Here is a 57,671-nt window from a genome sequence, read left to right as displayed (position 1 = left end):
AGCAGCATTCCAATCTCTTTCAGCAGTTGGCGAAATTTCGCCGTGCTCGTTTGAGTTTGCCGCATGAGAGTTAACTTGTGCTGTATCAAAGGATGGTCGATGACAGTAACTTTAGCACTCATTTTTTTGAATAATTAATTTGCTTAATTCTAACTTATCAGCCATTGAGGCATTCTTGACGCGAAAAAAACCCGGTCTCTGCCCCCCTTCCCTCCAGGAATACTTATATCAAGCCCCTATTAAAAACACGAATGCGCGCATAAAATTCGCTCCGACAATTGCCTTTCATCCGCCCAGTGCGACACTAAGTATGCGAGGTTTGAAAATACGCAAATATGTCATTATCTCGTTTCCTCTCTTTCCCGCACTCTTCCTAAGAACGCAGATCCGGGTTCAAAAGCCTCCCCACTGGTTTCGCTGTCTCGCACTCCATCCCAACCCAATAACACAGATCCGGAGTTTCGCACCGAAATCTTCCGGAACTTTTACCAACAGATATGAATCTTAAGAAGTATCAACATAAAACCTATTTTTTCGATTAATTCACTAATCGAAAAAACCTGAATAGGAACTGCACATGAGGTTATAAGCTTGGCTTGACTGGCTTTTCATCTTGCAACATGAAGGCGGCAATATCCAAGTTGAAAACAGATTACCTAAATTCAGTTCTATTTTTTTAGGGTGCTCCTAACACACCACTGAACTTATTAAGGAGAACATCCATGAAGTTTGTAAAACTATTGCTAGCTACGGCATTAATGACTGCTTCTATCAGCCCCACCTTGGCTAATCCGGCGGCCGTTCAAATTTTAGGTGCAAGCTACGGCGGTAGCGGTTGCCCCGATCGCTCCGCCAGCGTCAGCGTCAGCCCCGACGGTCAAGAACTCACCATCCTATTTGACAAGTTTGCAGCCCTGGGAAATGTCTCAACAGAAAGCCGGAAAAGCTGCAATCTGAGCATTCCCATCAAAGTACCCCAAGGCTACCAAATTTCTATCTACGATGCTGATTACCGCGGCTACGTCGCTCCTAAAACCACAGGCAACCTGCGGGCAGAATACTTTTTCGCTGGCGCCCGTGGCCCAGTTTTTAATCGGAATCTCAGCGGCGAAACTAACTACAATGTTCGAGATAGCTTAGCCACTGTAGCTAATGTTTGGTCTCGCTGCGGCGACAGTGTAAATATGAGAGTAAATGCTTCGATGACAGCCCGCGGTGCCGGCATGGCCACCGTTGACTCCTTCGATTTGGCCCATCGCGGTTTAGTTTATCACGTCAAATATCGCACTTGTCGCTAAGCAGCTTGTTGGGAGTGTAGTGTGAGGTATTGTTTTCAGGTTTGAATTTTGAATTTTAAGTTGGAAGAGGGAATCATTTTCCCTCTTCCTTCTTGCTTCTTCCCTCTTGCTTTTTCCCTCTTCCCTCTTCCCTTTTCCTTCTTCCTGACATCCGTTACATCTGATATCTTGCACCATTGTCAGCAACAGGCAAGATGCCTGTTCCACAAGAAAATCTACTCTTTGTGGAACGGGCCGGAGAGCCCGTTCTTGAGAATGGTGCAAGATGTGAGTTACATCCGTTACATCGGTTATAGAATCCGTTGCCGAACTTCCCTTTTTCTTCTTCCTGACATCCGTTACATCCGTTATAGAATCCGTTGCCGAACTTCCTTCTTCTCTCTAAAACACAGTGCCGTCACTTTCAATCTGAATTGGTGGCACTCCACCAGCCCTCAATTCCCCCGCAATTTTTCGCCCCGCCGCCCAAGTTCCTCCTTGCAAAATCTTCACCAGCGGCAATTCTGTCTTATTCAAATGCAGCTTTTCTCGAATAGCTGCAGCAATTTTATCTAAAAGATTCACAGTCAGCGATCGCCATTCTACTATAACTTCCGAACCCGGCAAGTAACTCTGTTCAAAAATAGCCGAATCTTTTGCCCGCAGCAGCCCGATATCCAAACACAAACCGCCGTTGCGGTACTCCGGCAATCCCGTTAACTCATCCAATCCCGTGACTTCTAAATCAAGTTCTTGCAGGGGTTCCAACAGCGAATAAGTCAACCACTGCGAGAGTTTGTGAAACGGCACGAATTCATCTCCCAGATTTTCTCCTGTTAAAGCCGGATGCTGCCAAACATCGCCTAAATTGACTCCACCAATTGCATATCTTCCCGGCCAAATTTCCCCAAAACCTGTCAAAACAGCGCTCAACACAACCGCAGCATTCACAGTTTTGGTTTCATAAACCCGACTGTCGAGCAAGTATTTTGCCAAATTACCGGGACGCGGGTTTTCGCTGCCAAATAATAATGGATGCTGGCAAATCGCATTTCCCAAACGCTGCAATAATTCTAATCTGCCTGTTAAACCAACTAGCGGATTGTCTCGACTTACCTGAAATCCAGCAGCTAAGGTTTCTAGTTTTAATTGAGAAAGTCCGCGAAAATCAGCTTGCCAAGGAAAAGCGGGATTGCTGGAAAAAACACCTTGACAAAACATCCGCAAGCTGGCTATTGCTAACCCTTCAGAACGGCGGTAAACCTGTCCGGTTTCAGGTTCGCAATACTGCCAATCTGCACCAGCACCGGCATCGAGCAAAACGCTGATAATTGCTAAATCAAATTTGATCTTAGCTTGCTCTATGAGTGCAAATTCTGCTAAAGCTGCATTCAATTCGGCGAGTCGCGACAAGTTGCCAGCTTCAAAATGTCGCCAGCGACTGTGAAAGGGAATGTTAAAATCGGGATACTGTTGGCGCGTTGTGTCAATTACATAATTTGCTGCTTTGTCGAGTTGGGATAAATCGACACGGAAGTAGCGGAGTTTGTCCTGGCGGGCTAAATCAAAAAGCCGATCGCACTTTTGGCGAATAGCAGCCGGCGTTCTCAGATATTCTACAATCTCAAGTTCAATATTTTGCAACTTCATGTAACCAAACACCGATAAACATCGTTTTCTTGAAAAAAGTCAAACTGAGTGTAATCTAAAAGATTATCTAAAATCACATTTTTATCGATTTTGATCAGCTTATATTCCCACTTCGATCCGCTGACTTCGCGTTTTATTTGATCGGAAACTATCACCGAATTTCTTTCTCTACCCGGAGTTACTATTTTACTTAAATCTTCCAGTCTGTCGGCTATGTGAATATCTTTTCCGTAAGTGCAAGACCGAAATATATATAAATTTCCCTTAGCAACTCCCACCGACAAGCCACAAGGTATTTGATTGGCGTCAATAAAAAGTTTCCAATTCTCGCACAGACTTTCCATTGCCGCTAAGGCTGAGTGAGCTTCCGGGAAAGTCAACAAATGCGAATCCCCAACAATACTCCGAATGGTGCCACCGTATTCTTCGCAAATTGTTTTTTCAAAAGTATCAAAGTTGGTGAGCAAATATTCCACATCTTTGATAGAATTAGATTCTTGATAAGCTATAAAACCTCTCAAATCTGCTTTAATGATTGCTTGATTCTTGATGATTCGCGTTTTGTAACTTTGGTCAACTTTGTATACTTTTTCAGGTTCGCTCATCCCTTTCAAAGAAAACTCGTTGACAAAAGACGTTTGCACTTCTGCTTTGTTGAGCGCCAGCCATGCTGCTTGGGACAAATATATTTCATCCGGCGGAGTTACAGATTCTATGCGCGCTGTTAAATTCACCGTATCGCCAAAGATATCTTTATCTTGATGCAAGACATCTCCTAATGTAATCGACACGCGAATAGCCAATCGTTCGTCGTTCGCCTTGCTAGATTGTTGCGCTCTCAATTCTTGCTGCATTTCTATGCCTGCTACTGCCGCTGCTGTGACGCTGGGAAAAATTATCCAAAATGAATCACCTTCCCCTTTGATCACGCTGCCTTCATTTCTGGCGCTAATATCTGAAACAAAAGTTTTATGCTCGTTTAACAAACTACTTAAGTCCGACTGAGATAATTTTTTGACTCTGGCGGTATATCCACAAATATCTGTTTTTACGATCACACTAGAACGCAAATTAGCCATAACCTACCCTGACTGATCAAAAACCAGCAATAAATTTCATTTAGCAAAGACGCGATTGTTCGCGTCCCATCGGTCGCGTCTTTGCCCTCTTAATCTCCTAAATCGCGTCCGATAGCTTCTGCAAGAATTGTAGCATCTGGCACAGGGTCAGGCGTGTAGTAGCCGGCGGCTTTTTTGGCGACGATTTCGACTTGTGCGTCTGCGGGAATCCAATCTTCAGGAATGGGGATGCGATCGACCACCTGAATGCCAGAATTGATAATCGCATTGTATTTCATATCGCTCATCGAAACTAAACTGTCTATTCGAGAGATCCCCAACCAGTGCAGCACGTCTGGCATTAGTTCTTGAAACCGCATATCTTGAACTCCCGCCACACATTCAGTGCGTGTAAAATAGGCATCAGCGCGATCGCCGCCTTCCTGCCGTTTTCTGGCATTGTACACCAAAAACTTAGTCACTTCCCCCAAAGCTCTCCCTTCCTTGCGGAAGTAAACTATTACCCCAGAACCGCCTGATTGGGCCGTTTGGATGCAAATTTCCATCCCGTGTACCAAATAAGGGCGACAAGTGCAGATATCGGAACTGAAGACATCTGAACCGTTGCATTCATCGTGTACACGTACCGCCAACTGCTTATCCGGGTCCGAAATATTCGCGACATCGCCAATAATATAAACCGTAGTTCCGCCAATTGGTGGCAAGAAAACGTGTAAGTCCGGCCGCGTCACTAAATCCGAGAACATTCCGCCTGTTTGCTCGAACAGAACACGGCGGAGAACGCTTTCTTGAACCCCAATCCGCCGAGCAATTCCCGGCAAATACCAAACCGGGTCGATCGCAACTTTAGTTACTGCTAAATTGCCACCTGCTTTGACTATTTTGCCATCAATTTGCACTCGCCCCTTAGCGATGGCATCTTGCAATTCCGGCATATTAATGTGAGCTTTAGTGACAGCAATTGTCGGTCGAATATCATATCCCTGCTGGAGAAATGAAGTATAAACTTCGCTAACCAAACCCCCAAAGGGATCGAGAGAAACAATCAAATTGTGATCGCCCCAACTCGCGTGTGGCCCGATGTGTGCGGCCGGAGAGGTGTTGGTAAAATCGGGGCGGTGATCTGCTTGGAGTGCGCCAGAAGCAACTGCTAGCGCGCGATAAACTGAGTAGGAACCCGAATGAGTGCCGATCGCATTCCGGTGAGACGATTTGGTAAGGCTACCAATCACAGGCCCCCGTTTCAGCGGATCGATTTCTCCCCAGTGGATGGGATGAGGTTTTGTGCCGGATCTGTCGGGATGGGATGTTAAAACTATATGCTTGGGTTTTGACACAGTTGTTTTTGGCTCTTACTATGGATGCTGCTGTTAGTTGAAAGTGAAATTGCAATTTGAAGCAGTGATTTATGATACCAACAGTACACACCTCCAGGGTTGAAACAATCGCGCTACCCACACACAACCTTTTCTCGGCTTGGGTTTCACGATAATAGGAGGTTTTCGTCGGATTTGATATAAGTCCAGAGTTCAATCTTTCCCAGTATAGCCAACACCAAAGCCAGCACAACTGCCAAACGCCAACTTTGAAGTTTTAAGATATGCGCGAAAAAAAAGATTTGAGATTCTGAGCCGCCGACGTGCACTCAATCTCAAATCTCAAATCTCAAATCAAATACTTTTGGTAAAAACGTCTTAATCCAGGCTTTGAGGGTGACAGAATTCCATTATAATTGCCTCACCTTCCCCGCGCGAGTCCAATTCCTTCGCCATGCGCTCAACACGTTCTTCAGAAAGGAAGAATCGGGTAACTTTGTGCGGTAAAAACCACCGATAGCGCAGCCACAAACAGATAGAGTAACGAAGGCTACCTGGTAAAGAGTAGGTGTAATTTCGCTGAATTGCCAAACCTGCCTTTTCGCCGGCTAGAGCCAAGGTTTTTGGAGTGTAACCGATCAGATTGTAAGGATAATCGGTGCTGTGCCAGCGCCAGCCCAGTTGCCGCGCGTATGGGCTGTCCGCGTTCGGTACAGCCACCCAAATGTAACCGTTTGGAGCCAGCAATTGTCTCATGCAGTCGAGTGTTTCTGCAGGCAAAGGCGTTGCTCCCAAAACGTGTGAACAGAGTATGACATCAAACTTTTCGTCAGTACCTTTTTCTGCAACGTATTCTTCTACAGTGCCAGTGAAAACATCGATACCGCATTCCCTGGCTGCTGCTGCTGCTGAGGAGCTAGGCTCAATTCCTGCCACCTCAACTCCGAGTTTTTTGAAGACTTGGATAATGGAACCTCCCCCGCATCCTACGTCTAACAGCCGCTTGCCTACAGGGATAGGAATGTGTCGGTATTCATTGAGTTTTTTGGCTTTTTTTACTACGTCTTCTTCGTCTGGTACGTAAGTATTGTAGCACTGCCAGCCTTCGGGGTAATAATCGCTCAGTTCATCCCATGTCGGGCGTGGATTTACGAATACTAAGCCACAATCTTCGCATCCGTAAACTGACCATTTAGGAGCCTCTTTTGGGTGGCGGGCTGTCCCCGCTGTGTACAGGAAGCTGATTTTTTGGGAGCTGCAAACTGGGCAATTTGTAAATTTTTGCATAGTTTCAGTTTCATGATTTGTACAGTTGCTAAGGGCAGTGGAACTACCACAATTTATTACCATTAGCTGAGCTGGTAGAGTACACCCATGCAAGCAGATCGAACACTAGGTTTATTTGCAAATCAGTGTTTGTAGATGCTCGGCTTGTTGGCGCTCGGCCCCCGATCGATCGGCGTTGTACAATTTTATGTCTAAATGGTTAGACTGAGAAGGTAGCATTTGTTACCGATAAGACAACTGACGCTCAACAGACAATGATTGTCGGTAGCGTTTTTGCGGTTGCGCTAAATTCTTAGGAAAATACTAACTCACAAAATTAATGTTGCCAAGTACATCTAATTATTTCCTCAAAAATGCTCGCGTGCCCGCGTCTCTTCTAGAGATGAAATCGATCGCGCCCTCAGCTTCTACTGTGGCGACAACGGGGAGTGAGAACAATTTTTGTTTGGTGGATTTGGAAATTGCAGCAGGGACGATCACCCACATTACTCCAGCATGTACAAAACCTGTATCCTCCTCTGGAGATATCCCAGTTATAGATTTGCAGGGCGGCTTAGTTTGGCCTTGTTTTGTGGATATGCACACCCATATAGACAAAGGTCACATTTGGGAACGATCGCCCAATCGCGATGGAACTTTTGCCAGCGCGATCGAAGCCGTAGGCGCTGACGCTCAAAAAAACTGGAATGCAGACGATGTTTACCGGCGAATGGAGTTCGGACTAAAGTGCAGCTACGCCCACGGAACCAAGGCTATCCGCACTCACATCGACAGCGCGGGCGAACAGGGAACTGTTAGTTTGGGAGTATTTGAAGCGCTGCAAGCCGAATGGGGCGATCGGCTGATCTTGCAAGCAGTTTCCTTGGTTTCCCTCGACTATTACCTGACACCCGCCGGCGAAAAATTAGCCGATCGCATGGCCCAAACCGGCGGCATTCTCGGCGGAGTCGCCTATATCAACCCCGACTTAGACAAACAACTCGATCGAGTTTTTGCCTTAGCCAAAGAACGAAATTTAAACCTCGACTTCCACACCGACGAAAACGACGATCCAGATTCAGTAACACTGCGGGAAGTCGCAAAAACCGCCATCCGCCATAAATTTTCCGGTCAAATTATCTGCGGACACTGCTGTAGTTTAGCCGTACAACCCTCAGATTTAGTAACAGAAACTATGGAATTAGTCAAGGAAGCAAATATTGGCATTGTCAGCTTGCCGATGTGCAACCTTTACCTGCAAGACCGAGAATCTGAGCATACACCGCGCTGGCGGGGAGTGACGCTAGTGCACGAACTCAAAGCAGCAGGAATTCCCGTTGCAGTTGCTAGCGACAATTGTCGCGATCCGTTTTACGGATTTGGCGATCACGATGTTTTAGAAGTTTTTAATATGGCAGTCCGTATCGCTCATTTAGATAGGCCTTATGGAGACTGGCCCTGTGCAGTGACAAAGACTCCAGCAGATTTAATGGGATTGCCGAATTTAGGACGAATTGCAGTGGGTTTACCTGCTGATTTGATTTTGTTTAAGGCTCGGAATTTCAGCGAATTGTTATCTAGAGCGCAGGGCGATCGCACAGTTTTGCGGCAGGGCATTAAAATTGAGACAACTTTGCCCGATTACCGCGAACTAGACGACTTGTTAGCAACGGAAATCTGACATTTTGTACGAATATCAAGAACAGGCAAGATGCCTGTTCCACAAAAGATGAATTTTCTTTCTACTCGTTAGTATGCAGAGCCGGGAAACAGTTAATTGAGTTTTGTGGAACGGGCAAGATGCCCGTTCTTGACAATGGTGTAATATGTAGGTTTTACAAAGCATTTAGCATTGGTATATTGTCAATTCGCCACTATTTTGATATAAATATAAAAGCTAATTCGAGTGAGGATGTTTTAAGTGAAAGCAGTTATTTTATTGTCGGGAGGGCTGGATTCCTCAACAGTTTTGTATCAAGCCAAAGCCGACGGCTGCGAGTGTTACGCTATTTCCTTTGACTACAAGCAAAGACATCGGCGGGAGTTGGAATCAGCAAAGGCGATCGCACTTTCGGCCGCAGTTAAGGCACATCAGGTGGTAAACTTTGACCTAACGCTTTGGGGCGGTTCGGCTTTGACGGATAATGAGATGGAATTGCCGATCGAGCGCAATCTTGCAGAAATGTCTCAAAACATCCCCATTACCTACGTTCCTGCCAGAAATACGATCTTTCTCAGCTTTGCCCTGGCCTACGCAGAAACTCTAGAAGCCGATCGCATTTACATCGGCGTCAACGCTTTAGATTATTCCGGCTATCCAGACTGCCGCCTCGATTACATCCAAGCAATGCAGGAAGTATTTCGGTTAGGAACAAAGCAGGGAAGAGAAGGAGAACCTATTAATATTGTAACACCTTTGATCGAACTTAAAAAAACAGAAATTATTCAATTAGGCAACAAATTAGGAGTACCTTGGGAGCAAACTTGGTCTTGCTATGCAGGCGGGGAAAATGCCTGCGGTGTTTGCGATTCTTGTCGCCTGCGGCTGGTGGCTTTTGAGGAATTGGGGCTGAAAGATCCGGTGCCTTACGCTTAAACAGGACTTACGCATTTCGTAGGGTGCGTCAGAGGTAAAACCTAATTATTTCGTACTCGCTTCAAGCCTGACGCACCTTACAAACAAGACTAAAATTCAGGCTGCTTATTTAGCTTCCGGCTCATCCTCAACTTCCGGTTGACCCAGGGGGAACGCATCTTATTGAACACTGTTCATCAGTGGTGAGTATATTTTGAGATAAATTCACCATTCTTAGAAACTACCGATACGCTTTGTAATGACTTTTTAGATAAAATAGGAACTAATTCATGGTGGTTTTTACTTAATGCTAATTTTGAGACAATAAAAATATTACAACCACTGTTTACAAGTTGTATAATAGTTATTAATGAGTTATTTGTGAGAATTTAGGTAACTGCAACAGCGAGAATCTTAGTCAAATAGTCATCATCCCACCCGGCTGGAAGTCGCTTATTTCTGGCTCCGGTTTTTGAGGTTTTTTCTTGATTCAAAAGATTAAGCGAGATGTGTCTAATCATAGCAAAGTTTTGCGGAGCATTATCTTTGCTAATTCGACAATCATCTTCACAAAAACCCACATCTAATACCCAATGTAAAGAATTTTCAATTCCCCAATGGCTGCGGACTGATTCACCAAATCTTTGAGCATTATTTGGTAAACTACTAATATAATAACGAGTTTCAATAGTTGTTTTTCCTTTCACTATTTTTACGGATTCTATCATACCTATACTATGAAGCTTCTCCCATTGATTGTCGGGATCTATCCGCTCTTTGATGTCACTTAACATGGTTGTAATGTCTGATTTCTTAGCGACCGTGATTATTCTCTTTCTTCGTCGCATGAGCTGTATGTGTAAATCCCGAAAATCCTTGTATAATTGCTTGTTTAAACAACTCTTCTACTCTGGCATACAGGGATGGTTGGTTCTTTTTTAAGGTGATTACGTAATCTCCTCCTTGTTCGACAATTGACTTCACAATTTATCTCTGACAGCCCATAGCATCAATACTGACAATGCTTCCCTTCAATTCTAATACTTTGAGTAAAGCCGGAATAGCTGTGATTTCATTAGACTTTTTATCAACCTTAACTTGTCATAAAACTAATCTTTGACTGGTCGCCCAAGCACTGACCATATGAATCGCTTTTTTGTCTCCTCCCCGTGAGTAATAATGGCGAAGAGTTTTGCCATCAAGTGCGATTACTTCTCCGGGATTCAAGCAGCTAATAGATTGAATCCAACTCAAAAAACATTTCTGAAATTGCTCAAGTTTGAGGCGAGAAAATACTCGCGCAATTGTGTCATGCGAAGGGATGCCATTCGGCAATTCTAAAATTTTCTTTAACCATTCGTATTTAGCACGCCCGTAACTTTCGATATCCACCCATGTATCAGCACCGCAAATCACAGCACAAATTGAAAGGGTGATAATATCAATTAATTGATGATGCTTCGTTTGCTCAATTCTGGGATCTTCTAAGTCGGAAAATGGTCGGCAATGGTGATTTTAGGTTTGAGTTTCATAATGTTAAGCTCTAATTGAATATTTTTTAGATGCTCAATAACTCTGCTCCAATATACCATATTCTGTTAACATAAAATTTAGATGCGTTCGCCCTGATGGAAAATACAATCGTGCTGCTCAAAGTTTAGCTTTTCCATTTTTGGCGATCGCAGAAGTACCCGGATTTATTGAACAAAGCAGGGCAATCGGACAAAGAGCAGCCGTCAGTTGGTTTCCGACAATAATTAGAAAAGATTTGCCACAGAGCGAGGAATAAAAAATGCACAATAGATACGCATAAACTCTATATTTAGCGTGTATATGGCGCACATTTTCGCTATAAATAGCGCCTCACACTCTAGAAAATATATATGCTCATTATTTCTTTCTCATCCTTCTCTGGGAACCTCTTTTAGGCAGCCGCTTAATTTCTGTTTCGCCTCCTTGAAATTCTACTTCTTCTCTAATTTCTACAGTGACACTTTTAACATCGCTTTCGGTCATTAGTTCCTTTTCATCAATTCCCTCATAATCCGGTAGATTTTCTATTAACTGCACGTCCAACCCAGAAGTTTGAACCGACGATTCTTCGATTTTTTTACTAATTTCAGTTTCTTCAAGCTCCTGCTCAATTTCCCCCCCCACTAAATCTTCCTCGAAAGCAGGGAAATCATCAAGTTCTTGACTAATTGCAGTTTCTCTGATTTCCTTGTCTACTAGCTGCATGGATAACTGCTGCTTTTCCCTTGACAATTCCTCAACCTTAGTTGCAAGCATTCTAATCTGTTCGTTGAGAACGCGAATTTCTCGGTTTTGCTGCTGAATCATTTCTTCGGCATCAGCAAGAGTTCGATTTCTCTCTAATATCACCTCATTTTTAGTTTCTAATTCCAAAGCGCTCATAGCCGCTTTAATTACATTATAAAAATGTGGCTTAGATACATCAACTTGTTTAGCATTATGGCGACTTTTTCCCAAAAGTCCAATCTTTTGTCCTTGCTTAACAGCCAAAACAAAACCTTGATGATTTTTTATTTTTAATTCTTTGACAAAATCTACTTGAACTAAACTGCAAATATATTTGTGACAGTCAAAATAAAATTCTGCTTTCATCAAAAAGCACCCCTTCCTGCTACAGTCCCGCAGAATTATACCACGAACAGAGTTTTTGCGGTAAATAAAAAGAAATAAATAATCGATCGCCCATTTTGGTCAAAACTAAATTTCATCATCAACAACATCTTCCGGCAACTCTACCACACCCGCAATCAACTTCCAACAAGGGTCATCCCCCTCCCAATCATCGGGCCGCCAAGGCATACTCAAACTCACTGTTACCAAACAAGCTTTTTGCGGTCGATACCCCAATTCTAACTTTCTAATAAACACCGGATCGGTAATTGTTGCAGTCAATCTTTGACCCTGATGCGTGACAATAGATCCTTCCCATTTATTACCCCCTTCAAATCTTTGACTTAACTTTTTTACCGTAAATCTTACTGCTTTGACTAATTGCAAACTTAGGCGATCGCACCTTGGCAAAGACTGCATATATTCCACCGTAACATATCGCAAATCGTTGTGCAAAATATATTCTTGACTCTGGCAATATTTCAGCAAATATGCTGGCGGAACTTTCCCTACTTGCCGCCATTTTCCCGGTAAAACAGAAAGATTTTCACACTCAAAGTCAAAGTCCGGCCCCGTCTTTGCCAGAGGAATTTCTAGAACATCTAACAACGCGGGTTCAAGTCTATTTATCTGCCGCATTTCTTTAGGAATTTGGCCATCTGGTAAGTCGGAAACCGGACGCACCCACTTACCTTGAAGTTCATTAATTCCGGCGATGCACCTGTCGCCGCGTTTCCAGGAATTAGCGAGACAAATTATCCGAGTCATTCGATTTTAGATTTTAGATTGTAGATTTTAGATTCATCCCACACTTATCTAATATTTTCACTAAATCAAAGATGATTAATTGTGACATTTTTCCACTTATCGCTGAGATATTCAGCAACTAAGCGGCGGTGACAATTATGAGGTTTTGGTTCGCTACAAAGCAGACACCCGCAGTCTAAAATATCCGAGGAAACCTTGTGTTCAATTTGTCTATCGCCCATCAACTCCAAAAACTTCTTTTCATAAACATCCCAATCTCCCTTTTTCTTTTTATAATCATCCAAAATATCTTGAGTCGGCGCTAAATCCAGCACATGAACATACTCAATATTACCAATGGTTCGCAGAAAATATTCTAAATCTTTCCGCTTAGCAAAACCTGCTAACTGTGATACATTATTCAGCCGTGTATCGATTACCCTGCGGACTCCCGCTTTCATCAAAATCCCAAAAAACTCCTCCGCACTTTTTTGAGTAAAACCAATTGTAAATAAATTAATTGCTTTCTTTTGTGACATAAGCGATTTCCAATCCGTGACGATAATAAGCGGTTTCTAAATCAACTACTTCCTGTTTAACTTGAGGCTCTAATTCAAACAAGCTTAGCTGAATTGGCTCATTATTTTTTTTTCCTTTGTTAAACTTGCTCAAAAGTCTTTCTTCTAAATGCTGGTGCGCTTCTAAATTGCCATCGGACAGAATATGATTAATCTGCAAGTTAAAATCTTTCAACTTGTGGCAAACTAAAATAGTCCGATGACAAGTAATCGGGTCTTTTTCCGCACACATTAAACTGATTTTATAATTGGCGGCGCCTTTTAGCAGGCGCTGAATTCCTGCGGAAAATAGAGGAGTTGCTGCTATGCGATCGTATAAAGCTTTGCCGCTAGTATCGTAACAGCTTAAATCCTCTGGTCTCGCGCCCAACTCTTTGCCTAAAAAAACATATTGAATGCCAAAACTTGACAGAGAAGCTTTAATTTCGGATTTATTAAAATGAGGTAAATAGCGGCTAAAAGGATGCGATCGCACGTCCGCAACCGCCGTAATTCTGTGTTGTTGCAGCAGCAAAACAAACGCTTCAATACTCAGATTGGAGTGTCCGATAGTAAATAATTCCATTGCTTCGATCTTACTATTCAGTCTTTGCCTTGCGGAGGAGAATTTGTGTATCCAGATGGTTTCAACCTGTAAACTTCAACCTGTGGGTTTTTTAAGCAACTTTTGAATTAAAAGTTGCACAGCCAGCAGCATCAAACCCAAAGATGCAAAAGCAAAAACACCCGCACCCAAAGCCACAATCCCCATAACTAAAGTTCGCACAGCCGCGCCAATATTAATCGCAGTCACATTGTCAGAATGAATCGGGGAATTTGCAAAAGTTTGGACGATCGACAAAGTTAGCGCGTACAAAGCCGCCGCAAAGCCGCCCGCGATCAGGGAACCCATCACGCACCGCAAAATCGTCGGCGGCGTGGAAGATGCAGAGGTTGCATCTCCAGCCGAACTCAGAGGTTTAGAAGTAGAATTTGGATTAGTTAAATCAGTCATGGCGATTTTAGATTTTAGATTTTAGATTTTAGATTTCTGGTTAATTCACCAAAACTAAAATCGGTGTTGCATCACATATTATCAGTTCCTCGATCTCAATAGACTCTGCGAAAAGTTAGATTAACCTTGATCCTCGCCTGTTAGACAGGTTTAACGGGCGATCGCGATCGCACCATCTTCGAGTTACACCCTCGGAATCGGCGCTTTTAGATCATTTTCCTCCGAAAAAATCCGAATCCCAGTATTGCTAAACTGTGCTACCCAAAAATCCAAATCGGGAGAAGCGATCGCACTTTTAACCCGTTCCACAACCTGCTGAGCCTGCTCTGGAGACTCCGCCAGCGCAAACACCGTCGGCCCGGAACCCGACATCATCGTCCCCAAAACCCCCGCCGACTCAAAAGCCTCCCGCAACTGCAACACCTGCGGGTACACGGGCAAAGCAACTTTTTCTAAATCGTTATGCAGCAATTGACCAATTTTTGATCGATCTTTTTGGGCGATCGCCGCCACCATCGGACCCGAATGCAGCCGTTCCCGGCGGCACGCCAAATCTTCCGCTGCACAATAGGAACTACTGAACTGCTGGCGATAAGTTTGATACGACCATGCAGTAGAAATACTGAGATTGCGGTACTTCGCCAACACCACAGAAAAGCCTGCCAAATCGGGCAATGGCGACAGTTTATCCCCGCGACCAGTTGCCAAAGCCGTACCTCCCCCAATGCAAAAAGGCACATCCGAACCCAAAGTTCCTCCCAACTCTTGCAACTCCGACTGAGTAAGTCCCAATTGCCACAGCAAATCCATCCCCACTAAAACCGCGGCCGCATTTGCAGAACCCCCGGCAAGCCCCGCCGCCACAGGAATCTGTTTGTGAATCGCAATCTCGACTCCGCCGTATTTCGCCAAAGCATCGGGGAATTGCTTCGCCAACAAATCCGCCGCCCGGTAGGCCAGGTTATTCTTATCAGGAGGGACTTGCGGGTGATCGCAGCGCACGCGAATCGTGTCCGTACCGATCGCGCGCAAGTCAATTCGATCGGCTAAATCTATGCTTTGAAGTACCATCGCCAGTTCGTGATATCCGTCGGGGCGATCGCCTATGATTTCCAGATACAGATTGATTTTTGCTGAAGCTAGCAGAGAATATGAACGCATAGGTGATTAAGCCGCAGGTGAAAGAAACCCCTGGTTGAAATTAATTGACACCAGTCCGAGTCCATTTTCTCACAACTCAAAGGAAATATTATGCAGGAAATGTGGAAAACTTTTTTTACTTCCGGGCCATTTATTCCTCACGGCCACTGCTATCTCTGGCATACCCCGTTAGTCGGGCTTCACATTGCCTCAGATTCTATCATTGCACTCGCGTATTTTTCCATTCCGATTACATTGGTTTATTTTATTTCCAAACGCGAAGATTTGCCTTTTGATTGGATCTTTGCCCTGTTTGGAGCCTTTATCGTCGCCTGTGGCATCACTCACATATTTGAACTCTGGACACTTTGGCATCCTAACTATTGGCTTTCAGGAACAATGAAAGCAATTACTGCCCTTATTTCATTAGCTACAGCCATACTTTTGGTAGACTTAATGCCTCAAGCCCTAGCACTTCCCAGTCCCGCACAGTTAGAATCCGCCAACCGACTCCTAGAAGCTGAAATTGTCGAGCGCCAATTAGCAGAAGCCTCCCTAAAAAAAGCTAAAGAAGAATTAGAAATTCGCGTTGAGGAACGCACCGCAGAGTTAAAGTCTCAAACGCAACATCTAGAATTTGCCAACCGACTCCTAGCATCGGAAATTGTCGAGCGCCAATTAGCAGAAGCTGCCCTAAAAAAAGCTAAAGAAGAATTAGAAATTCGCGTTGAGGAACGCACCGCAGAGTTAAAATGTCAAACTCAACAGCTCGAACAAGCCTTGTCTGAATTGAAGCAAGCTCAATCCAACCTAATTCACAGCGAAAAAATGTCATCTTTAGGGCAATTGGTCGCTGGGGTTGCTCATGAAATCAACAATCCGATTAACTTTATTTACGGCAATATTACTCACACCCGCCAGTATGCCAATAGTTTGCTAGAACTGGTGAATCTCTATCAAGAGCAGTATCCGAATCCCATACCCATAGTTCAAGAAAAAATCGAGTCTATAGATTTAGACTTTATCATCTCTGACCTGCCAAAAATATTAATTTCTATGATAAACGGCGCTGAGCGGATTTTTGGTATTGTCAAGTCGCTGCGAATTTTTTCTCGCCATGACGAAGCAGAAATGAAATTAGCCAACATTCATGAAGGAATTGACAGCACACTGATGATTTTGCAAAGCAGATTGAACACTAATCCCAGTTTGGCGAATATTCAAGTTATCAAAGAATATGGCAAATTACCGAAAATAGAGTGCTATCCCGGACAGCTAAATCAAGTATTTATGAATATCATCGCTAATGCTATTGATGCTTTAGAAGACGACAGCCACAGCGAGTCGATGGCAGCCAATGAAGCTAATCCCTGCATCATCAAAATTTCTACTAAACTTTTAGAAAGTGAAGTCGTAGAAATCCGAATTAGCAACAACGGGCCAGAAATCACAGAATCGGTGAGGAACCAGTTATTTAATCCATTTTTTACCACTAAACCAGTAGGTAAAGGCACGGGATTAGGTTTATCAATTGGCTATCAAATTATCACAGTAAGACATCAAGGCGAATTGCAGTGTATTTCTGCACCAGGGAAAGGTGCAGAATTTATTATTAAAATTCCTATTAACCTGCAATAAACATTTAAGAATCCCCATAAAACCTCAACTCAACTGTTAGTAGTCAGACCAAAGAGTGATTTTTCTTAAATAGGAATTACGCCCGATTGTTGAGCAACCATTTTTTTTACGAAAAGACTCGTTGTACACAGCATATTCGGTAAAAAACCCGGTTTATGGGCCCCGATGCGTAAGTCCTGATCAAAAAATAATTCGCAAATACGCCACTTATTTAAGAAGTCGGGTATCTAACAAAATCTTGAATTTTAAACATCTGAGAGCATATTATTACTCAAACTTACCCATTGATCCACGCTTAAATCTTCAGCGCGAGATTGAGGATTTATCTGTAACTCTTCTAGCAAGTGAACGAGTTTATCTAAGTCCACAGCCCCTTTCAAATTATTTCGCAGCATCTTGCGCTTGCTACCAAATCCTAACTTAACTAAATTCTCCAAATAGCGCGGATTAACCGCCGCAGTTTCTATCTCTCTGGGAAGCAGCCGCACCACAGCGGAATCGACTTTTGGCGGCGGAAAAAAGTCTTTAGAGGGTACATCGCAAATTAACTCGCATTCTGCTAAATACTGCACACGCACTGACAGCGCGCCAAACGCTGTCGAACCCGGTTTAGCGTAAAGCCTTTGGGCCACTTCTTTCTGCACTAATAGCACGATCGCATCGAAGGGTTTAGCAGCAGGAACAGATATCGTTCCCAGCAGTTTTTGCAGAATCGGGCCGGTGATATTATAGGGAATATTGGCAACAACTTTATTGGGATTGTGGAATTTGGGAAAAGCCGTTAATTCAGCCTCTAAGTCCATTTCCAAGAAGTCGCCTTGCAGCAGTAAAAAATTGTCGGTTTTGCCGAGTTGTTTGGCTAGCTTGAGACACAAATCTCGATCGATCTCCACAGCAACAACAGACTCAGCCGCAGGCAGCAAACGCCGAGTCAAAATCCCCGTGCCCGGCCCAATTTCCAGGACGCGATCGCGATCCAAAGAAGCCGCTTTCACAATCTTATCTAAGGCTTTCTCGCTTTTGAGCCAATGTTGAGCAAACTGTTTCCGGGGTCTGGTCGATCGCATTTTTTGAATTTTTTGAGAAATCTTAGGCTGTCATTTTATCACAGCTCTCTATCTTTTCCTAACCTACGGTGATGTTTATTTTTGTTAACAGGGGTTGAATTAACAAAAAAAATTGGGCACTATATAAAGAATAAACGATAAAAAATAAATTAATTTCTTCCCAATTACCAATTCCCCAAAAATGAAATTCCAACGAGTATTTGGTACATTACCCCAAACCACAGCCAGCGCCCCCGGCAGAGTAAACCTGCTGGGCGAACACACAGACTACAACGATGGATTTGTACTTCCAACTGCGATTCCCCAGCGCACAACAGTACAAATCGGCTTCAGCAGTGACGATCGACACCATTTTTATTCAGCAGAATATGACGAACTCATAAATTATTCCGACGACGATACAATACCGCAAAAATTCGTCAGTTATATCTGTGGCTGCCTCAGACTTTTAGAAAAAGAAGGATTCAAAGTACCGCCAATAAATCTCTACATTACCTCCAATGTGCCGATCGGAGCCGGTTTGTCCAGCAGCGCCGCTTTAGAAATAGCAACCCTCAGAGGACTGCGCGCGCTGCTGAACCTCCCCCTAGAGGACGTGCGCCTAGCTCAAATCGGACAGCAAGTGGAAATCCGGTATGCCGGCTTGAACTGTGGCATCATGGATCAAATGGCGTCGAGTTTAGCAGACACCAACACCATGCTATTGATCGACACCCGCAGCCTCGAATGTCGCCCGATACCTTTTCCCACAAACACAGAAATTTTAATAATTGACAGTGGCGAAAGCCACGAACTCGCAGCAGGAAGTGGCTACAACAAGCGGCGCGCCGAGTGCGAGGAATCCGCGCGAATATTGGGAGTTAAAGCTCTCAGGGATATCGCCGACCCCCAAGCAGTGGAAGTATTGCCGGAACCTCTCAGAAAGCGAGCGCGGCACGTGGTTACTGAAAACAACCGCGTACTCGAAGCGGTAAAATCTTTGCCAGCAAAACGTTTTGGCGAGTTAATGAATGCTTCCCATGCCAGTCAGCGCGACGACTACGAAGTTTCGGTGCCGGCAGTAGACACGCTGGCGGCAATCTTGCAGTCAATCCCCGGAGTCTTCGGCGCAAGGCTGACGGGCGGAGGTTTTGGCGGTGCTTGCGTAGCCTTGGTTGAGAGTGGGAAAGCGGGTGCGATCGCATCCGAGGCGATCGATCGCTACCAGCGCGCGGGTTATAGCGGCCGCGTTTTGGTTCCCGAAGTTAAAGTTACTTCTTAACTCCAGAACTATCTCCCGACAGGGAAGGCCAGCGCACAGTCACGATTACCGAATCCTCCTCGGCAGACCAATAATGAGGCACTCCCGGCAGCCAGAGAGCATAATCTCCTTCGCGAGACAGCAAGATTTCTTGTTCTGGAAATTGCAGGCGAAACCGCCCTTTTACCAGGATAGAAAGCGTCGTGGCTGCCGCATTTACCGCCCACTCAGTCCTACAATCTCCGGCGGGGTGAGTGCCCCATTTTACTTCTAAAACAGAAGTCGATCGCGGGTCATCTTCTGGCGCCATAAAGTGACCCGCAAACCAACCGCCCCGACTTGCACCTTCAGCGCCCGCATTTCCGAAAACCACTTGAGATGACATCAGCTAATCACGTAAACAACAAAGATGCTTAAATCGGGGGACACCATCTAACTTATTACTTGCGGCCCGAAGGTTGACCTTCCGTAGTCGCTATTTCGCCAGCTTCCATCAACTGCTTAAAACGACGTAAATCATTGGCAATTTGCTGTTCGGGAGCTTCGCCAAATAGTTTAGCAGCGCCAGCACCAATTGCACCGCCGGGAGGGTTGTATTCGATGACAACTTTTACCTCTGTACCGCGTCCCGCTGGTGCCGGTTGAAAGCGCACAAAGCCAGAATTGTCAACATCAGATCCTTCCACAGACGCCCAAGCAATTAAGCGATTTTCTTCTTCGCGGACAATCTCTGCATCCCATTCCACACTATTGCCCATCGGCGCGCTGGCTATCCAGTGAGAACGTTTTTCATCGATGACCGTAACGTGTTTGAGATGCTTCATAAACCGAGGCAAATTTTCAAAATTGCGCCATAAACGGTACAATTCATCAGCCGGTTTGTCGATCGTCACCGTCTTTTCAACTTTAATGCTTTGATTCGGATCTGCAGCCGACTGCAAACCCTCCACAACCCCCAGACCACGGGCCGCTAAACCGCCGCCCGCAACCGCCAGCAAAGCACCTCTCAAAGAACGCTGCGACAAGCCAAAAAGCACCAGCGCCCCGCCACCAATTAAAGATGCCCAGCGTTCGGTATCGCCGCTGCTACTTTGGTTTTGTTTGTCGGAATTTGTCATTGAACTAGATTCCATTGGTTTAAACCTGGTAAATTAATAGCGGAAAATAGCAGCTAAAGGGGCCTCGTCCGGAACTTTTTCCGGTGGCACCGCGTAAACAGTTCCGCCGTTGAGAATAGTTTGAATTGCTGCGACATTCAACAAATCTTCGTCACCCAATTCTGCATCGGGATGGATTTGCACCGAGTTCGTATCGGGATTAAAACTACCCCACTGCTGAACGCCAAGAGCAACAAATAGTCGATCGACCCGTCCAAAATAAGCAGCCGAAACAGCTTCTTTCAAATCAGCAGAAATTTTATCGCTTCCTGTCAGATCGTGGTATTGTGCGATCGCCTCTGACTGAGCCTGCAAAAACAAAGGTTCCACCAGCGGAAAAGCTTCGGCCCGCAACTCTTCCGGCTTGAGAAGTTTCTGATTGCCTGTAATTCCTTCTTCAAATAAATGCGGGTAGGTATTAGCTTCTCGGTAAAGCGGGAGCAAATACTCAACTCCAGCTAACACTAAAGGAGCTTTTTTATTGTGCAAATATTTGTGCAGCGCCCCATCGATTATGTGGAAATACTGCAATATTTCGTGCTGGCGCTCATCTTGATCAGGACTTCCTTGACCGTGAAAACTTCCCGGATGCTGAAAAGAATTATTAGTGCCTCCTTTTGAAGTAGCAATCCGAAACTGACCATCTTTAGCAGTCGGGTCATATTGCAGAGCCTCCTCAAGGCTTTTCGGCAAGTTTTCAACTTCAACTTCCCTCGCACTGTAAGACGTACACTCAATCAGCCTCACTTCCTTCTGACTGAGAGCTAAAACATAAAATAAATTATCTCCTGTCAGCATAGGCATCAGCGGTTTGACGTGAAAATTGTCGCTTACAACCACTAATTCATCAAAATTCACCGGACAGGTATAGTAGCGGAAAAATCCCGAACCGACAAAAATCGCCAGCAGGTTGCTTTGATTTTCCCAAAAGTTTTCCTGGTCAATTTCTGCTCGGACTGGCTCTAGCAATTGGGCAGCTTCTTTTTTGTCAAATCCGCACTCTACTATTTTGTCTTCAGCCTCTCTGATTAAATTTTTGAACCGAATCGGATTTTGTTGAACTTCTGTTCCTTGAGCGACTGGCATATAAATTGATACGCACAATCCAGGAGATTGTTGTACCAGCGCTTTGAGTTCCTCTACAGATATTAAGTTCACCGCTGAAACTCCTTTGCTAAGGGGTTTTGTAATAAAAACAATCGATTGTTTAAAATGTATCTCTCCTGACATGGCCCCTGCGTCTGCCTAAAGTAATGATCGCCTGCTGTAGAGCCTTTCATCCCCGAACTAAAACCCGGTTTGCAGCCGCTGTTCCAATCGAAGTGCTTATGACCTAAGATAGACGCGCCTAACTCGGGCGTTACTTTACCATAATTTAATTTAGCCTGGTTCAAATACTCGTTATATATAATAATGAAAACAAAAATTTTTCTGGGGTTGCTCTGGGCAACATTTATTGCCTACACCTTACTGCTAGCTCCTCTCGATCAGCCCGGAACGCTAACAGTTATGGAAAAAATGCTCAAGTTGCAGCTAGAAGGAATCAACCCCTACCTTGTCACCATATTCGCTCTCATGGGAGTCTGGCCGATGGTCTACGCTTGCCTCCTATTTATTGATGAGAAAACCCAAAATATATCCGCTTGGCCTGCTTTCCTCGCTTCCAACGGCGCCGGCATCATCGGCTTAATTCCCTATTTACTCCTCCGCCAGCCTCAGCAAGAATTTTCCGGCCGCAAAGATATGTTGATCAAAATATCAGACTCCCGCTGGACAGGGATTGTACTTTTACTAACTACTATCTGGCTGTTAGCTTGGGCTTGGTTAAATGGAGATTGGGGAGATTATGTCAGGCAGTGGCAATTAATTCCTTTTGTGCATTTAATAACTTGGGATTGTTGCTTGATGGCTGTAATATTTCCCTCACTTTTGGGAGACGACATGGCACGCCGCGGACTCTCGGACGATCGCATTTTTTGGGCAGTGTCTCTAGTTCCGCTGTTAGGGCCGCTAGTTTATCTTTGTCTGCGCCCTCCTCTGCCAGAATCTGCAACTGAAATCGCCACTTTCCCACTGACAGCCCGAAATTGAAACATTGAAAAATTTGGGTAGTGTTCAATATTGAATGAATATTCAAGCCGCAACGGGATTAACAAACGCTCAAAAAGCGACATTGAAAGCGTTAGGGGCGATCGCGTAGTCTGGGTGTACCGTAGAGAAAGATTTTAATTGTCCTGAAAATCTCGATCGCGACTTATGAGGTGACTCTATGGAGCCAAATGATACATCGGCCCGCTACGACCGAATAGCCCAATGGTGGCAAACTGAGCATCAACATTCAACCTACGGCATTGCCCAATTAGAACGGGCGATTAAATTTACTTCTAAGCAGCACGCAGCACTTGATGTCGGGTGTGGAAGCAGCGGGCGTTTTATTAACAGTTTATCCAAACATGGATTTCAGCCTGAAGGACTTGATATTTCTAGCGAAATGATCAATTTAGCCCAGCGGCTACATCCAGAAATCACGTTTTACCGGGAAGACATTTGTGATTGGCTGCTGCCGAAACTTTACAGCCTGATTGCAGCGTGGGATAGCACGTTTCACCTGCCAATCAACAAGCAAGCGCCTGTGATACAAAAGCTATGCGATGCGCTTGAACCTAATGGAGTGATCCTGTTCACTTGTGGCGGCGGACATACAAGCAGCGAGGTTTCGGGAGCATTTCAAGGTCAAGACTTTGATTACAGCACTTTGGGTGTAGATACTTTCCTGCAAATTCTGGTTGAGCATCATTGCACCTGCCGCCATCTCGAATATGACCAGTATCCTGAAAATCATGTTTATATTATTGCCCAAAAGACCTAATTTATTATTCGCACGATTAAGCTATGGGATGTCGCAACTGGTGGCTGTAACCGGACGTTGATGGGCGATCGGCTGTATGAAGGCATGAATATTCGAGACCGGGCGGATTGACGAACGCTCAAAAATCGACTCTGAGAGCATTAGGGGCTTTGACATAATCATACTTAGTAGCAAGTTCAAAGCGCAGCTTTAATATCGTTAAGTTCCAAGTCTGGCAATTTTCCGCAAAACTCAAAAATTTGCTCCCCCGCAGCTAGCAACTCTAGGATATCGATGACTCGAATCCGCATTCCCCGGATGCAGGGACGACCGCCACATTGTCTTGGGTGCACTGTGATTCTGTCAAACAGATAAGCAACGGATGCTCGCATTGGTTAAAATTGCTTGAAACCTTTCTCTCTAGCTTACTTCATTTATCGCCCCAAACTCACACCGCGATCTAATTCTGCGATGCCACCTCGATCGAGCGCATCAACTACGTTGCGATCGTTAGTATGAGTTCTTGAGCATTAAACAGTTTACGTTTGGAGGCATTGAGAAATTCGATGCTAACTGGTTCGTCACTTTCGTCATAACTGACAATCACGCCTCCAGGTTCAGAGATAGCATTAGCTGGAAACGCATCACGGAAAATAAAAATCAGAATGTCTGCTTCTGCATCGTATTTAACTTTCATTGGGATTCTCCTGCCAATATCGCTTGACTTGATTTGTCCAGTACAGGGTTAAAATTCGCCTGGTTTGGCCAATTTCAACAAAGGGTACTCTCAGAAGACCATTGCCTCGTTTAATTTGAGCCACCAAAACATCCTCTTCCACGATAATCTGTTGAGGATTGGTGACAGTCGCTTCAACCTCTTCCCTGGTAATTCTCAATCGCTCCTCCCATTGTTGCTGACGCTCCTGGGCGTGTTTTGTCCAAACAATTTGCATATATCCTCATACTCCCGATTCCTCTGTAGGTTCCATTTTGGATTTTGCATTTTTAATTCTAACGCCTCTATAGGGTTTTCATCTATTATAGGTATAGTTAAGATTATAAAATTTATGACCACAGCAGTATCTATTGACATTGGTAAGCTCATTACACACACTCCCGGACTGCATGGTGGATGTCCCCACATCGTCGGTAAAGGCATTACCGTTCGCCGCATCGCAACCTGGTACAAGCGAGGATTGAATGCTGAAGAGATTTGCGATCGCATTCGTTAATCTCCCTTCTGTTTCCAGACGTGCTGCCGAAAATTGCCGAGTAATTTGGTGTCTCTAGGGCGGTTGTTCTGAATAAAACTTTTCTCTCAGTTAATTCTCTAAATTCTATGTTGGAAGAACCGTTGGCGAGCAATACCAGTGAAGAAAACTTTCTAGTCACCGCTGTGATCTCTCATGTAGTGAAACCGGGGCGCGACCAAGGTTACGAAGCATGGTTTCATGGCATCGCTGCAGATGCACGAAAATTCAAGGGACATCTGGGTGTCAGCACTATTCGACCCCAGCATCACGCTCATCCTGAGTACGTGGTCATTCTCAAGTTCGATTGCTACGACAATCTCAAGACATGGCTAGAATCTGATGTTCGGCGAGAGTGGATTGAGCGATTACAGCCCTTGATTGAAAGGCCAGAAGATATTCAAACCCTGACCGGATTGGAAACCTGGTTTACGCTGCCCAATAAATCGATGAAGGCTCCACCCCCTCGCTACAAAATGGCGTTAGTTACATGGTTGGGAGTGTTTTTTACCATTTCTATTCTCAATCGTTTGCTGGTACCGCTACTATCAGGGCTTCCTGCCTTGCTCATATCTCTGATGATCACAGGCCTCACTGTTATCCTGCTCACCTATTTGATCATGCCGCGCTTAACACAATTATTTCGCAAATGGTTATATCCCATTCCCTAAATTAAATAAACAAAACCCGCTAGATGCGGGCTGAATTTTAAGAATTGCAATTTAACTCACTACTATGACTTAGGCAGAAACCGGGTTTTTTAGCGAAATAGTGGATTTGAGACTTTAATACTGGTGAAAAACCCGGTTTCTTTGGTATTTCTGCGTAAGTCCTAACTACATCACAACGGCACTAATCAAAGTTTGCACATTTTGTACAAGAGCAGTAGTAAAGTTATGAGTCACAGGCAAACTGTCAACCACTATTCCGGCGCACAATAGCATCAGGTACAGAATAGAGTATTTAAAGAGCGATCGCGCAACAATCTTATCCTCGGGAGTCTGCAACAGCAACCAAGCTTTTTGGGCAAAAATAGCACCCAGGAAAATAGCTGTACCCGCATACACCGCGCCCGCTAAATGCAGGGGATAAACTAGCAGCAAAGTTGCAGGAATCATCAATAGCGTGTAAATCCAAATTTGGCGGGCTGTCTCTTCGTCGCCCTCAATTACGGGTAACATCGGGACGCCTACTTCCTTGTATTCGTCGCGAATCATCATTGCTAATGCCCAAAAATGCGGCGGTGTCCACAGGAAGATAATCCCAAACAGCAGCCACGCACCCCAACTCAAATCTCCCGTCACCGCAGCCCACCCAACTAGCGGCGGAATCGCCCCTGCTGCACCGCCAATGACGATGTTTTGCACGCTGTGACGCTTCAGCCAGTGGGTGTAAATTAGGACATAGAAAACGATGCCTGACATTGCTAGCAATGCCGCTAATAAGTTGGCAACAACTGTCAGCAATGTAAAGGATATTGTAGCTAGGGCGATCGCAAATATCAAAGCATCCCGCTTCTTGACACGGCCCGAAGGAATCGGCCGCCACCGGGTGCGCTCCATAATATAATCGATGTCGCTGTCGTAGACACAATTAATCGTATTCGCCGACGCAGAAGCTAAAGCGCCTCCGGTAATAGTTGATACCAGTAATAGCGGGTCTACTTCTCCTTTGGCCGCCATCCACATTCCTGCTGATGTGGTGATTAGCAGCAGTAAAATAATTCTGGGTTTTGTTAGTTGATAGTAACTTTTCACCACTTGCGAAAAGTTTTCGTGGAGGCGGGGGCTGTCGTTGGTAAGGATTTCTTGCATCGGTTGTAAGCTGTTAGTAATTATTTGCGAATTCGTCATTAGGTTGTATGGGCGGGTTTTAGGATAAATATTTGCTGTAGCTACAAGGATTAATAAACCCGCCCCATCTTACTTATCTCTCAAGCTGATAAAACTCGATCGCGCCAAGCTAAAACACTAAAAGCTATCAGGGTTCCCAGCAAAGCAGCACCGACTGCTTGGTGGGCGACTGTCAGCGGTTCTACCTGAAGGTGCAGCCGGAAAGTTGCTAATCCCAGAACTAATTGAGCAATTAGGCAAACACTCGCCCAGTTAGCCAGTTTTCGCAAGTTTGGACTCAGTGCAGGCTGCCGCCAAGCCATGACTGCTACGGCTAAAGTCGCTGCTGTAGCTGGTACGATACCGGCGATGTGGCTGTTCATTACCGAGCACAATTCTGAGGAGTCTAAACATTGGTGCAGTGCCCATCTAGAGCCTACTAATGCTCCTAGCAAACTTTGCAGGTAAACTAATAATGCTGCGATCGAACTTACCCAAGCTAATTTGCCGACATTTCCTGTAGCTTGGTAGGGAGTCAGCATGAAACCGATGACTAGCAGGGTGCCAAAAAATAGTAAAGCTGTTCCCAAGTGAGCGGTAACGATGTCAAATCTCAGCAGTTGTGTTACTGTCAAGCCGCCCAATACGCCCTGAAAAACGATTAGAAATACTGCCCCAGCGCTCGCCCAAGGCAGCCATTTTGGCAGGCGGCTGCGGTAAAACAAAGATAGTCCTAAAAGTGCGATCGCGCTCAAGCCAATTGCCGCTGCGTCCAACCGGTGAAACCACTCCAGAAATACCTGCAAATTCATTTGCGCTGCGGGTATTAATTGACCGTAGCACAGCGGCCAGTCGGGGCAAGCGAGCCCCGCATTCATGACTCGCGTGGCGCTGCCTACTGCCATTAACAGCCAGGTTGCGATCGCAATTTTCCACACTAGACCGCGGATAATATCTTGTGGCTGCCACTGCACTCCTGCTGCGTTTGGCTGATTTACAACTGAGTTTGCCATGAACTTTACCTTAGCCTTTGTTATCGATCGAACTTAATGAAATAGCGAGCTTTTACTTTTGCTGAGCTTAGCGGAGCTTAACACTCTTTTTCTGTGACAAACCGTCATATATACTACCTTAGCGACATCGCAATCCAATTAGTTTGTCTTTAGATATTTTTCAACTTTCCTCTTTACATTACAAAGTATTGCAGCTATTTTTATAAATTTCAACAAACTTTAATTATTTTACCGAACCCTTTGCTGTTACAGCCTCCCTCCCTGTCCCCCTCGCGGAGAAAAATAAAGATATGATTAAGAAAAGCTTTTTTTCAAAGGTTTATGATATATATCCAACTTTGAACGTAAAAATTTGTAACTAAATACAGGACTGAAGAGTTAGCCCCTAGGTGTTTTTCAAGGTAGTTCTCAGGTGTACTCACGTCAGATTGTATAATTCAGTTCCAACACTCAGCGTTTTATCTAATTCACCAGTTATCATTTCTTGCCTGCTTAACTAAATTTGGAATGGAGGAAGTGGCGCTCTTGCAGGGTAGGGTTCACTAATCTTTGATGCGGTAACTTATAAAAATTCCTGCACTTTTCTGGTGGAACCACCTTGAAAGCATTCAGACTAAAGAGTGCGATCGCTATTTTGACTATGCCAATGTTACTGAATTATATCAGATCCGGGCGATCGCATATAATAAGGGAATAGTGACTACTGGATTTTAGGCTTGCAGGGTGTCTCAGCTCCGAAATCATCAATTGATAGATCCAATCACTCTATCTGATGCAATCTATATCAATTCGGGATCGCCAAGTTAAAATCACTTTTTCTCCTGGTTCAATGTTTTTGACTCGCTCCTAATAACTAATGACTAATGACTTCGTTATTTCAAAAATCTAAAAAGGTAAAATTATGTCCCAAAAAAACGAAACCGCTGTTCTGGTATTATCGCTCCTAATTACGATCGGGCTAGCCGGTGCAGGTATTTGGTGGCTGACAAGCCGAGGCGGCATCAATGTCGGGGGTTTATCACCCCAAAATCCGACTTTTCCCAACTCGGCGACGGGGAATTCCCCCCAGTCAGAGCAGGCAATTGGGCAGCGTCTGAGTGCTGGCGAAAAACTGTTACTTCCAGATCAAGCCACAACAACCAAACAAGCAGCAGTACAGGCGATCGCATCTGGCAACTATAACGCAGCTATTTCCGACTTACAAGCTTCGCTGAAAACCAATCGCAACGATCCCGAAGCACTAATTTACCTCAACAACGCCCGCATCGGCGATCGCAAATCCTACACAATTGCCGCCGCAGTTCCCATTGGCAGCGATATCAATGGTGCTCAAGAAATTCTGCGGGGCGTCGCTCAAGCTCAAAATGAAATCAACCAAAGTGGCGGCGTTAGCGGTACTCCATTAAAAGTGCTAGTTGCTAACGACGACAACAACCCAGAGATTGCCTCGCAAATTGCCAGTGCTTTAGCAAATAACTCTGAAGTTTTAGGAGTGATAGGGCATTTTAGTTCTGACGCAACGCTAGCAGCCAGCAAGATTTACCAGCAAAAACAATTAGTAGCAATTTCTCCCACAAGTACGTCGGTGCAGCTTTCAGGAGTTGGCAACAATATATTTCGGACAGTGCCGAGCGATCGGTTTGCGGCTAATGCTATTTCCCGCTATATGCTGACAAAATTGCAAAAGCAAAAAGCTGCTGTATTTTTCAATTCTGCTAGCAATTATAGCAAATCTTTAAAAAGTGAATTCACTACTGCTCTTTACGGAGATGGCGGACAAGTAGTATCGGAATTTGACTTTGCTAAGGGTAATTTTAATGCTGCCGAGAGCGTTAAAAGTGCGATCGCCCAGGGAGCAGAAGTGATTGTTTTAGCAGCCAATACCGCCACGCTCGACCAAGCTTTGCAAGTAGTGCAAGTAAACGCCAAACGCCTGCAGTTACTAGCAGGAGACGATGCTTATACTGCTAAAACACTGCAAATCGGTGGCGCAGCCGCAACAGATATGGTGCTAGCTGTTCCTTGGCACATTCTCGCAGATCCGCAGTCAAACTTTCGCCAAACATCCAAACAACTTTGGAATGCTGAAGTAAGTTGGCGCACAGCTTTAGCCTACGATGCGACGATCGCGTTAATTGCCGGTTTAGGGCGCAATCCGACTCGTACAGGCATTCAACAAGCTTTATCGGCGTCAGATTTTTCGGCAAATGGAGCATCGGGCCCGATTCGGTTTTTACCTTCGGGCGATCGCAATCGCGCAGTTCAGTTAGTAACTGTTAAACCCGGAAATCGCACCAGTTACGGTTACGATTTTGTGCCGATATCTGGTTTGTAAACTATTGGCGATCGCCAAATGTAGGTTATAATATTAATTGGTAATTTCTAGGGCTGGTCAAGCAGAAAGGCTTACAAAATGAGTAGTTATATAAAATCCGCTTGCCTCGGAATTAATATTACGCACAATCAGGAAACGGCAGTGCCATTTCCCTACAATTAATCGGGTGAAAATTACATCTCTCATTAAGTGTTCTTGATTATTTGGGCGTAGGGAAACGGCATTGCCCAAGGCGTGTCAACTTAAGCTTTTAGTCCATCAATCCTCCCGCCTACCCGTCAGTCCGCCAGGGGTTGAAACCCCTGTCTAATAGCAAAAGTCCTCTGAAGAGGACTGAGAATAAAAAATTTTAAACTCATTAGTCCTCTTTAGAGGACTTTAGCTTTGAGGCAGGGAATTCATTCCCTGTCGGAGTTTCGGACAGTCAGACTACTAAATTCTCCCATACTTACTTCTGTTTGATTACTACCAAAGTAATGTCATCAAATACTTTTTGCTCCCCGATGTATCGCCGCACGTCGTCAATAATAGCTTGCTTAATTTCTGCTGCTGACTTTTCCCTGTTAATGGCAACAAGTTCAATCATTGGCTCAATACCGTATTCCTTTTGATTCATATCAAAAGCTTCGGTAATTCCATCTGTGTAGAGTACGACAACATCCCCGGAATTTAACTCTATTTCAGTAGTGGCAATGAAATCGGCAATATCTGGTTCCAAGGCGATGGGAAAGCCTAACTCCATCGTATCAATCCGCTCTACTTCGCCACTGGAACGCACGACAATTACCTCTTCGTGCTGTCCGCTCAAACGCAGGATGTTGTCCCCCCGATATTCCAGCAAAGAAAGGCTCATACTTTTACCGCAATTGATGCGCTCTACGTTGTCAAAAAGCGTTTGGTTGACTGTCTGCAATAATTTAACTGGGTCGGTTTCATTGTGAACCAACAAAGTGCGAATTGCTGTTTGTGCCATAATCATTAACACGCCGCTTTCTAAACCGTGTCCTGTCACATCGCCGATGCCAATTGTGGCTTTACCGCCGTAATTTAGTACGTCGTAGTAGTCGCCGCCAACTTCATCAGCGGGTTCCATGAATGCAGCAATTTCTAGCCCTTCAATTGACTCTAATTCCTGCTGTTGAGGCAAAATCATTTGTTGCAGGCGGCGGGTTACGTCTAGTTCGGCACTCATGCGAAGGTTTTCTACTTTTAGCCGATCGTTCAAAACCAATATTTCTGCATTAGCTTGGGCTAATTGTGCGGTGCGATCTTCTACTTTTTGCTCTAAAGTTCGGTTGTAATCTTCTAATTTTTCGTAGAGAGTTGCATTTTCAATCGAGATCGCAGCTTGAGCGGCAATGATTTTTAAAGTTTCGACTCTTTCTGAGGTAAATGCGCCGATCGCCAAATTATTTTCTAAGTAGAGAATACCACCTAGTTTGCCTTGATTGAGTAGGGGAGTGCAGAGAATCGATTTGGGTTGAGTAGCGGTAATGTAAGAGTCGCGGGTAAATTGTCCTTCATCGGTGGCGTTATTTAATACTACATTTTCGTGGCTGCGAGCGACGTAGTTAACGATGGCGGTTGATAGGAGGGGAATTCCAGTTGCAGGATCTACAGAATCTACGGGAATGGATTGCATAATGGTAATGATCTCGCATTCTACTGCTGCTTCCGCTTCAATCGCCCAATTTCCGCCTTTATCCAGAATGAGAAAACCTTTTTGGGCGCCTGCGTTTTCAATCACAGTTTTCATCACCTGGTTTAACAATTGTTCGAGAACGATTTCACCGGAGATAGCTTGGGATGCTTTCATTACTGCGGCAAAATCTAGCGCTTCGCCGGAATTGCTACCAGTTGTGGTGATTGGATTGATGATATTATTTTCAGTATCTGTTCGGGTTGAACTAAGCGACTGAATGGCTAAAAATTGCGGGTATCGCGCTTCTAAATCTTTGACTTTAGCTACAGCCCCCCAGCGCTGATAAGCATAGTGGGCATCTTGCAGGTAGTGACGGGCAACATGATTTTGATTTCTGGCTAAATAAAACCTGCCTGCTAGTTCGTAGGCGAGGGCTTCTTCGTTGAGATATTCGTTTTCGCGGGCTACGATGATGGCTTTGTCATAATATTCTCTGGCATCTTTATCGTTGCCTAATACGCGATCGCGTTCCGCTTCCACTAGATAGAATTTGTGCAGGTAATTCATGGGAGCCTGCTTTGCCCATGTTTCCATTTTTTCTTGTTTAGCAGCCACCTTTGTCAGGATTTCTTCTCTTTCCGTTTCTGAGGAATTAGGATATAGCGCCAATCGGGCTAACATATCATACAAATAGACAGGAGGGAGAATATACGAAGAACCTGCATTAGCTGAGTATTCTTCAAAGCAGTCGGCATTCTCAACAGCTTGCTGAAATTCCTCAAAAATATAACAGAGAGTAACTTTATGTGAATAAGCTTGCATGAGCGCAGTTCTATCGCCACTTTCTAGATGAATTGGTATCATCTTTTCTTCATCATATACTTCACCAATCAAACGGCAGGGATTTTCTGCTTGTCCCATCAAGTTTAGGATCGCCTGCATATAAGTTTGAGTCCAATGAAGGTAAGGTTCCTGTTTAGTTTGATAAGTAACTTCAATTGCTTTTGCCATCTTTTTCTTCGCATCCATCAACTCCATACCGCTTAGGTACAAAGCGTAAGCATGGCTAGCTATAGCACTAGCAGCATATTCAATATCTCCTGTTTCTATGCCACTTTGATAAGCTTCCATACAAAAAGATGATGTATCTTTGAGAGGTTCATTCCAATGCTTGAGAAATAGATGATACATTGCATAAGTTCTGGCTTTGAATGTTTGATCTTTGAACCGTTCTAGTAGCTTCAAAGCAATTTGACCAAACTGATAGCCAGTGTCAATTTTTCCTGTTAGGCATAGGATTAGCCCATAACCTACGTATGGAAAAGCAGAATCAGCGGAATTACCATACTGAACTGATAAATTGACCTGTCTGCACCAATTTACCAAGCTCAGTTGATTAATTGCTATGAACGCAGGACCAAATAAGTAGTTCATGATCCTCATAGCTGCCAGTTTATGCGGATCTACCATTTGGGGTAAGTCGATTAGCTCCTGGACTTGCCTACCTGCTAAGGCAAATTTTATCTGCTCTATCTCTCGTGTCAGATCCGATTGGTTCGGTCGTTCCGGTAATTCTACCCCTAGTAATTTCATAACTTCTAGCCCAATGTCGATCGCCTCCATAAATTTCGTTTGGGCGCAATAAGCTTGCATTTTAATTTCATATATTTTTACTTTTTCTAACAGCGTTTGGGCTTTTTGCAAAACTACCCCAGCTAAGCGCTCCATTTCATCGTAATTAGCAATTGTATAAGCTGCTTCTGCTGCTTCTAAATGCAAATCTAAGGTAAGGTTGTACTGCTGCAACCAACTCTTTTTATTTAACAAACTTAAGCCGATCTGAAGGTAATTGAAAGCTGGTTGGCTAGCCGCTGAAGATTTGGCTTTTTTACCGACCTTTAAGTTTAATCGAGCTAACTCGTATCGCTCTATTTGTCGCTCAATCAGCGCACGGCCTTTGTTCAACTGATTGACAATATCAAACAGCTTCTGTGACAATTCTTCAGATGATGTATTTTGGAGTAATAACCTTCCCACTCGCAGATGTACTGACTGTCTATCTGCTTCGGAGATGAGAGAGTAAACTGCTTGTTGAATGCGGTCGTGGGCAAATTTGTATTCTGCAACTAACTGATCTGACAAACCTGCTACATCAAGTTCCGCCAACTGATAAGCATGGCTGAGGGGTATAATTAGACCAGATTGGAGTGCTGACCGTAAATCGGTTGCTGTTTCTTGGAGAGATTTTTCATAGATAATCGCCAGTGTTTTCAAGTCAAACTGATTTCCTACGCAAGCTGCTAATTTCAATACTGCCTGAGTTGCTGTCGGGAGTTTTTTTAAATTTTTGCTCGTTAGTTCTAAAACGTTATCTGTAAGCGGTTGCGCTTTGATTTGTTCTAAGTCCCACTGCCATTTCTGAGATTGGTAGTTAAAATACAACCAGGCTTCAGAATGCAGGGATTTTAAGAATTCATTGATAAAAAACGGATTACCGCCAGTTTTTTGTTGGAGTAATTCGGCAAGTGGCTTAGCATTTTTTGATTCCGCAAAAAGCGTATCAACTAAAAGTTGCGTAATATCGGTTAAGACTAAAGGTGCCAGCAAAATTTTATTAATGGTTGTTACTTTTGCTTTGGCAATATTTTCCAAAACTTGAGTTAGAGGATGCGCCTCGGTTACTTCATTATCGCGATAGGCGCCCATCAGAAATAGATATTTATTATCTGCTACTGTCATCAGCAGTTGAATTAATTCCAGCGATGCTATATCTGCCCACTGTAAGTCGTCCAAGAAAATTACTAATGGATGTTCGGGCTGAGTAAATGTATTAATAAATTTTTGAAAAACCCGATTAAAGCGATTTCTCTGTTCTGCTGGCGGGAGATCTGGTAGGGGTGGTTGGGAACCAATAATTAGTTCTACTTCAGGAATAATTTCAACTATTACCGCACTAGCTTCCCCTAATTCTGCTTGGAGTTTCTCTCGCCACTTGCTAATTTCTGCATCGCTTTCTGTTAGTAACTGCCGTACTAACGAACGAAATGCCTGAATTAAGGATGCGTAGGGAGTATCTCGTTGAAACTGGTCAAACTTACCAGAAATAAAATAACCGCGTTGGCGAGTCAGCGGCCTATATATCTCCTGGATTAATACTGTTTTTCCAATCCCAGAATATCCAGAAACCAGCATCATTTCACTGGTTCCTTGACTGACTCGCTCGAAAGCAGCTAATAGGGCAGAAATTTCCCGCTCTCGTCCGTACAGTTTTTGGGGAATTTGAAATCGATCGGAAATATTGTGCCGAGCAATTGGGAAAGGGTCAATTTGCTCTTTGCTCTGCCACTGTCTGAGACATTCTTGTAAATCTGCCTTTATTTGATATGCTGACAAGTAGCGTTCCTCAGCATTTTTTGCCATTAATTTCAACACGATCGCCGAAATAATTGGTGGAACTTCTGGTTTGAGTTCGTGCGGTGGGGTAGGTTGTTTAGCAATATGACAATGCACTAATTCCAAAACATCATTGGTGGGGAAAGGTAACTGTCCGGTTAGTAATTCATAAAAAGTTATCCCCAGAGAGTAAAAATCAGTGCGGTAATCGATTGTTCGATTCATGCGACCTGTTTGTTCTGGCGAGATATAAGCCAGCGTTCCTTCTAATACGTTCGGGTTAAGAAAGGTTGGGTTTTCTTGCGACAGTGTTGTGGAAATTCCAAAATCAATTAGCTTCAGCTTACCTGTCTGCTGATTTAAAACAATATTTGATGGGTTAATATCTTTGTGGATAATGTGCTGCTGGTGAACCTGACTGAGAATGTCAACAATTTCAATTGCCAGATGGAGAAATTCAGCAATTGTAAATTGTTTCTTAGCGATTATCTGATTGAGGGATTCGCCACCAAAATCTTCTAAGGCAATTACCCACTGATTTTCTAGGTTTTGGAAGCTGTAAACATCTATTACGCCTGGTAAGTTAATGTTTTGGGTTATTTCATACTCTCGCTTAAACCAGGCAATTTTTTCAGGTGAAGGATAGGATTCTTTGAGCATTTTGAGGATAACAGGCAGATTGTCTGCTTGCCGATCTCCGCGATAGACTAACGAGTTACTGCTCTCATGCAGTTTTTCACTAATTTGGTAATTTTGCATAGTTAGGTTTTTATGACAAAAAACCGCAACAAGTGCGGTTTGAGCTTGTGAAATATCAATCTACTTTCTAAAAGTGTAGACAATTATGAGCGGTTTGACTTCAATACCACATCTTACTCAGAGTCAGGTTTGGGGTCTGACGGTGGAGAAGGAGGAAAAGGGTCTGGATCTGGCAAGGGATCGGGGCCTGGATCGCTAGTGGTAATGGCAAGTGAAATTAGTTCGTCTGCAAAGAACGCTGCAATTTTAGCGGAGTCTTTGCTCGTGATCGCAGTTTGCTCAGCTTCAGATAAACCTACCTCGTTCATTAAGGAACTGGGGTTATTGATGAAAACACTTTGTTTCTTGGGGTCAAGTGCTAGATCTGTTAATAGATGAAATAGTTGGCTCATGATCTATCCTCCTAATATTTAAGGTAGTGAATAATGAAGAATGTCAGGGTTTACATAGTGTTTGCCTGTAGCTTGCCTCCCTGATAAAAGCTATCTAAATTTACCTTTTTAAGCAAAACCTCGTATGCTGTAAGCCTTTCTTTATCCGAATGTACTGGAGTTTGGTAAACCCTTTCCCAGGTGTAGTAAGGATTGATTGCCTGGGAAAGCAGTCTATAAGGCTCTGGTGCGCCAATATCTTTGTTGTCAGCCAAAACGTATCCTAAGTCACTAAGCAAGAAAAGAACAATAGTACAAGTCTGCGTCAGTGCATAATTTTTCCACACCCATAATTGTGGGTTTCGATCAAGATCCTTATCAGGGTAGTCTATCACATCGTTTAAAATCAGCTTGGCTAATTTATGTTCTTTCCCCGCTTCCTTAGATTTGTCGCGGATAGTTTCCAAATACTGAGGATCGACTCGATCGACCTTAATTAGATTTCGCAATACCCTTTGACAAATTGTAGAAAATTCTGACTCTCCATATTCAAAAAATTTACTTATTTTTTTGTTAAGCTTGTCAAGATCCTTTGGTTGTATGCCGCCCGGTTGTTCTTTCTTTTGGTGAGCTTGAATTACGGTGAAAATTAACTGAGCAATCAATTCGTTTGGTTGAACTATCAAGGCTTGTTTGGCAAATGCGAGCGCCCTACCATAGTGCCTGTCTTTCTTTTGTATTTCGCTTTCTCTCTTGGTCATATAAAAAGACAGTAGTGCATGTTCGTGAAGATTTACTCTCCTGGTTTCTAGGAAGGGAACGGGAGAAGGAGAGTTTTGCAAAACCCCTATTTCCGGAGCTATTACTGTTTCTACTTCTAAATCCCAGTATGAATCCTCATATTCTTGAGCCAATCTGTAAACTGTTGCTCGCATACCCCATGCCCAAGCGTATGTAGGCATAAGTTCAAGCGCTCTGTTAAGACAATTCAAAGCGTCTTCTTTACTTTGCTTATCTATCAAATTTCTGCTCAGCCCTACTAGATCGGAAGTCATTTTCAGACGGTAGGTTGCTCCCAAATGAGCTAAGGCCCACGCATAGTTGCTGTCTTCTATTTTTTCAGCATCAAGCGCCCATTTAAAATGTTCTATAGCTTGTTCAATATCTTCCTTATTCCGATTATTCGCAATTGCCTGGAGGCGGTAATTTTCACCTAGCTGTGCGTGAGCCCAGAAATAATTATTGCTCTTTTTGATCGCTTCCGTTAAGTAATCTTCTGCTTTGCCATAATCCATCACCTCACCGTAAATTGCTCCTAGATGAGCATAGACCCAAGCATTGTCTGGATACTTTTGCAGGAGTTGTTCAAAAATCTCGATCGCCTGTTCGTAAGCCTTTGACAAGCGAAGAGTTTCTGCTTGTTGAGCCATCATCATATCGCTGATATCCATCTGCATAAAATTCTCCTGAAAAGACACTTGATGTTTAATTACTTGAATTTTTTTTTCTCAAACACTTAACTAGCGAGTAATGCCTGAGTTCTCGGGTCGTCCCGCCAATCCAACCAAGCTGGATCGTGACCGACTAACTCAATGGCTTCATCATTGATCGGAATAGCTTCTCGCAAATATTGCCATGCTTGTTCGCAGTTACCTGTCAAGATTGCTAAACCGCAGAGTCGGTAGAGAAGATCTCCCCGATCGCCTGTCTCCCATTGAGCAAGCAATGCTGTTCGCGATCGCTCGATTTCGCTTGCTGCTTTGTCCACTCCTTGCCAACGCGCTTTAGATACTGCAATGCAGTACAAAGCTGTCGTGTCATCAGAAACCTGTTGCAACCTCTCTTCGCAACAGGCGATCGCCTCAGAATATTGACCGTCATAGCAAAGGATCAACCCTTTCTCAATTTGCCAATTTTTTACAAATATGGTTCTGTCAAGGGCGATCGCTCGCTCGAAGTCAATCAGAGCTTGATCGTAGCTTTTAATCAAGGCATAGACGCGGCAGCGATAAGCGATCGCCCAAACGTAATCCGACTGACGCTCAATTGCTCGATCCAAGTCAGCCAGCGCCTTTGGGTAATATGCTTCTCCCAGAAAGCGGTAGGTTACGCCTCGATGTGCGATCGCCCAATTATAATCAGGGTTCAGTTCAATGGCGCGGTTGAAATCTGCGAATGCCTCCTGATAGCGTTTCATCAAATAATAGGTTTCGCCCCGGTGTGCGATCGCCCAAGCATTGTTAGGTTCCAACTCGAGCGATCGGTTGAAATCATCTAACGCAGCTTCAAAATTTCCCGTCAGCCGATGAGTTTCACCCCGATGAGCCAGAGCCTTCCCATCGTCAGGATTTTCTTCTATATAAAGCGACATTACCACATTTTTTCTCCTCTAACACATACACTTTTTATCTGCTGGACAAAGAATGTAGTTTTTACTACATTCTCTTGGCAAAATACATTAACTTTCCTTAACAAAAGACATACCCAACCGTGCCATCATTTCACTGTCTACAGGTGCAGACGCTTGAGGCGGAACATAAAGTGTCGAAACTAGAGTAACACGACTTTCAGCCAGTTTGGACACAGGAATATGCTGGATAACTGGCTCGCAAACCGGGTAATAAACTGCTGCTTCGTAAACAATTACTTCGTGGTCAGAACCATAGTGCATTTCTAACACTTCAGTTAACACCTTTAGACCGCGCAATTGAATCTCTTCTTGATAAAAACCCAGATTGCCGATCGTCGCAATCTGCCACAAAATTAAAGCACTGGTCGGGTCAAATTTACGCCCCCGAATCAGAAAATCTGTCGCTTCAAAACTTTGACATCCGTTGCGTCCTGGGTCAAGACCCAAGTCAGCAAATAAGCAATCTTCGGCTGAAATTCCTGGCAACATTTGCGCCCGAAAGCCTTCGTGACGCGCCTGTTTAATCGCTTCATGGGTGGGGTAAGCGAAAACACCGGGATGACCGTAAAAAACTGCACAAACATTCAACCCCTGACGAACTTCTGCCAAAATGCGATCGACCATCTCCCGGTATGTCTCTCTGCGCCGCTGATTGTTGGTATTGTAAGGCAAGGCTTCTGCGGTGGGATTGAGTGTCTGTAGCCATTTAGCAGTAACAGGATCGGCTACGGCGAACAGAACTTTGTCAGCTTGCTCGATCGACGCCTTCGCTGCTAAGGTCAGATGACCAACTAATTGAATTCCCGTCCCGACAACAGTTAAAGAGCCCGTTTTCAAATGTAACTTCCTCCAAGCGATCGCAAAATGTGTTTCAGTTATGGTAGTAACGCAAATTGCTAGTTATATAATTAAAGCTGCTAAGAGGTAAGTTGTTACGCTCTTTTAGCTGTTATTGCAGCTCGGATAAAAGCACAGCAAGCAAAAGAACGTAGCATGATACAAATGACAACTTATCGTTGCTGGCTCGGTATTCCTGAAAAGTCCGATCGGCTGCTACTTCAAGCGATCGCCAAAATACTGCCCATAAAACTAGCAACTCACCGTCGCGAGATTGGCTTGTAAATTTACCAACCCCATACTTTCCCACTTAAATGCCTCCACTACATCCAATTCTACAGGTGTGCTGCTTTTTACCACTCGCATGAATGCTGCCAGCAACTATGGCTCCATTTCGGTTCATTTAAGCTCGATCCGCCCTAGCCCCCCTCCTTAAAAAAGGGGGGGACAAGAACTTACTCTTGCGTCCCCCAACAATCAGCAGGGCGGTTTCATTCTCACCAAAATCGGGATTTTGACTCTTGTAGTGCCAAGAATGCCTACCCTCCCACAGACGATTTCACGGCGTTTCAGACATGGGGGCAGCCCCTACAAGAGAATGAAACAACCATCTCCTGTGCGAATACACCGCACAGGAGATGTTGTGAACCGGGGTTTAGTCCTGACCAACTTTATTGCTAAATTCTCACTGCAAAAGATGCTGCTAATTCCCGTTCTGGTTCCATACCAACTGTAGGCGGCATGGAACGATTTGCTACTTGCTCAATTAGTTGTAGATGTTGCGGCAGCATTTTAGCTAAACTGTAGCGTTCTAGGGCGGTTTGACGGGCTTTGATGCGAATTTCTGCCATGCGGGTAGGATGGTCTAAAACTTCATCAATGCGATCGGCTACTTGTTTCGGTGAGAAGTAATCGACCAGCAAACCGTTCTCTCCATCGCGGATAACTTCTCTGACTGGCCCTGTGTCGGAACCGATTACTAAACATCCGGTTGATAGAGATTCAATCATAGACCAAGATAGGACAAAAGGTCTGGTCAAATAAACGTGTACGTCGGATGCTTGAATTACTTTTAGATACAGTCCGTAAGGTAGGGGCCCGACAAAGTGAACTCGCGACAAATCTAGGGGTACTTTTTTGAGCATATAGTCTTTGTAAGACTCGCCGTTTGGTAAAGAACGCCCATAACAAACTCTTTCTGAACCAACGATTACGACGTGACAATTGGGGCGGCGTTCTTGTACATAGGCGATCGACTCAATGAATTCAGGAAAACCCCGGTAAGGTTCCATTCCCCGCGATACGTAGGTGACAATTTCATCAACGCCAGACAAGTCTAAGTTAGGCAAAACCAGTTTAGCACCGGGGTCTGGTTTGAAGTAATCGGTATCTACGCCGTCGTGGAGTGTGGATAATTTTTGTTGTAATTCTGGCGGAAATTGCGATCGCTGCCAATAAGTTGGTGATAAACCCCAATCGCAAGAATATAAATCGATCAAAATCGGCGCATTTTTGATTCTAATTCTGGCCATATCGTCAACTGTTAAAGGTTCCGCTGGGTCAAAATCTGCGTCGGAACCAATAGCATGATAAAACCACTCGAAATAACACAAAAGTGGCGTATTTGGAAAAGCTTCTTTGACAAATAATGTCGGCCCCCAACCGGAATGTCCGCAGATAATATCGGGTACGAAACCGTCTGCTTTGAGTTGTTCTGCCATTCTAAATACGGCTTGTCCGTAGATGACGGCACTTTCTAAAGGGCGGACGTATTGGTGAGTCTGCGCGTGGGGTTCCCGGCTGGGGGTAAATGCTGCTTTGCGAACGCCGGGAATGTTCCACTCTGGGCGCTCGTTTTTAGTACCGAAAACAATTTGATTTTTGGGATCTGCGCCTAAAGCCGTGATAATGTGGCGGTATTGGGCGGGGAAGTTGGGATGGAGAAATAATGCTTTCATTGTCAGTTGTCTGTTGACTGTTGACTGTTGACTGTTGTCTGTTGACTGTTGACTGTTGACTGTTGACTGTTGACTGTTGACTGTTGACTGTTGACTGTTGACTGTTGACTGTTGACTGTTGGAATAAAATATTTTGATTCTGCTAAAAAGCTTTGGTTTTATTCATTGGGGGTTGGTGCTTTGCAGATCCAGACGCAATCTCGCGGTACTGAAGATGTATTTTTCAGGATGATTTGATAGTTTAAATGATGGAGAAATTTTTCCATAATTGTATCAGTCATAACTGAAAATGCTGTGCCGTCTCTGTGCCCTAGTAAGTTTTTGTCCCACTCGCTGGCGAATTTTTGCCACCCTAATTCGGTAAAAATATTTGTGTGGTGAAACACGCAAATTCGATCGCCCCGCAGCAGTTTGGGAATTCGAGTCAGATAGTTGAATATATCTACCGGCTCTACGTGTACCATTGTATCGTAACAAAAGCAGACATCGGCTGAACCTGGGGCGATGCCGTCTAATGTTAAACCGTCGAGTTTGACGTAAGAAACACGATCGTCTCCCAAGCGCGATCGCGCCGCTTGCAGCATTTGACTGGAAATGTCGGCACAAATTAGTCGATCGCAATATTTCAGCAGCAGCGAACCGGTTTTTCCGCCGCCGATACCAATTTCTAAAACCCTATGTTCTTTTTTGATATACGGCGCAATAAATTGCTGTTCGATCAGCGCTTCGTATTCGGCTAAGGAGTTGGCTGCACCGGCAGCTTTACCTATCCATTCGTCGCCAATATGGGCAAGTTCGGCAGTAGTTTTTTGCCACTGTTGGGCATAACTGTCCCAGGCCCTTTCATAATCTACTCTTGGGCGATCGGTCATTTTTTCATCGTTCATTTTTGATTATTTTATAGTATTGATGGCTCAATTTCCAATATGTTCCGCAATTCTTGGCAAATTATATTAAATCCTGCCAAAAGTTTAGGAGGTGAGTTACTGCCCTTCACTGGCGGGGACACTGGCACTGTAAAATGACTAATGACGGCTGAAATATGCTTCGCAGAAAATCGCTGCATAAGCTTGAGTCATTTCCTCAAAAGTATTAAGTGAAGCCAAGACATATTTAGCATTTTCAGCTAACTGCTGGCGCAAAGATTTATCCTCCAATAAACTAATCAAAGCTGCAACTAATTCGTCCGGGCGATCGGGCGTATAAAACAAACCATTAATTCCCGGCCTCACTTGTTCTTTAATCCCAAAAACTGGCGATGTAACAATTGGCAAATCGCAGGCCATCGCCTCCAAAATCACTCTTGGAAAACTTTCGACGCGAGAAGTGCAAACAAAAATATCAGCCACCTTGTAATATTTTCCCGTCTCCCCAGTTTCCGGGACTACTGTCACCCTTTGCCGCAAATCTGCTGGCAATTCCCCCACCAACTCGGCTAATTTATTGCTGTAAATACTAGGGCGATCGCCCACAATAAAACACCTAATTTTATTGTGCCATTTGTCAGGCAAAAGTGAAAGTGCCTTAACTAAATCCTGCTGGCCTTTGCGTTCGCATACCGTTCCCAGCAGCAAAAGTACCACATCTTCTGCTGCAACACCTAAAGTTTTTCTAGCCAATTCAGAGTTTTCCGAACTTTCCAGTTTGCTCAAATCTAAGCCGTTGTGAATCACGGTAAAATTGTGGTGGCTGTTGAGAGGTAAATACCTGTCCCGCGTTGCATCCGCCACAAAAATCACTTTGTAAGGAAATCGAAAACACTCTAAAGCTCTCGCCGCAATCTCCGAACCAAACCTGTTAAAATAAGTTTGCCAAGGTTCGCTTTCGTGCACGTTCCACACTGTAGGAATTCCGATTTGCCGCGCGGCATCAACTACAAAAAAGTTTTCTAAAGTATTGGCATAAATTGCATCTACTTTTAAACTTGCAATTTCTGTGCTAAAACTGCAGATAGCTTCATCGTAAGCATCGTGCTGGTAGATGTGTTCGAGAGGATTGTCGCGCACAATTACTTCAATTCCCTGCTGTTCGTAAGCTTGACGCAGGGGCCCGTCTGTTACGCAAAGTACGATCGGCTTAACCACACCCTCAGCCGCCAATTTCACTGCAATTTCGTACTGATGCAGCGGTGCACCCGTAAAATCTAGCGAATTGCTGCACATCAAAACTCTGATAGGATGAATCAAATTCTCTGCTTTTGCTACCAACAAACCCGAATTATTAAATTTTACTTCTTCATTATTGGTTACATCCGTTACATCCGTTACATCCGTTACAAAATCCGTTGCCGAACCTTCTTCTTTCATAAAAACCCGTCGAGGTTGAATATGAAAATACTCATCTTCTAAAGACAAATGAGGACTGTAAAAACTGTCATTTTTGCCCGCATACTTACGTCTAAAAGCCGCCACTTCTTGAGGATTGTCGGTAAAACCCCTAGAAGTTCCCTCTTTGTGCAACAACTCCGCATCAGGACAATATACGCACCGATAACCCCGTTCTAACAGTCGGTATCCATAATCTGCATCATTGTAAGCAACAGCAAAATTCTCCTCATCAAAACCGCCCAATTCTAAGAACAATTGACGCGGAGTAATCGTGCAAGCGGCTGTTACCGCAGAGTAATTTCGCGTTACCATCGCTTGAGAAAGATACCCTCGATTTTCGCTGTTCATCAGCTTAAAAGCGTGACCAGCCAAACCGTGATGCAGCCCGTGAATTATACCCGCGTGCTGAATTCTGCCGTCTGGATATAAAAGCCGCGCGCCGACTGCACCCACGCCTGCGATTTGAGCGTATCCCACCATTTGACTCAGCCAGCGCGGGTTAATTACTTCAGTATCGTTGTTCAAAAACAACACATATTCGCTGTCAACTTGTTCGGCAGCGCGGTTGTTAATTGCTGCAAAACTAAACTTGCCCCCAGGATTTTTTATCCGCAAAACTTGGCAATTTAATTCCTTTAAGTATTCCAGAGTTTTCTGGTCGTCGCTTTCGTTGTCGATAACGGCAACTTGATAATTTTTGTAGGTTGTAGTTTCTAGAGAATCCAGACAAGCTTTCAGCAACTTTAGCTGATTTTTAGTAGGAATAATCACCGTTACTGATGGGCCGTTATCAGGGAAATCCTGGGCAAATATGCCCAAATTTTCTTTAATCGCCCATGCGTGCTGAGCGACATTACCGTTAATTTGGCGGCGGTTTAGTGCGTCTTGAATGGCTTTTTGACCTGCGGAAAAACTGGCGGGTTTCGCGGCCCCAGATATGGCTGTAGAACCGGGTGCGGTTCGCCAGTGATACAGCACTAGCGGCAGGTGGGCGACGTGACGAGAAATTTCGGTGGCTCTCAAGGCAAAATCGTAATCTTGCGAGCCTTCAAAACCTATCCGTAAACCGCCTATTTGTTCAAAAATATGTTTTCTCACGGCGCACAAATGACCGAGATACATATAGGAAAGCAGCAGTTCCGGCGACCATTGCGGTTTGAATTGCGGGGCGAATCGGCGACCTTTAGTGTCGATTTTGTCGTCGTCGGAGTAGAGAAAATCGGTGGCTGGATGCGCGGCAAAATATAGGGCAACTTCGCCTAATGCGTCGGGAGTGAGTTCGTCGTCGTTGTCTAAAAATAGGATGATGTCGCCTGTTGCGAGGGCGGCGGCGCTGTTGGTTGCTGCGCTGATGTTGCCGTTTTCTGTGCGAAATGTGATGCGGATACGATCGTCCTTTTGAACCCAGCTTTTCAAAGTGTCAGCGACAGTGAAATCGGTGCTGCAATCATCGGCAATGCAGAGTTCCCAGTTTGGATAAACTTGATTGATTACGCTGTCGATCGCACTTTCTAAAAAATCTATCTGTGGGTTGTAAACTGGCATTACTACCGAAATTTTTGGCAGCGGTTCCCGGCAGGATTTTAACCGAGAAATCAAGTAATCGCGCGCGCGATCGTTCCACTGATTCACCTCCAGCCAAGCGTCATACCTATCAATTGGTTTAGGCACCACAAAACCCGCAGGTGGTAGTAAATCTCCCGGCGCAGTAAACTGTTTTTGCTGCCGATAAATCTTCCCCAACTGGCGGAGCACTTTCACAATTTCCCAGGGCAAGGGCACAATTCTACCAAGACGCTGTTTTCTTTCCCTCGCCCGCTGCTGAATTGCGGCTGTAAACCTTGATAACTCCTCAAACTTATCTGCACTCCGCTGCCAGATATGGTAGCGCCGCACTGTCAATATTTTAGGCGCTTGAAAAGACAAAATCTCCCCGGTTTCTAACTCAGCTTGCAGAGAAACGTGCCATTCCCCTGGCGGCAAATCCACAAGTACCTCAAAACCGCTTTCCGAACTGTTAACCCAGTCGGGAAAAACTTCGCCGACATCTTTTCGCCGTAAACCGTAGGCGCATTCTACAGAATAATCGCCGCACAATAAGCTTAATTTAGCAATTTTGTGATCGTGGTGGCAGCACCAACCTGCAAACAAAATTTGACCCTGACGCTGTTCCCACACCACCGGTACATCTAACGATGCTTGAATCGTTGAAACTAACAACGGATAAGCTGCCAACAAATGCCATTTACCTCGATCGTCTTGCGCTTCCAGTAGCACTTCGTGCCGTCCGGCAGGCGCTTCCAATTGAATTGTAAAACCTGATTTCTTCGCATTCGGAATATTAGAGTGTGCTAGCGCTATATCACTTCTATCTATGCCGTAAACGCCTGCGAAACTATGATCTTTAATTCTGGCGCGGACTGCTGTAGTCTCTCTTTTTTGGTTAAAAACCCAGCCGACAATTAGCAGGTTGGAATCACAAACTTGCCAAGTAGTGGGTTGATCTAACGAAAAAATAAATTTAGGGAACCAGTCGCGGATTTTGCACTGAACTTCCCACAACTTTTCTCTCGATTGCCACCATATTGAAGACTTAATTATAGCAAGTTCTGCACGAAAATTTTCATTTTCTTGGCGGGAGTGTTCTAATTTTTCCTGAGTTTGACTTTGTGATCTTTCTAACTGAATTAAATCAGCTAACTTTTGCTGCAATATAAATTCAGCTTCTTCAAATTGTACCTGAGTTTGCCCTAATTCTGCTTCTAATTCTAATACTTTTGCTAAAGCTATTTGAAATTGCGATTCTTTGCCTGCAAGCTGTACCTGAGTTTGTCCTAATTCTGTTTCTAATCCGAGGAGTTTCGCTAAAGCTTCTTGAAATTGCGATTCTTTGCCTGCAAGCTGTACCTGAGTTTGCCCTAATTCTGCTTCTAATTTTAAGACTTTTGTTAAAGCTTCTTGAAATTGCGATTCTTTGCCTGCAAGCTGTACCTGAGTTTGTCCTAATTCTGTTTCTAATCCGAGAAGTTTTGCTAAAGCTTCTTGAAAATTTGATTCTTTGCCTGCAAGCTGTACTTGAGTTGCTCCTAATTCTGTCTCTAAGCCCAACACTTTCGCCTGGGCCTGGTGAAATTGTTCTTGCCACTGTTTGAGTTCGGAAGAGCTAGTTTTTTGCTGTTTTTCCAGCAAGCGGATTTTTAGCCAATCTTCAAATGGCCAGACTGGAGATGCTGGGAAATGAATAACTTGATCGATCGCACCTTTCGATTCGCTGCTGAGATTCCCAGCTTGGGTTTCCAAAAGTTTATAGAGTTCTAATGCTTCGGGAAAATATTTTTCTATTAAACTTGGTCTGTGACTTTTGACAATATCGTTGACTAATAAAGATTCTTCAAAATTGTCGCCCGGTATCGCACCTAAGTTAACGTTAAATTTTTCGTTGACTCGATCGAGGAAAAGTTCAGGAGTGTTGCCGATGGGGTAAACGTTGGCTAGGAGACAGCGATGGGGGAAACGTTCGTAAAGTTCTAAAACTTTTTGATTGTAGTGAATCCACATTTTTACTGCCATTTCGGGATTTTGCAGCAAGCTGACATCGGTTCCCCGGCGGTAAAGGGAATCGACTACCTCCCAGGGCGATCGATAAACACAGATAAAATTAGCTTCGGGGAGTAAAGTCAGCCAAAAATCCCAAAAAAGGGCTGTTCGCGGGTCTTTCCAACCCCAATGTTTGTGAGGAAGTTGATTTTGGTCGATCGCCCTTTTGGCGATTTCCACGTATTCCGCTGCTACCGGAATCGTTTTTTCAAACGTACATCCGAGTTCATCAATACCGTGCGATCGCAAAACACTTTTGTGAAACTCCACAAAATCAACATTCTCGAAATGACCTTTCACATTTCCGTCGGCCGGGCCCACTAACTTTTTGCCAATATCAACCCCGACTTTCTGAAACAAAGAAGCTGTTAAAGACGTACCGGAACGGTGCATTCCGGTAACAATAAAAACCGACGGTTTGCTGTCATTTGTACTCACAATTTATCTCCCTCGCCCTAATTCCCACACCAAATTTACTCCCTACTCTCCCGCTAAGCCCAGGGATTGCCTCACTTGAAACCACGCGCTTCTCAGCTTCCAGAACTTGCTGCTTTCCATTGCCAAAACCCGACACTTCGCTTGCTCTAGTTCTTGCTTAAGATTAATTAGCTGATTTTCTGTTTTCTCCAACTGCGTTTGCACAGATACTAACTGATTTTGAGTTTGCTCCAATTGCATTTGAGCTGAAACTAATTGATTTTGAGTTTCTTGCAAAATTGTTTGAGATTCTTCCAACTTTGTGTGAGTGATCATTAACTTACTTTGATTTTGATCCGATTCTATCCTAGCTGACTCTAACTGAGTCTCAAGTAATTTGAGTTTTGTCTGAGTAGAACCCAACAAAGACTGCGATTGTCTTTGGTTAACCAGCGATTTAACAGTGCAAGTTTCCAGAATCCATTCCCAACCATAGTTATTGATTGCTTTGACTATTAACACATCCTGCAACCCTACAGTGTTTTTGGGTAAATAACAGCTCCACCCCGACTGCAAAGCCCCATTAGTTTCAAAATATCCAGCCACATCCGGGCGATCGTAAAAAGGCTCGCACCTCTGTACCACCTCACCGTTTACCAGCACTTGCAGTTCCTCAATTCGACCGTCGAGATTCACATCAGCTACCCATCCTTCCAGATACAAATTTTCCTTATTCGTAAAAGCAGCAACATCAATATATCCTTCCGGGTGATGATTGAATTTCAACTCCGAAAAATCTCTAACTAGCTCATTTGTGACCACATACAAATCCTGAAATCTGCAGATGCCTTTTTTGATACGGTGAACAAAAGCTTTGCCTCCGCTAACTCGCTCGACACATTCTCTCACAAACTTTTCAGTTACATAAGTTGTGCCGTATTCCTCCTTATCTAAAGACTGGCTTTCGCTTTGAGGACTAAACAAAATACCATTAGCCGGCATTTCTATATTGGCTAGGCGCAAACACTCATCGTGAACGCTGAACATTAAAATGCCGTTAGGAGTCAACAAATCGTACAAATTTTGCAACCAACTTGTAAAAGTTCTTTCCGGCATATGGCTGAAAAAAGAATTAGCCAGAATGCAGTCAAACTTGCGGTCAATTAAATAATTTTCTGGTTTTCCAGTTGAGACAATACCATTGACGCCCAAGTATTCAGTTTGAAACTTAACCGCATTAGCATAAATGTCAGAAACCCAAATTCGTTCCGGCGGTATTTCCTGAATCAAAAACCTGGTAAATCGACCGTAACCGCAGGCAAAATCTAGAAAAGAAGGTACATTTTCAAAACTGCCAAAATGCCATTCCACAACTTGTTTAACCGTATCCAAGATGCGACGCCCGATCGAATAATAGCGCACCAAAGCCCGATCGCGATCGTCTTTGACGTTGTTCAAGCTGAACAAATACATTTCATCGTCTTCGCAGATATTCAGTTTAAATTTTTCGGGAAACTTAGCTTGATCTTGAATAAATGCTTTGATTACGGAATTTTCTACTAAATCTAAATTGATATCGCTCATTGTTTTTACAGAATTTTAGATAACCTCTGTTGACTGCTCTTTTACTAGAGCATCAGCATTAACAACAGTTAAACACGGTTCGATCAGCAAGTCAACGATGCCGTTACCGCAGGACTCAGTACAAGACTGAACTCTAAACATCGCCACATCAACGCAGCGATCCAGATAAGTTAAATCTCCATCTACCGTTCCCACAACCCCAGCATTCAGAAAATAAACACCCGGATTCAGCAAACATTTAAAATGAAACTTCACTACAATTGTCGTTCCCGCTTCCACATACCTAACTGACTGAGTAGAAGCCTTCAAAGAAGCACCCGCCAACTCAAAACCACTAATTGTTTTAATCAACATTCCAAACCTAACTTTGGAAGTTGACCGGGAGAAAGTGACAGAGTAAGTATAAATATAATCTTGACGACCGAGCAAGTGATTTACCACATTCCCCTTCAGCGTCTCGATGTGGGGGTTGATAATTTCCGCTCCACGAGACGGATACCTTACCGTATTCGACGGTATCATCCCCGGATCGTAAAATTCATCGTAATATTCCTGGGGTTTAGAGAGATGGTGATCCGGTTTAACTTCCCTCTTTGTGCTTTCTAAATTAGCATCCTGAAGCTGGTCTTGACTTTCCTGTTTTGTCAGTTGGTTCAGGGCTCGAATATCTGACTTCAACCCCAAAACCTGATCCGGATCGGCATAAATCAGCTTTTGATACTTAGAAATTACCACCTTCGGCGTGTGAGCGAGCAGCAATTCACCGCTATCCATTAAAATCGCCGAGGTACAAAGTTGCACCACAGAAGTAGCAGCATGAGAAACAAATAAAATTGTTCCGCCACCTTCCTGAATGCTTTGCAAGCGGGCAAAACACTTGCGTTGAAAAGCTTCGTCGCCCACCGAAAGCGCCTCGTCAACCACCAAAATATCTGGCTCGACGCTAGTCGCAACGGCAAAAGCTAGCCTGACAAACATACCACTAGAATAAGTCTTGACTGGCTGTTCAATGAAATCGCCAATATCAGCAAAAGCAGCTATATCGTCAAACTTTTCTTCAGTTTCTTTTTGATTAAATCCCAGTAACTGAGCGTTAAAAAATACATTTTGCCGCCCGGTAAATTCCGGGTTAAACCCGCTTCCGAGTTCCAACAAAGCGGAGACTCTGCCTTTAACATCGACGCTTCCTGTTGTAGGAGTCAGCGTCCCTACAATTATTTGCAGCAGAGTGCTTTTCCCCGAACCGTTGCGGCCGACGATTCCCAGAGTTTGTCCTTGAGGGATTTCCAGATTGATGTCGTGTAGGGCCCAAAATTCGTCAGCAAGTTTTTTGCTGGGGTAAATAATTTCCTTTAAGCGGTCTCCTGGACGATCGTACCGCTTAAAGCATTTGGAAACATTTTTTAGTGAAATTACATTTTCTGTCATTGGCGGCAGTCAATCGATTTTAGATTTTAGGTTTTAGATTTTAGATTGACTTGAAATCTCAAACATATTTACAGCACAATCGATTTTAGATTTTAGATTTTAGATTTTAGATTGACTTGAAATCTCAAACAAATTTACAGCACGTCAGCAAAAGCGGGACGCAAACGCCGGTAAACCGCCAAACCTCCACAAAATATAGCCGCAGAAATTAGCGTGGCGACACCCCATTCTCCCCAATGCTTAACTTCTCCAAGCAGTATGAGGTCTCGATAAACCTCCGAGATGGCGGCCATTGGATTCAGCCAAAATATCCACACTCGCCACTCTTGGGGGATGATTGATGCTGGGTAGACGATCGGCGTCAAATAAAACCAAAAATTTAGAATAACACCTAATGTCTGAGGAATGTCTCGCAAAAATACAGTCAAGCCCGCTGTCAAATATCCCAAACCCGCAGTTATCAGTAACTGAGGTATCCACACTAGCGGCAGCAAGCATAAAGTAGCGTTGAGCTTTTGCGACGACACTGCTACTATCACAATCAAAGCTGCTAAACCCAGAGAACTTTCAAGAAAAGCTGTAAAAATCGGCACTAGGGGCAATAAACCGAGAGGAAATACCACTTTTTTCACTAAATTCGGCTGCCCCACCACGGATACTCCCGACTTGATCAAACCGCTGGTGAAGGCAGTCCAAGGCAGCAAACCGGCAAACAACCAGACTCCAAATGTAATGTCGCTGTTTTCTGGGAAGCCTGCAAGGCTGAGCTTTACCTTGAGGACGATCGAAAATACGTATGTGTAAATCACCAATTGCGATAGCTGATTCAGCAGCGGCCAAAAATTTCCCAGAATCGAGCCTTTGTATTGAGCTTCCAAGTCCCGGCGCACCAATGTTGCCAGCAGATTCAGCTTCGCCCACCGCCGGGGCGTATTTGCCGGCCGCCGGCCGCCCAGCCTTCGGACCTTTTGGGCAACTCCTTTCACAGTTCTCTGCAATTTTTTCGCCCTCGTTCACTACCTTCACACCTAAATCAACTCAAGCTACAATTGTGCAGCTTTTGTTAAACCGCAATTATTCCACAGCCCCGCCGCTTTGATCAAGCATCTGCCACCCTGGCTTTGGCTTCTTCTTTCGGCGTTGCTGATTTACGGTATGAAAGACTAAATATGCAAATCCTAGAAACCATTATCTACAAAGCTTCTGAATTTTCAACTTATTTTTTTCATACCCTGATTAAGCAACGCCCTTCGTGTTCATCGGGAAGTGCCACCCAGGTTTGGATGCCGTGCAGGATGGCTTCTTTACGGAGCTCGTCCTTGGGCGTGCGTTCGGAGTGGACAATGCCTCGCCCTGCCGTCATCTAGTTCACCGCACGCCTGACGGATTTCTTGAACACTGCCGACACTAACGACTAGCAACAAAGCGAAAAGTTAGGAAATTAAAGAAATCAGGCTACTTACTAAGAGACAAGTTGTGATATAGCGTGCAACTTTTTTTTGCCGATATTCACCTAAGCTGAGCTCGATAGATTATGTAAGATCCGACTTTTCCGACTTTACGATCCGACTTTTCCGACTTACAAAGGCAGGGGAGGGGAAATATTATAGAGATAAGATGCGTCTCAAAAGCTGTGGAAGCAATTAATAGCCTTTCATAACTTTTGAACGATACAGTTATAGTCAGGGTTTAACGCTACAAAAGCGGGTTCTACTTAATTACTGACCTATTGTTTACAGTGGGCGCGATGATCGCACGTCGATCGTGAAATTACGGCTATTGTTTAGCTCGTAATTTACAGAATAGTGCGTCCATCATTTTTATATCAGTAAATCCTCTATGGACGGAGGGATATAAGGATGTACCAATTATCTCAAGAACGATTTGCTCTAGAAGTGAATGTAAATTGTGGCATTTCTTCTCAACCTTTTTCTAAGTTACTCAGGCCCAAACCAGGAAATGTTGAATTTTTACCTTCCATGACGTTTCCTTTACACAAGTTTTATTGATTTCCCTTGACAAGCATCTATCCAAAGAATTAAGCTAAGTATGTCGAGAGATAGATGACAAATAAACAAACAGAGGGATAAGGCTTGCAAAAAGATTAAATTGAGTCTACAGAGGGTAGTAGCTCGAAAAATCCGAGTATTACTGCTGCCAAGGCATTCAAGAGCGGACGTATGGGTGCAATAGCAGCGTCCGGTAAGAAATTTCGTACTGAGCCAACTTTTTGAAAGGTGCCGAAAGATTTGGGAGGACAATGGGTGCAGTTAGCTGTCTTCCAAGTGAAAGTGAGGGTTCGACCCACACAAAAGCAATATAGCGTGTCTAAATAATTCTGTGATTTTTTCTAGGAACAATCCCCCGTTTGGTTGTCCCAATCACTCCGAGATAGGTACTCTTGGCACTACCCCTATCATATCTATTTAGATAAATGATTTAGGCTCGCTATAATACGGACAAATATTACCCATTTATGTCAAAGCCCAATGCCTTTTTTGAAGTTTGTGAGGGTAATTAATAAATATATTGCTCCTTATAGATGGCTAGCTATCTTCCTTTGTAGCAGTCAGATTTTTGAGGCAGCATTTGAATCAGCAATGAGGATCAGCTTCAAGTTTATTATTGATGCAGCCATTGTTCCTCAAAATTATAGTCTTCTGGTTTGGATTTTATTGCTCTTGGGAGGCGGAGCGATTGTATTTATCGTTGTTGGCTTGCTTGGTGATTTTTTATCAGCTAAATTGGGGATTCTGTTACTCAACAACATCCGCTGTTCTCTATTTGAACGCATCCAAAGCCTTTCAATGGAGTTTTTTGGGCGACGTTCAGTCGGGGACATAATTAACTGTTTCCAAGCGGATGCAGAGAAGGTAGAAAATAGTCTCATTCTTGGTTTGCCAGTTGTTATTTTTTGCCTGAGTAACATCCTTTTTTCGGTAATTTTCCTATTTTCCCTTAACTGGCAGTTAGCTGTTCTAAGTTGCATCGGTTTGACTTTCTGTGCAATTGCACCAGCAAATGTTGCCCGTCGTGCCACCAAAGAAGGCTATCATCTGCGGCAAAAGGAAGGACACATCGCCAGCGTAATCGAAGAGAATCTGCTCTCCCAACCCGTTGTCAAGATATTCGGTCTAGAAAAACGAGTCTCAAAAGATTTTTCTGCCCAGTTGAATGACTTGAAGCGGGTTTATGTCCGGGCGAAGTTTCTGTCTAGCTTAGTGCAAAGAATTCCCAGTCTCGCTTTTGTCTTAGTGCAGTTGGTTATTTTGAGTCTTAGCGCGGTGATGACCTACAGGAATTGGATTTCAGTAGGGACACTCGTCTCGTATCAGGTTCTATTGCTCGGTTTACATTCAACTATCCTCAACTTTACCTGGGGGCTGCCTTATTTAATCGATGGAGTGACAGGACTGCAACGTATCAATGATATTTTGGCGGAAATCCCTGAAGTTCAGGAAGCACCGGGTGCGATTGATTTGCCACATTTTCAGAGTGATATTTACTTTGATAATGTTAGCTTTAGCTACTCCAAAGATAGAGGCGGGGTGAAAAATCTATCGCTGAAGATTCGCCAAGGAGACTTTGCGGTATTTGTCGGTCAGAGTGGCGCGGGCAAAAGTACGATTGTCAATTTGCTGACACGATTTTATGACCCGGATAAGGGACGCATTCTGTTGGATGGAGTTGATTTGCGCGACTGCACTATACGCTCACTGCGTTCTCAAATTGGACTGGTTTCTCAAGAGGTGATTTTGTTTAATGGCTCAGTGCGGGAAAACATCCGCATGGGCTATCTGGAAGCGAGTGATGAAGAGGTAGAAGCCGCAGCGAAAGCCGCAGAAATTCATAATTTTATTTTGACTTTACCTCAAGGTTATGACACTCCTGTTGGCGACAGGGGGGGACAGCTATCAGGGGGACAACGGCAAAGAATTGCTCTCGCTAGGGCGTTGGTGAGAAATCCAGCCATTCTGATTCTGGATGAAGCCACATCAGCGCTAGACCCCGCAACAGAAGTGGAAATTATGACAACTTTAGAGCGCATTGCCAAGAAATGCACGGTGATTGTCATTACCCACAAAATGGCTCATGCGTTGCGTGCAGATGTGATGTTTGTGATGGATAAAGGGTGCCTCGTTGTCAGTGGTTAACCTACGAATTTGATTCAATAAGGAGGAATCTATGCCACAGTTTTGCAACCAATTAATAGAGAAAATATCAATGTTACAAAGATTACCTGTGCTTAGCAGTAAGCTGTTTGTCTGGGTGTTTATTCCCTACCTTATTACAGAACAAGGATTGATTAGTGAAGAATACGATACTCCTACAGGTCGTCAGGAACTGGCAGACGTATTTGCAGAACTCGGCTTGAAGTGGAAGTGGCAACCGCTCACCTTGGAAAATATGCAGGCAGTTGTAGAAGAGGTAGCTGCTTCCAGTAATGAGTATATCCCAGTGGTACTGAACTATTGTGATGGTAATGATGAGATTGATGGCTGCCCTGGTGTTTCTGTTATCAAATTGCTGGAACAAAAAAGCATCATTTTTACGGGTGGAGATTCTAAATTCTACCATCTCACCGCATCAAAAATTTGGATGAAGCGTGCTTTTATTGAGGCGAGCGTAGCTACTGCTCCTTACGAAGTTATTTTAGACTCCAGCCGCGTTCAGGGAGTTTGCGATCGCCTTGGCACACCTCTACTGGTAAAACCAGCACTCGCCTATGGCAGTATCGGAATTTCACTAGAGTCGGTTGTTGAAAGCGATGAACAGGTAAGTAAACAGGTTCAGCGATTGCTGCAAGGGGTACACGAGATGCAGTTTCCGCCGGACAGCATCTTTGTAGAACGATTTATCAGCGGTCGTGAATTTACAGTTTTCCTGCTAGGTGATTCCCAACAACCGGAAAGCCTCAAAATCTATCCGCCGATTGAACTGGTGTTTCAGTCCAGCTTACCTGAAACCCAACAATTTCGGTCTTACGATAACTTCTGGGGCGAACACCTTGAAGAATCTTCATCGTCATCCTCGGAACCGTTTTACCATTGCCAACAGGTAGCTTCGGATTTGAGTGAAAGACTCTGCGATCTCAGCAAGCGTGCTTATTGTGCAATTGGTGGCAACGGATATGCGCGAGTAGATATCCGCATGGACAAAGATTCTCAAGAGCTTTTTGTTCTGGAAGTTAATGCTAACTGTGCCATTTCTTCTATACCTCTGACTGACTTATCCGACCTAAACCAAACCTCTCTTGGCACTATCTTGCATCTGGCTGGTATTCCGTTTGCACAACTGATGTCAGAAATGATCGCTGAGGCTTTTGATCGGCATTCTACCAAGTTGCCTTTTGTCAGTAAAGCAGTGTGAGCTTGTATGGATACTTACGGTCAACGCAGAAGCTTTTCATCCTCATTAAGACATAAGTTATCTTCGTAATGTGTAGGGGTTTATGCAACGATCCGACTTTTCCGACTGACGCCAGAGGAGTTGGGGAATCAGAATGGAGACTCTTGATGCAGTTTTTAAACTTTGATGCGATCTTCTTTCAACTTTAGACAAACAGTGTATTGCAGGATTAACGGCGACTACCAAGAGAACAAATGGCAAATAACATTGATTCATCAACACCTCAACAATTGTGCATTCATCACTTATTTGAGTTTCAAGTAGAACAAACTCCTGACAGCATCGCCGTGATTTTTGAGGGGGAAAGCCTCACTTATAGGGAATTAAACCATCGAGCGAACAAGGTAGCGCATTACCTAATTTCTTTAGGAGTGGAACCGGAAGTTCTAGTTGGAATTGGTGTGGAACGCTCCTTGGAAATGGCGATCGGACTGCTGGGTATTCTCAAAGCAGGTGGTGCCTACGTCCCCCTAGATCCAACCTACCCGCAACAGCGACTGTCCTTGATGCTAGAGGATGCTCAACCACCAGTGCTGTTAACTCAAAAACGGTGGCTAGAAAATCTTCCCCCACACGAGGCAAAAGTGGTTTGTTTAGATGTTGATTGGGAGGAGATTGCCCAATACAGCGAGCAGAACCCTGACATCCGCATGACATCTGACAATCTAGCTTATGTCATTTACACTTCAGGCTCTACGGGGCAACCAAAAGGAGTTCTGATTCCGCATCAAGCTTTAGCCAACCACAGTGTTTCCATCGCCAAGCACTATAATTTGCAGACAACGGATCGGATTTTACAGTTTGCTTCGATTAGTTTCGATGTTGCAGCAGAAGAGTTATTCCCCACCTGGTTAAGCGAGGGTACTGTCATTCTCCGTCCTGATTCTGTAACTCCAACTGTTGCAGAGTTTCAAGCACTGATAGAGCGAGAAAAGCTGACTGTTCTCAACCTGCCTGCTTCTTACTGGCATGAATGGGTATCTGCTTTATCTAGTTCACAGGCGCAATTACCTTCCACGCTGCGCTTAGTTGTGGTTGGTAATGAAAAGGTTTTGCCAGAGCGATTGATGAGTTGGCAGAAAATCGCGGGTAATCGCGTTCGTTGGCTTAATGCCTATGGACTGACTGAAACCACTATTACATCGACGCTTTACGAACCAGATATCTGGAAAGAATTGCCGGATGTCAACTCTGTACCGATAGGTTGTCCCATTGCCAACACCCAGGTTTATTTGTTGGATGAAAACAAAAAGCCTGTGCCTAAAGGGATGACGGGTGAATTATATATTGGCGGTCTTGGTTTAGCAAGAGGCTATCTCAATCGTCCCGAATTGACCGTGGAACGGTTCATCCGCAATCCTTTTAGTGATGAAGCCAATTCTCGCCTCTACAAAACTGGGGACTTAGCCCGTATCGGGAGCGACGGTAATATCGAAATCCTGGGGCGCATTGATAACCAGGTAAAAGTACGTGGCTTCCGCATTCAAACGGAGGAAATCGAAGCAACTCTCAATCAGCATCCACTGGTGCAAGACAGTGTGGTAGTGGCTCACGAAGAAAAATCAGGCAAGCAACGCCTCGTCGCCTATGTCGTTCCCAAATCCAAAAACACTCAGGTAGAACTATGGCCTTGTCCGGGAGACTACCGAGTTTATGATGCCATCCTGTACTATGCCATGACTTATGACCATGTGAGAAATCATAGTTATGAGGTGGCACTTAAAAAAGTTGTTAAGGACAAAGTTGTTGTAGACATTGGCACGGGTAAGGATGTTGTTTGGGCGAAATTCTGTGCCGAACATGGCGCTAAGAAAGTTTACGCCATTGAGATGCAACTTGAAGCTTACGAACAGGCAACGAGTTATGTAAAATCTCTGGGACTGTCAGACAGGAT

49 protein-coding genes (2 of these 49 cut by a window edge) are annotated in these 57,671 nt (G+C 44.2%); 13 read left to right on the top strand and 36 right to left on the bottom strand.

Translation table 11 applies throughout. The features are described 5' to 3' along the window. A protein-coding gene (gene upp, locus QT979_RS07090) for a uracil phosphoribosyltransferase (protein ID WP_333214988.1) crosses the window boundary here: on the bottom strand, positions 1-122 show its 5' end (the start). 514 nt of this gene lie to the left of the window's left edge; only the first 122 of its 636 coding nucleotides appear in the window; it begins with the start codon at positions 120-122; the stop codon falls past the left edge of the window. 600 nt (positions 123-722) lie between these two features. Between upp and QT979_RS07085 the strand changes: the two genes are divergently transcribed. Next, a complete protein-coding gene (locus QT979_RS07085) occupies positions 723-1,298 on the top strand; it encodes a DUF4360 domain-containing protein (protein ID WP_333214990.1) in 576 nt (191 codons plus the stop codon). Between the two features lie 381 nt (positions 1,299-1,679). On the opposite strand, the gene QT979_RS07080 is transcribed toward QT979_RS07085, so the two are convergent. The 4 genes from QT979_RS07080 to QT979_RS07065 form a co-directional block, all read right to left on the bottom strand. After that, positions 1,680-2,927: a URC4/urg3 family protein gene (locus QT979_RS07080; protein ID WP_333214992.1), complete on the bottom strand. Its 1,248-nt coding sequence runs from the start codon at positions 2,925-2,927 to the stop codon at positions 1,680-1,682. Beyond that, positions 2,924-4,006, bottom strand: a complete 1,083-nt coding sequence (locus tag QT979_RS07075) for an adenylate/guanylate cyclase domain-containing protein (protein WP_333308912.1) — start codon at positions 4,004-4,006, stop codon at positions 2,924-2,926. Before QT979_RS07075 ends, QT979_RS07080 begins: the two co-directional genes overlap by 4 nt. 89 nt (positions 4,007-4,095) lie before the next feature. Continuing rightward, positions 4,096-5,343, bottom strand: coding sequence for a GTP cyclohydrolase II (locus tag QT979_RS07070; protein ID WP_333214996.1), 1,248 nt, complete (start codon positions 5,341-5,343; stop codon positions 4,096-4,098). Between the two features lie 357 nt (positions 5,344-5,700). Next, positions 5,701-6,609, bottom strand: a complete 909-nt coding sequence (locus tag QT979_RS07065) for a class I SAM-dependent methyltransferase (RefSeq protein WP_333308910.1) — start codon at positions 6,607-6,609, stop codon at positions 5,701-5,703. A gap of 319 nt (positions 6,610-6,928) precedes the next feature. Here QT979_RS07065 and QT979_RS07060 point away from each other — a divergent pair, with 319 nt between their 5' ends. Beyond that, on the top strand, positions 6,929-8,269 hold the full coding sequence (locus tag QT979_RS07060) for a cytosine deaminase (protein ID WP_333308908.1): 1,341 nt from the start codon (positions 6,929-6,931) through the stop codon (positions 8,267-8,269). Between the two features lie 240 nt (positions 8,270-8,509). Next, complete coding sequence (gene queC / locus QT979_RS07055) at positions 8,510-9,184, top strand: 7-cyano-7-deazaguanine synthase QueC (protein ID WP_333308906.1); 675 nt, start codon at positions 8,510-8,512, stop codon at positions 9,182-9,184. Positions 9,185-9,552: 368 nt separating this feature from the next. Here queC and QT979_RS07050 read toward each other — a convergent pair whose 3' ends face one another. The 8 genes from QT979_RS07050 to ispE all read right to left on the bottom strand — a co-directional run bounded on the left by QT979_RS07050 (position 9,553) and on the right by ispE (position 15,286). Continuing rightward, entirely contained in the window at positions 9,553-10,011 is a 459-nt protein-coding gene (locus QT979_RS07050) for an ISAs1 family transposase (RefSeq protein WP_333308904.1), read from the bottom strand. A 253-nt stretch (positions 10,012-10,264) separates the two neighbouring features. After that, positions 10,265-10,600 (bottom strand): ISAs1 family transposase, encoded by a 336-nt coding sequence (locus QT979_RS07045; RefSeq protein WP_333308961.1) that lies wholly within the window; start codon positions 10,598-10,600, stop codon positions 10,265-10,267. Positions 10,601-11,053: 453 nt separating this feature from the next. Next, positions 11,054-11,788 (bottom strand): hypothetical protein, encoded by a 735-nt coding sequence (locus QT979_RS07040; protein ID WP_333308902.1) that lies wholly within the window; start codon positions 11,786-11,788, stop codon positions 11,054-11,056. A 105-nt stretch (positions 11,789-11,893) separates the two neighbouring features. Continuing rightward, a complete protein-coding gene (locus tag QT979_RS07035) occupies positions 11,894-12,574 on the bottom strand; it encodes a dual OB domain-containing protein (protein ID WP_333308900.1) in 681 nt (226 codons plus the stop codon). Between the two features lie 65 nt (positions 12,575-12,639). After that, positions 12,640-13,092, bottom strand: coding sequence for a DUF488 domain-containing protein (locus tag QT979_RS07030; protein WP_333215009.1), 453 nt, complete (start codon positions 13,090-13,092; stop codon positions 12,640-12,642). After that, positions 13,070-13,696: a DUF488 domain-containing protein gene (locus QT979_RS07025; RefSeq protein WP_333308898.1), complete on the bottom strand. Its 627-nt coding sequence runs from the start codon at positions 13,694-13,696 to the stop codon at positions 13,070-13,072. Before QT979_RS07025 ends, QT979_RS07030 begins: the two co-directional genes overlap by 23 nt. 75 nt (positions 13,697-13,771) lie before the next feature. Further along, on the bottom strand, positions 13,772-14,125 hold the full coding sequence (locus QT979_RS07020; protein ID WP_333215012.1) for a DUF3082 domain-containing protein: 354 nt from the start codon (positions 14,123-14,125) through the stop codon (positions 13,772-13,774). Positions 14,126-14,308: 183 nt separating this feature from the next. After that, a complete protein-coding gene (gene ispE, locus QT979_RS07015; protein WP_333308896.1) occupies positions 14,309-15,286 on the bottom strand; it encodes a 4-(cytidine 5'-diphospho)-2-C-methyl-D-erythritol kinase in 978 nt (325 codons plus the stop codon). A 90-nt stretch (positions 15,287-15,376) separates the two neighbouring features. Between ispE and QT979_RS07010 the strand changes: the two genes are divergently transcribed. Continuing rightward, positions 15,377-16,903, top strand: coding sequence for an ATP-binding protein (locus QT979_RS07010; RefSeq protein WP_333215016.1), 1,527 nt, complete (start codon positions 15,377-15,379; stop codon positions 16,901-16,903). Between the two features lie 245 nt (positions 16,904-17,148). Here the strand turns inward: QT979_RS07010 and rsmA are convergent, their stop codons facing one another. Next, entirely contained in the window at positions 17,149-17,970 is an 822-nt protein-coding gene (rsmA, locus tag QT979_RS07005) for a 16S rRNA (adenine(1518)-N(6)/adenine(1519)-N(6))-dimethyltransferase RsmA (protein ID WP_333215018.1), read from the bottom strand. 181 nt (positions 17,971-18,151) lie between these two features. Here rsmA and galK point away from each other — a divergent pair, with 181 nt between their 5' ends. Next, complete coding sequence (galK, locus tag QT979_RS07000; protein ID WP_333308893.1) at positions 18,152-19,231, top strand: galactokinase; 1,080 nt, start codon at positions 18,152-18,154, stop codon at positions 19,229-19,231. Here the strand turns inward: galK and QT979_RS06995 are convergent. The 3 genes from QT979_RS06995 to QT979_RS06985 are packed head-to-tail and all read right to left on the bottom strand — an operon-like array spanning position 19,221 to position 21,525. Next, the gene (locus QT979_RS06995; RefSeq protein WP_333215022.1) at positions 19,221-19,595 is read right to left on the bottom strand and encodes a signal peptidase I; all 375 of its coding nucleotides are present in this window, start codon (positions 19,593-19,595) and stop codon (positions 19,221-19,223) included. The two genes, galK and QT979_RS06995, sit on opposite strands and share 11 nt — an antisense overlap. A gap of 55 nt (positions 19,596-19,650) precedes the next feature. Then, entirely contained in the window at positions 19,651-20,343 is a 693-nt protein-coding gene (locus tag QT979_RS06990) for an SRPBCC family protein (protein WP_333308891.1), read from the bottom strand. A gap of 18 nt (positions 20,344-20,361) precedes the next feature. Beyond that, positions 20,362-21,525 carry a baeRF3 domain-containing protein gene (locus QT979_RS06985; protein ID WP_333308889.1) on the bottom strand — a complete coding sequence of 388 codons (1,164 nt, stop codon included), beginning with the start codon at positions 21,523-21,525 and terminating at the stop codon, positions 20,362-20,364. A 255-nt stretch (positions 21,526-21,780) separates the two neighbouring features. On the opposite strand from QT979_RS06985, the gene QT979_RS06980 reads away from it, so the two are divergent. Both QT979_RS06980 and QT979_RS06975 read left to right on the top strand, forming a co-directional pair. Beyond that, the gene (locus tag QT979_RS06980; protein WP_333215028.1) at positions 21,781-22,458 is read left to right on the top strand and encodes a DUF2834 domain-containing protein; all 678 of its coding nucleotides are present in this window, start codon (positions 21,781-21,783) and stop codon (positions 22,456-22,458) included. Positions 22,459-22,636: 178 nt separating this feature from the next. Next, a complete protein-coding gene (locus tag QT979_RS06975) occupies positions 22,637-23,236 on the top strand; it encodes a class I SAM-dependent methyltransferase (RefSeq protein ID WP_333308888.1) in 600 nt (199 codons plus the stop codon). A gap of 21 nt (positions 23,237-23,257) precedes the next feature. Here the strand turns inward: QT979_RS06975 and QT979_RS06970 are convergent, their stop codons facing one another. The 4 genes from QT979_RS06970 to QT979_RS06955 form a co-directional block, all read right to left on the bottom strand. Continuing rightward, positions 23,258-23,392, bottom strand: coding sequence for a hypothetical protein (locus QT979_RS06970; RefSeq protein WP_333308886.1), 135 nt, complete (start codon positions 23,390-23,392; stop codon positions 23,258-23,260). A gap of 20 nt (positions 23,393-23,412) precedes the next feature. Beyond that, the gene (locus tag QT979_RS06965; RefSeq protein ID WP_333215032.1) at positions 23,413-23,607 is read right to left on the bottom strand and encodes a DUF433 domain-containing protein; all 195 of its coding nucleotides are present in this window, start codon (positions 23,605-23,607) and stop codon (positions 23,413-23,415) included. Positions 23,608-23,711: 104 nt separating this feature from the next. Then, positions 23,712-23,912 carry a DUF2283 domain-containing protein gene (locus QT979_RS06960; protein WP_333215034.1) on the bottom strand — a complete coding sequence of 67 codons (201 nt, stop codon included), beginning with the start codon at positions 23,910-23,912 and terminating at the stop codon, positions 23,712-23,714. After that, positions 23,902-24,168 (bottom strand): DUF4258 domain-containing protein, encoded by a 267-nt coding sequence (locus QT979_RS06955; protein WP_333215036.1) that lies wholly within the window; start codon positions 24,166-24,168, stop codon positions 23,902-23,904. The genes QT979_RS06960 and QT979_RS06955 overlap by 11 nt, the downstream gene beginning before the upstream one ends. A gap of 114 nt (positions 24,169-24,282) precedes the next feature. Here QT979_RS06955 and QT979_RS06950 point away from each other — a divergent pair, with 114 nt between their 5' ends. Next, positions 24,283-24,447, top strand: coding sequence for a DUF433 domain-containing protein (locus QT979_RS06950; RefSeq protein ID WP_333215038.1), 165 nt, complete (start codon positions 24,283-24,285; stop codon positions 24,445-24,447). 107 nt (positions 24,448-24,554) lie between these two features. Next, complete coding sequence (locus QT979_RS06945; RefSeq protein WP_333215040.1) at positions 24,555-25,136, top strand: antibiotic biosynthesis monooxygenase; 582 nt, start codon at positions 24,555-24,557, stop codon at positions 25,134-25,136. Between the two features lie 165 nt (positions 25,137-25,301). Here QT979_RS06945 and QT979_RS06940 read toward each other — a convergent pair whose 3' ends face one another. Next, the gene (locus QT979_RS06940; RefSeq protein WP_333041877.1) at positions 25,302-26,279 is read right to left on the bottom strand and encodes a heme o synthase; all 978 of its coding nucleotides are present in this window, start codon (positions 26,277-26,279) and stop codon (positions 25,302-25,304) included. Positions 26,280-26,398: 119 nt separating this feature from the next. Beyond that, complete coding sequence (locus QT979_RS06935; protein ID WP_333227896.1) at positions 26,399-27,310, bottom strand: heme A synthase; 912 nt, start codon at positions 27,308-27,310, stop codon at positions 26,399-26,401. Positions 27,311-28,211: 901 nt separating this feature from the next. Between QT979_RS06935 and QT979_RS06930 the strand changes: the two genes are divergently transcribed. Beyond that, positions 28,212-29,645 carry an ABC transporter substrate-binding protein gene (locus QT979_RS06930; RefSeq protein ID WP_333308883.1) on the top strand — a complete coding sequence of 478 codons (1,434 nt, stop codon included), beginning with the start codon at positions 28,212-28,214 and terminating at the stop codon, positions 29,643-29,645. A 448-nt stretch (positions 29,646-30,093) separates the two neighbouring features. On the opposite strand, the gene QT979_RS06925 is transcribed toward QT979_RS06930, so the two are convergent. From QT979_RS06925 to QT979_RS06865, 13 genes are all read right to left on the bottom strand, one after another. Beyond that, the gene (locus tag QT979_RS06925; RefSeq protein ID WP_333308881.1) at positions 30,094-35,439 is read right to left on the bottom strand and encodes an AAA family ATPase; all 5,346 of its coding nucleotides are present in this window, start codon (positions 35,437-35,439) and stop codon (positions 30,094-30,096) included. A 113-nt stretch (positions 35,440-35,552) separates the two neighbouring features. Next, positions 35,553-35,831 (bottom strand): hypothetical protein, encoded by a 279-nt coding sequence (locus tag QT979_RS06920; RefSeq protein WP_333308879.1) that lies wholly within the window; start codon positions 35,829-35,831, stop codon positions 35,553-35,555. Between the two features lie 50 nt (positions 35,832-35,881). Further along, the gene (locus QT979_RS06915) at positions 35,882-37,261 is read right to left on the bottom strand and encodes a hypothetical protein (protein ID WP_333308877.1); all 1,380 of its coding nucleotides are present in this window, start codon (positions 37,259-37,261) and stop codon (positions 35,882-35,884) included. A gap of 65 nt (positions 37,262-37,326) precedes the next feature. Beyond that, positions 37,327-38,181 carry a tetratricopeptide repeat protein gene (locus tag QT979_RS06910; protein ID WP_333308875.1) on the bottom strand — a complete coding sequence of 285 codons (855 nt, stop codon included), beginning with the start codon at positions 38,179-38,181 and terminating at the stop codon, positions 37,327-37,329. 87 nt (positions 38,182-38,268) lie between these two features. After that, positions 38,269-39,057, bottom strand: a complete 789-nt coding sequence (locus QT979_RS06905) for an SAM-dependent methyltransferase (RefSeq protein WP_333308873.1) — start codon at positions 39,055-39,057, stop codon at positions 38,269-38,271. Between the two features lie 252 nt (positions 39,058-39,309). Then, positions 39,310-39,423 carry a hypothetical protein gene (locus tag QT979_RS06900; protein WP_333308871.1) on the bottom strand — a complete coding sequence of 38 codons (114 nt, stop codon included), beginning with the start codon at positions 39,421-39,423 and terminating at the stop codon, positions 39,310-39,312. Positions 39,424-39,734: 311 nt separating this feature from the next. Then, positions 39,735-41,015: a glycosyltransferase family 4 protein gene (locus tag QT979_RS06895; protein ID WP_333073645.1), complete on the bottom strand. Its 1,281-nt coding sequence runs from the start codon at positions 41,013-41,015 to the stop codon at positions 39,735-39,737. 158 nt (positions 41,016-41,173) lie between these two features. Further along, a complete protein-coding gene (locus QT979_RS06890) occupies positions 41,174-41,902 on the bottom strand; it encodes a class I SAM-dependent methyltransferase (protein ID WP_333308869.1) in 729 nt (242 codons plus the stop codon). 138 nt (positions 41,903-42,040) lie between these two features. Next, positions 42,041-47,377 carry a glycosyltransferase gene (locus tag QT979_RS06885; RefSeq protein ID WP_333308867.1) on the bottom strand — a complete coding sequence of 1,779 codons (5,337 nt, stop codon included), beginning with the start codon at positions 47,375-47,377 and terminating at the stop codon, positions 42,041-42,043. Between the two features lie 42 nt (positions 47,378-47,419). Continuing rightward, on the bottom strand, positions 47,420-48,940 hold the full coding sequence (locus QT979_RS06880; RefSeq protein ID WP_333308865.1) for a methyltransferase: 1,521 nt from the start codon (positions 48,938-48,940) through the stop codon (positions 47,420-47,422). A 15-nt stretch (positions 48,941-48,955) separates the two neighbouring features. Continuing rightward, positions 48,956-50,368: an ABC transporter ATP-binding protein gene (locus QT979_RS06875; protein ID WP_333308864.1), complete on the bottom strand. Its 1,413-nt coding sequence runs from the start codon at positions 50,366-50,368 to the stop codon at positions 48,956-48,958. A 134-nt stretch (positions 50,369-50,502) separates the two neighbouring features. Beyond that, positions 50,503-51,354, bottom strand: coding sequence for an ABC transporter permease (locus QT979_RS06870; protein ID WP_333308862.1), 852 nt, complete (start codon positions 51,352-51,354; stop codon positions 50,503-50,505). Between the two features lie 239 nt (positions 51,355-51,593). Beyond that, entirely contained in the window at positions 51,594-51,731 is a 138-nt protein-coding gene (locus QT979_RS06865; protein ID WP_333308860.1) for a pirin family protein, read from the bottom strand. 1,126 nt (positions 51,732-52,857) lie between these two features. Between QT979_RS06865 and QT979_RS06860 the strand changes: the two genes are divergently transcribed. The 3 genes from QT979_RS06860 to QT979_RS06850 form a co-directional block, all read left to right on the top strand. Beyond that, positions 52,858-54,522 carry an ABC transporter ATP-binding protein gene (locus QT979_RS06860; RefSeq protein ID WP_333308858.1) on the top strand — a complete coding sequence of 555 codons (1,665 nt, stop codon included), beginning with the start codon at positions 52,858-52,860 and terminating at the stop codon, positions 54,520-54,522. Positions 54,523-54,592: 70 nt separating this feature from the next. After that, positions 54,593-55,738, top strand: coding sequence for a hypothetical protein (locus QT979_RS06855; protein ID WP_333308856.1), 1,146 nt, complete (start codon positions 54,593-54,595; stop codon positions 55,736-55,738). A 233-nt stretch (positions 55,739-55,971) separates the two neighbouring features. Then, positions 55,972-57,671: the start of an amino acid adenylation domain-containing protein gene (locus tag QT979_RS06850; protein ID WP_333308854.1), read on the top strand. It continues 2,107 nt past the right edge of the window; 1,700 of the gene's 3,807 nt are visible here — the first part of the coding sequence; it begins with the start codon at positions 55,972-55,974; its stop codon lies beyond the right edge, outside the window.

Source organism: Microcoleus sp. w2-18bC1 (assembly GCF_036700365.1).
In the GTDB taxonomy this organism is placed as follows: Bacteria; Cyanobacteriota; Cyanobacteriia; order Cyanobacteriales; family Microcoleaceae; genus Microcoleus.
Note: the sequence above shows the minus strand (reverse complement) of the source record. Positions and strands in the feature narration are given on the sequence as shown.

Excerpts from the sequence above, each read along its gene's own strand:
- QT979_RS07085 (WP_333214990.1), top strand. The coding sequence starts at position 723 with ATGAAGTTTGTAAAACTATTGCTAGCTACGGCATTAATGACTGCTTCT.
- QT979_RS07080 (WP_333214992.1), bottom strand. The coding sequence starts at position 2,927 with ATGAAGTTGCAAAATATTGAACTTGAGATTGTAGAATATCTGAGAACG.
- QT979_RS07075 (WP_333308912.1), bottom strand. The coding sequence starts at position 4,006 with ATGGCTAATTTGCGTTCTAGTGTGATCGTAAAAACAGATATTTGTGGA.
- QT979_RS07065 (WP_333308910.1), bottom strand. The coding sequence starts at position 6,609 with ATGCAAAAATTTACAAATTGCCCAGTTTGCAGCTCCCAAAAAATCAGC.
- QT979_RS07060 (WP_333308908.1), top strand. The coding sequence starts at position 6,929 with ATGTTGCCAAGTACATCTAATTATTTCCTCAAAAATGCTCGCGTGCCC.
- QT979_RS07050 (WP_333308904.1), bottom strand. The coding sequence starts at position 10,011 with ATGCGACGAAGAAAGAGAATAATCACGGTCGCTAAGAAATCAGACATT.
- QT979_RS07040 (WP_333308902.1), bottom strand. The coding sequence starts at position 11,788 with ATGAAAGCAGAATTTTATTTTGACTGTCACAAATATATTTGCAGTTTA.
- QT979_RS07035 (WP_333308900.1), bottom strand. The coding sequence starts at position 12,574 with ATGACTCGGATAATTTGTCTCGCTAATTCCTGGAAACGCGGCGACAGG.
- QT979_RS07030 (WP_333215009.1), bottom strand. The coding sequence starts at position 13,092 with ATGTCACAAAAGAAAGCAATTAATTTATTTACAATTGGTTTTACTCAA.
- QT979_RS07025 (WP_333308898.1), bottom strand. The coding sequence starts at position 13,696 with ATGGAATTATTTACTATCGGACACTCCAATCTGAGTATTGAAGCGTTT.
- QT979_RS07020 (WP_333215012.1), bottom strand. The coding sequence starts at position 14,125 with ATGACTGATTTAACTAATCCAAATTCTACTTCTAAACCTCTGAGTTCG.
- ispE (WP_333308896.1), bottom strand. The coding sequence starts at position 15,286 with ATGCGTTCATATTCTCTGCTAGCTTCAGCAAAAATCAATCTGTATCTG.
- QT979_RS07010 (WP_333215016.1), top strand. The coding sequence starts at position 15,377 with ATGCAGGAAATGTGGAAAACTTTTTTTACTTCCGGGCCATTTATTCCT.
- rsmA (WP_333215018.1), bottom strand. The coding sequence starts at position 17,970 with ATGCGATCGACCAGACCCCGGAAACAGTTTGCTCAACATTGGCTCAAA.
- galK (WP_333308893.1), top strand. The coding sequence starts at position 18,152 with ATGAAATTCCAACGAGTATTTGGTACATTACCCCAAACCACAGCCAGC.
- QT979_RS06995 (WP_333215022.1), bottom strand. The coding sequence starts at position 19,595 with ATGTCATCTCAAGTGGTTTTCGGAAATGCGGGCGCTGAAGGTGCAAGT.
- QT979_RS06990 (WP_333308891.1), bottom strand. The coding sequence starts at position 20,343 with ATGGAATCTAGTTCAATGACAAATTCCGACAAACAAAACCAAAGTAGC.
- QT979_RS06980 (WP_333215028.1), top strand. The coding sequence starts at position 21,781 with ATGAAAACAAAAATTTTTCTGGGGTTGCTCTGGGCAACATTTATTGCC.
- QT979_RS06975 (WP_333308888.1), top strand. The coding sequence starts at position 22,637 with ATGGAGCCAAATGATACATCGGCCCGCTACGACCGAATAGCCCAATGG.
- QT979_RS06970 (WP_333308886.1), bottom strand. The coding sequence starts at position 23,392 with ATGTCAAAGCCCCTAATGCTCTCAGAGTCGATTTTTGAGCGTTCGTCA.
- QT979_RS06965 (WP_333215032.1), bottom strand. The coding sequence starts at position 23,607 with ATGCGAGCATCCGTTGCTTATCTGTTTGACAGAATCACAGTGCACCCA.
- QT979_RS06960 (WP_333215034.1), bottom strand. The coding sequence starts at position 23,912 with ATGAAAGTTAAATACGATGCAGAAGCAGACATTCTGATTTTTATTTTC.
- QT979_RS06955 (WP_333215036.1), bottom strand. The coding sequence starts at position 24,168 with ATGCAAATTGTTTGGACAAAACACGCCCAGGAGCGTCAGCAACAATGG.
- QT979_RS06950 (WP_333215038.1), top strand. The coding sequence starts at position 24,283 with ATGACCACAGCAGTATCTATTGACATTGGTAAGCTCATTACACACACT.
- QT979_RS06945 (WP_333215040.1), top strand. The coding sequence starts at position 24,555 with ATGTTGGAAGAACCGTTGGCGAGCAATACCAGTGAAGAAAACTTTCTA.
- QT979_RS06940 (WP_333041877.1), bottom strand. The coding sequence starts at position 26,279 with ATGCAAGAAATCCTTACCAACGACAGCCCCCGCCTCCACGAAAACTTT.
- QT979_RS06935 (WP_333227896.1), bottom strand. The coding sequence starts at position 27,310 with ATGGCAAACTCAGTTGTAAATCAGCCAAACGCAGCAGGAGTGCAGTGG.
- QT979_RS06930 (WP_333308883.1), top strand. The coding sequence starts at position 28,212 with ATGTCCCAAAAAAACGAAACCGCTGTTCTGGTATTATCGCTCCTAATT.
- QT979_RS06925 (WP_333308881.1), bottom strand. The coding sequence starts at position 35,439 with ATGCAAAATTACCAAATTAGTGAAAAACTGCATGAGAGCAGTAACTCG.
- QT979_RS06920 (WP_333308879.1), bottom strand. The coding sequence starts at position 35,831 with ATGAGCCAACTATTTCATCTATTAACAGATCTAGCACTTGACCCCAAG.
- QT979_RS06915 (WP_333308877.1), bottom strand. The coding sequence starts at position 37,261 with ATGGATATCAGCGATATGATGATGGCTCAACAAGCAGAAACTCTTCGC.
- QT979_RS06910 (WP_333308875.1), bottom strand. The coding sequence starts at position 38,181 with ATGTCGCTTTATATAGAAGAAAATCCTGACGATGGGAAGGCTCTGGCT.
- QT979_RS06900 (WP_333308871.1), bottom strand. The coding sequence starts at position 39,423 with ATGCGAGTGGTAAAAAGCAGCACACCTGTAGAATTGGATGTAGTGGAG.
- QT979_RS06895 (WP_333073645.1), bottom strand. The coding sequence starts at position 41,015 with ATGAAAGCATTATTTCTCCATCCCAACTTCCCCGCCCAATACCGCCAC.
- QT979_RS06890 (WP_333308869.1), bottom strand. The coding sequence starts at position 41,902 with ATGAACGATGAAAAAATGACCGATCGCCCAAGAGTAGATTATGAAAGG.
- QT979_RS06880 (WP_333308865.1), bottom strand. The coding sequence starts at position 48,940 with ATGAGCGATATCAATTTAGATTTAGTAGAAAATTCCGTAATCAAAGCA.
- QT979_RS06875 (WP_333308864.1), bottom strand. The coding sequence starts at position 50,368 with ATGACAGAAAATGTAATTTCACTAAAAAATGTTTCCAAATGCTTTAAG.
- QT979_RS06865 (WP_333308860.1), bottom strand. The coding sequence starts at position 51,731 with ATGACGGCAGGGCGAGGCATTGTCCACTCCGAACGCACGCCCAAGGAC.
- QT979_RS06860 (WP_333308858.1), top strand. The coding sequence starts at position 52,858 with ATGCCTTTTTTGAAGTTTGTGAGGGTAATTAATAAATATATTGCTCCT.
- QT979_RS06855 (WP_333308856.1), top strand. The coding sequence starts at position 54,593 with ATGTTACAAAGATTACCTGTGCTTAGCAGTAAGCTGTTTGTCTGGGTG.